We start from the raw sequence: 57,671 nt of genomic DNA, 5'->3' as shown, positions 1-57,671 counted from the left end.
TAAGCCCCTGCCAGAGAAACAGTTGAACGAACTGCGCAAAGAAGTTGGCATGGTGTTCCAGTCCTTCAACCTGTTTCCCCATCTCTCTGTTCTGGAAAACTTGTGTGTTGCGCCAATGATGTTACGCAAACTTGATAAGTTAACAGCGCAGCAGCAGGCAATGTCGTTGCTCGAAAAAGTGGGGCTGGCAGCGAAAGCGCAAGCGATGCCGGGCAATCTCTCTGGTGGACAAAAACAACGTGTGGCCATCAGCCGCGCGCTGGCAATGTCGCCCAGCGTGATGCTTTTTGATGAGCCCACTTCAGCACTGGATCCTGAACTGGTCGGCGAAGTGTTACAGGTGATGAAGATGCTTGCCAGCGAAGGCATGACCATGATGGTCGTGACGCACGAGATGGGATTTGCACGTGAAGTGGCTGATGTTGTCGTGGTGATGGATGGCGGCGGCATCGTGGAAGCCGGTCCGCCTGAACAGATATTTGGCGCACCGCAAAGTGAACGTACCCGTCAATTCCTCAATGCTGTTTTAACACGACAATAGCGTCAGAACTGAGAAACGTTACGTATGAGCATCAACCAGATTTTTGCCCGTCATGCCTGGCTTGAACAAGGCTGGCAACAGGATGTACTGATTTCATGGAACAACGAAGGTTTTATTACAGCAGCAGAACCCAACGCAACGCCATCTGAAAGTATCGAGTCGGTATCCTGGCTGCTACCGGGTATGCCAAACCTTCATTCACACGCCTTCCAGCGTATTTTTTCCGGCATGACGGAATATCGTCAAAACCCGGCAGATAGCTTCTGGAGTTGGCGGAAATTGATGTATGCCTTTGCTCAGCAGATCACACCTGACCAACTCGAAATTATTGCCACACAGCTCTATCAGGAGATGCTGGCGGCAGGATATACCTCAGTGTGTGAATTTCATTATGTACACCACCAGCCCGGAGGGGAACCCTATCAAGACGCGATCGCGATGAGTTCAGCGCTGATACGCGCGGCTCAGCGCACTGGCATAGGCATGACGTTGCTGCCGGTGTTGTATCAGACCAGCGGCTTTGGTGGTCAGCCGCCAGAGGCACATCAGCGCCGTTTCACCCATGAAATGTCATCTTTCCTGGCTTTCTGGGATCAGTTATTCGATTTGTGTCAGGCTTCAAACGTAAAACTCGGGGTGGCACCTCACTCATTACGCGCGATACACCCAGCTGATTTGCAGGCAGTGCTGTCCCACATCTTTACGGCGGATGCCACCGCTCCCGTTCATATTCATGTCGCAGAACAACAGAAAGAAGTTGATGACTGCATAGCCTGGAGCGGAAAGCGCCCTGTGCAATGGTTACTGGATAATTTCGATGTTGATTCTCGTTGGTGCCTGATTCATGCAACACATATGGATGCACAGGAATATCGGGGAGCGGCAGCTACTGGTGCGGTTATTGGTTTATGTCCTACGACAGAAGCGAATCTCGGTGACGGCATTTTTGATTATCGTCAGTGGCAAATGCATGAAGGCAACTGGGGTATTGGCTCGGACAGCCATATTGCCGTGGACGCAGCAGAAGAGCTGCTGCAACTTGAGTATTCACAGCGACTGCTGAATCAGCAGCGTAATATCTGCTGCAGTAACGTGGAACCCGATGTTGCCACCTATCTTTACCGGAAAGCGTTACAAGGAGGAGCACAGGCGTCTGGCAGACTCATCTCAGGCATACAACCGGGTCAATACGCTGATTTTGTCGAGTTGGACGCTAAGCATCCAGCTCTGGCAGGCATGTCGCCAGACTACATACTTGCCGCTCATGTATTTGCCAGCTCACGGCAAACTGCCATCAAGCGAGTGTGGACCACAGGTACGCTGCGCTATCAGGCGATGAGCATGCCAGCGCCATCACATCATGACATCGCAGCAATCCGCCGTCGCGTGCTTACAAGTTACAGAGAGAAATAAAGGTAACAGAGAGAAATAAAGGTAACAGAGACCAAAGATTATATCTTTCATCGTGGAACGGCTCCCCTTTTTATTACGATGCCACATATGGAACAGCCATCCCAGCGCATATCGCGGAACGTTGTAGTGGTCAAGTCATATTGGCCACGGTTTTACAGTAAGAACGGTAGCGGTTCTCTGATTCTTCAGGCGTTAGCCCACCATGTAATGATATGGTCTGACGCTATTGTAGTAGTTCAATATATAACCACTGATTTATTGAAGGGCTCCATCTTTGTCCCGATAACCCTTTGCAGGTACACATTCTGTTTTCAGGCTGCGGAAGAAGCGTCCATTGAACTGTTATCCCAACCGTTTCCTCGCCGACTGACGCTTTGTTTCATCCTGTAACGCCAGAGAAGTTGTTGATATTTCAAGCCCGTATATTGGCTTCCCCGGACGCTATGGAACATTACATCCAGCGGTTGACCCCGACTCTCATAGGTCATGCGCAAAGCACAACTTATCAGTGCCATATCGACATTCTCTGACAGGCTCAAGCGGATAACTCTGCGGGCAAAAAGATCCATGACTACCGCCAGATAGCACCAGTCGTTTCCCGCCCAGATATACGTAATATCTCCGCACCATACCCTGACACTCCCGCCTGAGTTGGCATACCCATACCTCAAGAGTGGAAAAGCCAACCTTCATCGCCTTACTGGCTTCCCGAGATGAATACCCTTTATCAACAATAAGTTGATCACATTTCAGCCTGAACTCGGGGGAAAAAGTACGCTTTGTTTTCTTATTCATTCATGAAGCCACCTGTTTTATGTTGAGGCAAGAATATCACCTCTATTCAGGTGGCCAAATTTACTGTGCCACAACAAAGGTATCCAGTTGAGAAGAAAACGCATCAACAACGAAATCCATATCGTGTTCAGACGTAAAAAATCCAGAGTCAGGATAGCAGACTCTGGATTGTCTCTTACTGGCAGGATCGTTCAAGTGTTCTTAAACGTTCTGCATTACGCAGCAACGCGGTTTTTTATGTTTACAGTCGGCAGATTAAGGCAGGATAGACGGTTGGTCCGCCCCTTCTTTTTCCACTTTCTGAACGATCAGGTGTTCACGTTTCATACCCAGTTTCAGCGCCAGAGCAGAAGAAACATAGATAGAAGAGATCGTACCGATGATCACACCGATAAACATCGTCAGCGAGAAACCATGCAACAAGGCTCCACCGAAGACCATGAGAATCACAATCATCGCCAGCGTGGTGGCTGAGGTGATGATGGTACGGTGCAACGTCTGCGTCAGAGAAATATTGGTAATATCGTAAGGTGTGCCACGACGAACCTTGCGGAAATTCTCACGAATACGGTCAGATACCACGATCTTATCGTTAAGCGAATAACCAATTACCGACATCAGCGACGCAATGATCGTTAGGTCAATCTCAATGGAGAACAGCGACAGCAGCCCCATCGTGATGATCGTATCGTGCGCCAAAGCCAGTACTGCCCCCATCGCCAGACGCCATTCAAAACGAAAACCGATATAAATGAGGATAGCAATCAGTGCAGACAACAGCGCCAATGCGCCCGCCTGTGCCAAATCGCTCCCCACGCTCGGCCCGACAAACTCAATACGTTTCACTGTCGCATGCTGCTGGAAGGTATCGTTCACCACCTTCAGCACCTTGTTACCTAGCGCCTCGTTCTCGCTGCCAGAAACCGGTGGCATACGCACCATCACGTCACGGCTACTACCGAAATTCTGCACCTGCGGCTCTGAAAACCCAGAGGTTTCCAGAGAACTACGCAGCATGTCGAGATCGATCGGTTTCTCAAGGTTAATCTCAATGACCGTACCACCGGTAAAGTCGAGCCCCCAGTTGAAACCGCGCCCCCCCATAATCGCGATAGAAGCGATGATCAGCAGGCTGGAAATGATAAATGCTACTTTATCCCAGCGCATGAAATCATAGACTTTACGCCCATGATTAAGTTGTTCAATGTTGTATTCCTGTTCCTGTGCCACAACGCACTCCTCAGATAGACAGCTTGTTGATGCGTTTACCGCCGTAAAGCAGGTTAACGATGGCACGAGTACCGACGATCGCCGTAAACATTGAGGTCGCAATCCCAATCGCAGTCGTGATAGCAAACCCTTTGATTGAACCGGTACCCACCGCATACAGGATGATGACTTTAATCAACGTCGTGACGTTCGCATCAACAATCGAGCTGAATGCACCTTTGTAGCCCTCATGAATAGCCTGCTGCACAGAGCGACCATTGCTGAGTTCTTCCTTGATACGTTCGTTAATGAGTACGTTAGCATCCACGGCAACCGCCAGCGTAAGCACGATACCTGCGATACCTGGCATGGTCAGCGTTGCCCCAGGCAACAGCGACATCACGCCGACAATCAACACCAGGTTAGCAACCAATGCACTGGTCGCGATAACACCGAATTTCTTATAGAAGAAGACCATAAAGAGGATCGACGCGATCAGGCCCCACAAACAGGCTTCCAGCCCCTGAGTGATGTTTTGCATCCCCAACGTTGGCCCAATGGTACGTTCTTCCACGATCTGGATCGGCGCAATCAGCGCCCCCGCACGCAGCAGCAGAGAAAGCTGGCGCGCTTCGTTCGGGTTATCAATGCCGGTAATACGGAAACTGTTACCCAGTCGCGACTGAATTGTCGCCACGTTGATCACTTCTTCGTGTTTTTCCAGCATCGCACGGCCAGTCGCATCTTTCTTGCCACTGTCTTTGTATTCTACAAACAGCGTTGCCATCAGCTTGCCGATACTGTCTTTGGTGAAGTTGGACATGGTGTTGCCACCCGCGCTGTCCAGAGAAATATTCACCTGAGGCTGGTTGTATTCATCCGTACTTGATGTCGAATCGGTAATATGGTCGCCCGTCAGAATCACGCGTTTGAACAGCACCACTGGTGAGCCGTCACGCATGTTCTTCACTTCAGAGTCGCCCGGCACGCGGCCGTTCGCCGCTGCGGTCGCATCAGCATTACTGTTGACCAGACGGAATTCCAGCGTAGCGGTTGCGCCAAGAATTTCTTTCGCGCGCGCCGTGTCCTGAATACCCGGTAACTCAACGACGATACGGTCTGCGCCCTGACGCTGCACCAATGGTTCGGCAACGCCGAGTTGGTTCACACGGTTACGCAGGATATTGATGTTTTGCTGTACGGCGTATTCACGCGCTTCACGCAGACGTTCGTCAGACATCACCGCACGTAGCAGGTTGTTGCCGCTGCTGCTGAGAACCAGATTGCGATGACGAGACGTCAGATAGTTGATGCCCTCATCGCGCGTTTGCGCATCACGGAAACGAATTTCGACGCCGTAATTATCAATCTTGCGCACAGAGGCATAAGGAATGTTCTTCTCACGCAGATCGCTGCGCAAAGAGTCCATGGTTTGTTCTTGCAGTTTGCCCAGCGCCGTATCCATATCCACTTCCATCAGGAAGTGAACGCCGCCGCGCAGGTCAAGCCCCAATTTCATCGGTTCGGCACCTAACAACCGCAACCAGTTTGGCGTGGCAGGAGCCAGGTTAAGTGCGACGACGAATTTTTCGCCCAGCTCATTTACGAGCGCTTCACGCGCGCGGAGCTGAACATCAGGGTTAGAGAAGCGAGCCAGAATTGCACCATTTTCCAATGCAATCGACTTACTGGTAATGTTTTGTTCTTTTAAGGCATTCTGGACTTGGATCAGCGTCGTTTCGCTGGCGGCGGTTCCCCGCGCGCCAGTAACTTGTACCGCCGGATCCTCACCATATAGGTTAGGAAGTGCGTAGAGCAGGCCGACAAACAATACCACGACCAGCATCAGGTACTTCCACAAAGGATAACGATTTAACACGGCAGTTCCCTTCGGGAAAATCGGAAATTACAGGGCTTTAATCGTGCCCTTCGGCAGCACGGCAGCCACGAAATCACGTTTGATAACCACTTCATTGGTTTCGTTCAACGCAATCGCAATATAGCCAGTTTCGGACACTTTAGTCACGCGACCAACCAGACCACCGGTCGTTAATACTTCATCGCCCTTGCTGATAGAATCCATTAACTTTTTGTGTTCCTTGGCGCGTTTTTGCTGAGGACGCAGGATCATAAAGTAGAAAATCAGACCAAAAACGGCCAGCATAATAACCAGAGAGTACGGGCTTCCCTGAGCCGGAGCGCCGGTTGCAGCTACAGCATCGGAGATGAAAAGACTCATTTAAATATCCTCTTTTTTGTCAAAAGATAAGCTATCAAAAAGATAAATTATCAACCTTACAATCGTAAAAATGCTTCACAGCAAAATGCAATTCATAGCAAACGGGCTTCAGTTGCTTGCGGCAACGTCTTTTTCAGCCAGCGGCGGAATGGGTTTGCCTATCCGTTGGTAAAAATCCACCACAAAGTGCTCTAATTTACCCTCTTCAATGGCCTGACGTAAACCCGCCATTAAACGCTGATAATAACGCAAGTTATGAATGGTATTGAGCCGTGCTCCGAGTATTTCGTTGCAACGGTCAAGATGATGCAAGTAGGCGCGGCTATAATTGCGACACGTGTAGCAATCACAGTGTTCATCCAGCGGACTCACGTCATCTTTATACTTCGCATTGCGGATTTTCACCACGCCATCGGTCACGAAGAGATGTCCGTTACGTGCATTGCGCGTTGGCATCACGCAGTCAAACATATCGACACCGCGGCGTACGCCTTCGACCAGATCTTCCGGCTTGCCAACACCCATCAAATAGCGCGGTTTATCTTCTGGAATCTGCGGACAAACATGTTCCAGAATACGGTGCATGTCTTCTTTCGGTTCGCCCACGGCTAAACCGCCCACAGCGTACCCATCAAAGCCAATGTCTACCAGCCCTTTTACGGATACATCACGTAAATCTTCGTAAACACTTCCCTGAATAATGCCGAACAGCGCGTTTTTATTCTCCAACTCATCAAAACGCTGGCGACTGCGTTTCGCCCAGCGCAGTGACATCTCCATCGAGCGCTTGGCGTAATCCCAGTCGGCAGGATACGGCGTGCATTCATCAAAGATCATCACGATGTCGGAACCCAGATCGTGCTGAATCTCCATTGATTTTTCCGGGCTAAGGAAAATCGAATCCCCGTTGATCGGGTTACGGAAATGCACGCCCTGCTCGGTAATCTTGCGAATATCACCGAGGCTGAACACCTGAAAACCGCCGGAATCCGTCAGAATCGGGCCGTGCCACTGCATGAAGTCATGCAGATCGCCGTGCAGCTTCATGATTTCCTGACCGGGACGCAGCCACAGATGGAACGTATTACCAAGCAGAATCTGCGCGCCGGTCTCTTTCACTTCTTCCGGCGTCATACCTTTCACCGTGCCATAAGTTCCCACGGGCATAAAAGCCGGGGTTTCCACCACGCCACGTTCAAAAATCAATCTGCCACGACGCGCACGGCCGTCCGTTGTTTGTAATTCGTACTTCACTTAACCTCCGGCATCAGAAAAACAGTCTGATGGTAATGATGTATTAATGCCTGACAGAGCGTGGTCTGTGGCATCGCTAGTGTGCAGAAAACCGGGTTTATCCCACGTTTTCCTGTTCGGCCATCGGATTGTGCGTAATAAACATCGCATCACCGTAGCTGAAAAAATGATACTGCTCTGCCACCGCCTGGCGGTAAGCAGACATCGTGTTCTGGTAACCGGCAAAGGCCGACACCAGCATGATTAACGTCGATTCGGGTAAATGGAAATTGGTCACCAACGCATCGATAATGCGGTAGTGATAGCCCGGATAGATAAAAATTTTGGTATCGCCGAAGAACGGAGCGATCGGCGCATTCTGGCTGGCCTGTGCGGCACTTTCCAGCGATCGTACCGAAGTGGTGCCAACGGCGATCACGCGGTTTCCCCGAGCCTTACACGCCAGCACAGCATCAACGACGTCCTGCGGCACTTCGGCATATTCGGCGTGCATGATGTGATCTTCGATCGTATCGACGCGCACAGGCTGGAACGTTCCCGCCCCCACGTGCAGCGTCACGAACGCCATTTCGATGCCCTTCTCGCGTAGCGCAGCCAGCATCGGTTCATCAAAGTGTAAACCTGCCGTCGGCGCGGCTACAGCGCCCGGACGCTGGCTATACACGGTCTGATAAAGCTCGCGGTCGGCGTCTTCATCAGGTCTGTCGATATAAGGCGGCAACGGCATGTGGCCAATATCATTTAGGATCGACAGGACATCGCGGGAATCATCGAAATGAAGCTCAAATAGTGCATCGTGGCGAGCCGCCATCGTGGCTTTGACGCTCTCATCATCGCCCAGTAATAGCGCAGTGCCCGGCTTCGGCGCTTTGGACGCCCGAACGTGCGCCAGCACCCGATGTTCATCCAGCACGCGCTCAATCAACACTTCCAGCTTACCGCCGCTGGCTTTACGGCCGAACAGACGAGCCGGAATCACGCGCGTGTTGTTGAATACCAGCAGATCGCCGGGGTTCAATTTATCCAGCAAATCGGTAAACACGCCGTGCGTCAGATTTCCCGTCGACCCGTCCAGCGATAGCAGACGGCAACCACTGCGTTCCGCTTGTGGATAGTGGGCAATCAATGATTCAGGAAGTTCAAACGAGAAATCGGCAACACGCATGGCAATTCACTTAGCTGTTAATACATTAAAAATGGGCGGCCTAGTCTAGAGCCGCAAGCGAATGGCTGCAAGAAATAAGCACCTGAGTCGCGGAATGCATTATACCCAATAGATTTCGAGATACAGGAAGGCGGCAACGGAGGGAGTCCCCAGGAGCTTACATCAGTAAGTGACTGGGGTGATCGACAAATCAGCCAGAGGCAGATTTGAACACTGCTTGCAGCGGCCCCAACGGGGCGAGGCAAACGTAAGTGTGCCGAGTAGCGCAGCCAACGAGCCTGTAACTCGAAAGATGAAGGGTATATACTACTGCCATGAATTTTCTTGCCCACCTCCATTTGGCCACGCTGGCCAACAGCTCCCTATTAGGTAATCTGATGGCGGACTTCGTGCGCGGCAACCCGCAGGACAGCTACGCAGACGAGATCGTCGCGGGCATTCGCCTGCATCGCCGCGTTGATTCGCTTACCGACAGCCTGCCGGAAGTCAAACAGGCGCGTCAGTATTTCAGCGATGAATTCCGCCGCGTTGCGCCGATTACGCTGGATGTGCTGTGGGATCACTATCTTGCACGGCACTGGCTAGAACTGGTGCCGGATACACCGTTGCAAGCCTTTATCGACGGCGCGCAGTCACAAATCGAACCGCATCTGGCGCAAACTCCCGAACGCTTTCAGAACCTGAATCGCTATCTGTGGCCGGAGCGCTGGATGACGCGTTACGCAGAGCTCCCGTTTATCGCCGATGTGCTGCACAGAATGTCGGTACGTCGCCCGAAACTGGCGGCACTATCCGGTTCTTTTCAGGATATCGAGCAGCACTACCACCAATTTGAAACACTCTTCTGGCAGTTTTATCCACGGATGATGCAATTAGCGAAAGCACAACAGCTGTAAGGAAGATCGCAGCGTTTCCATTTTTCTACGTGATATATTGCCCTTTCTATCAAAAGGGTTAATCTACTCTCTTGAAAGGAAATAGCGATGAGTTCAATAGGCAAAAGCTATCTCATTGATTGGTCTCTTTGCCTGTATTCACTCAGGCAGAATCCCTATACTGATCGCTGTTTTTACATCCTCCATCATTAACCGCTATCTACAGGAGTAATTATGGTCCTGGTAACTCGTCAAGCCCCAGACTTCACCGCAGCTGCCGTTTTAGGTAGTGGCGAAATCGTCGAAAATTTCAACCTGAAGAAACACATCAACGGTAAAGCTGCCGTGATCTTCTTCTGGCCGATGGACTTCACCTTTGTTTGTCCGTCAGAGCTGATTGCTTTCGATCACCGTTATGCCGAGTTTAAGAAACGTGGCGTAGAAGTGGTTGGGGTTTCCTTCGACTCCGAGTTCGTTCATAACGCATGGCGTAAAACCCCTGTGGACAAAGGCGGCATCGGCGAAGTGCAATACGCGATGGTTGCTGACATTAAGCGCGAAATCCAAAAAGCCTACGGCATTGAGCACCCAGAAGCCGGTGTTGCACTGCGTGGCTCTTTTCTGATCGACAAAAACGGCGTGGTTCGCCACCAGGTGGTAAACGATCTGCCGCTGGGTCGTAACATCGACGAAATGCTGCGTACCGTTGACGCCCTGCAATTCCACGAAGAACACGGCGAAGTGTGCCCGGCACAGTGGGAAAAAGGCAAATCCGGTATGGGCGCGTCACCAGACGGTGTAGCGAAATACCTGTCTGAGAACGCAGACAAGCTGTAATCCCTTCATTCTGCCTGTAGGGCACTCGATGACCAAGCCAGTTGCTATGCGACTGGCTTTTTCTTTGCCTGTGATTTTCCCTAATGTTCTTCCCCACGCCGCTCCAGCCTTCCCTACGTGATTCCAGATAGTACAAAAGGTTGACTGGGGACGCTAAATCTTTAGCCTTAACGTCACATCGTGTTAATACACAACAGATTCATTGGAATAAAGGAGAACGCATGCAACAAAATCTCGCTCTGTGGTTGAGAGAAGCAGGAATACAACACGCTAGCATCATTGCATTACTGATTGTTCTTGGGCTGATATTGCTCATTTCTGCCGTCATTCACCTGATTTTGCATCAGGTTGTGTTGAAAAGAATGGTTCTGCGTTCACTTAATAAGCCGGGAAAAACCGAGGGGCACGGGTGGAAACAGGCGTTAACGCAACATAACCTGTTTAACCGGCTGGCCTTTTTGCTACAAGGGGTAATCCTCAATATTCAAGTCTTTGTGTGGCTGCCCTCGCAGAGCGAAACTCGTGAAGCGCTCATCATCTGCTCCCAGGTGTGGATCATGATTTTTGCGCTGCTGTCTCTGTTCTCGCTGCTCGACGTTCTGCTCAACGTTTCCGCCCGGACCAAAATCGCGGCACAGTTGCCACTTCGCGGTATCTTCCAGAGCCTGAAGCTGATTGCCACCATCGTCATCAGTATTATGGTGGTGTCACTGCTCATCGGGAAATCTCCGCTGATTCTGATTAGCGGATTAGGTGCCATGGCCGCCGTGCTGATGTTGGTGTTCAAGGATCCGATTATGGGGTTGGTTGCAGGCATCCAGCTTTCCGCCAACGATATGCTCACGCTGGGAGACTGGCTAGAAATGCCGAAATACGGCGCTGACGGTGCCGTTATCGATATCGGACTGACGACGGTCAAGGTGAAAAACTGGGACAATACTGTTACGACCATCCCCACCTACTCGCTGGTGTCCGATTCCTTCAAAAACTGGCGTTCGATGTCGGAATCAGGGGGGCGGCGCATCAAGCGTAGCATCAACATCGATACCACCAGCGTGCATTTTATGACGGAAGACGAACAGACGCGATTGCTGCGCAGCAAGCTCCTTTCGACTTATATTCAGAATAAGAAGAGCGAACTGGATCAACACAACGCACAGTCCGATTCTGACCTGACATCGCCGTTGAACGGCCGCCGCCTGACCAATTTAGGCACGTTCCGCGCCTACCTTCAGGTCTATCTACGCTCGCATCCGGGTATTCATAAAGGGATGACCCTGATGGTACGGCAGCTTGCGCCAACGTCAGAAGGGGTGCCGCTGGAAATTTATACGTTTACCAACACTACAGCCTGGGTCGATTACGAAAGCATTCAGTCTGACATTTTCGACCATATTTTTGCGATTCTGCCAGAGTTCGATCTGCGCGTTCATCAAACGCCAACTGGTCACGATATGCGGATAATGGCACAGCAAATAACGACGCCAAAAGCGTAATCTCGATTCAAAAAAGGCGCTCAGGTGGCAATAACGCTCACTTAGGCCTAGATTTAGAGGGAAACACGGTAATGAGGTTCCCGCAAGGATGCCTCACACCGTGGTAGCCCGCGGTATCTCGATCCTTAAACGATCGGTATTATTCCAATGGGAGCGCTTCTCTCATAGCCATTGGCACTGTTAATTCTATGCAACCACCGCGTTCTGACGCTTCTTCTTCCAGAAATAGCCCGCTAAAAGCAGCAATATCCAAATGATGCCGACATACAGCGACACACGCGTGTCTGGGAAGTAGCCAATCAGGCCGATGATGAAGAACAGGAAGATAATACCGAACACAGAGGTCGCGATACCACCGCGCAGCGGGAACGCCAGCGCTTTCACTTCATCCGGGCTCAAACGGCGGCGGAACGCAATCTGCGAAAACAGAATCATAATCCACACCCACACCGTCGCAAACGTTGCCAGTGAAGCAATCACCAGGAAAACTTTGCCAGGCATAATGTAGTTCAGGTACACCGCCACCAGCAGCGCCGTCATCATCACGACGACCGTTACCCACGGAATACCACGTTTGGAAATGCGGCTGAACACCTTCGGTGCATGCCCTTGTTCCGCCATCCCGTGCAGCATACGGCCTACGCCGAAGACATCGCTGTTAATTGCCGACAGCGACGCGGTAATCACGACAAAATTCAGGATACCGGCCGCTGCCGTAATCCCCATATGTTGAAACGTCAGCACGAATGGACTGCCGTTGGTGCCGACCTGATTCCACGGGTAAATCGACATAATGACGAACAGCGTGCCGACATAGAACACCAGAATACGCCACGGTACAGAGTTAATCGCACGCGGGATGGATTTATGCGGATCTTTGGCTTCACCGGCGGTAATCCCGATGATCTCCACACCGCCATACGCAAACATTACCAGTTGCAGTGAGAGAATCATCCCCATCACACCGTTACTGAAGAATCCGCCATTGCTCCAGAGATTATGGATGCCCGTCGGTTCGCCACCGTTGCCGATACCCCAGACGATGATGCCGATCCCGGCAACGATCATGATGATAATAGTGGCAACCTTGAAGAAAGAGAGCCAGAACTCCAGTTCACCAAAGGCTTTTACATTCATCAGATTGATGGCGCCAATGATAAGCACCACGCTCAAGACCCACACCCAGTGCGGCACCGCAGGGAACCAGACGCCCATGTAAATGCCAAATGCGGTTACATCGGCAATGGCGACAATCAGCATCTCAAAGCAGTAGGTCCAGCCGGTGATATACCCCGCTAATGGCCCGAGATAATCTTGCGCATAGCGAGAAAATGAACTGGACTGTGGGTTGTGTACCGACATTTCGCCCAAGGCGCGCATGATGATATACGCGACAACCCCGCCGATCAGGTATGCCAGTAACACACTGGGGCCAGCCATTTGGATCGCACTCGCGGAACCATAAAAAAGACCGGTCCCGATCGCTGAACCAAGGGCGATAAAGCGAATATGCCGCGTGCTTAACCCACGCTTGAGCTTGGAAGATGGTTGTTCCATTGATAGCAACCCTGTCTTATAGAAAGAAAAACATTACAAAAAGAAAAACCACAGGCAAATACCTGTGGTGCAGAAACCTAACGTTGGGCCGGGGCAGTAAGATAGCCCCGCCGCTATCAGGCATTAACGATATTATTGATGTACCGTCACTTCCTGACGACCACACAGTCTGTCGTAAATCACTGCTACCAGTAAAACCAGCAGTGACGGTGGCAGCCAGGCCAACCCTTGCTCGCTCAGCGGCAGGTTGAGGCTCCACTCTGGCAACAGCGATTTTAAAGCCGACGATTTTATACTATCAATCATGCCAAATAACAGACTGACTAGCATGACGGGTGCCACAATACGTGAAGCGCTATTCCACCAACGCAGCGTAAAGCTCAGTAAAACCAGAATGATACACGGAGGATAGATCGCCGTCAGTACGGGAATGGAAAGTTGGATCAGATGGCTCAAACCGAGATTAGACACGACCATCGAGAACGTTCCTAGCACAAACACCAGCGTGCGATAAGATAGCGGCAGGTATTGCGCAAAGAATTCAGCACAGGCACAGGTTAGCCCCACCGCCGTTACCAGACAGGCGATAAAAATTAACAGCGCCAGGAAGCTGCTCCCCATGTTACCGAATGTGTGTTGCACATAAGCATGGAGAATTTCAGCGCCGTTCTGCGCCTGCGGCACAAGTTCACCACTGACAGAACCTAGCTGGAATAGGCTCAAATAGACCAGTGTCAGGCCAATACCGGCAATTAACCCAGCCCACACGGTGTAACGCGTCAGCAGAACAGGATTTTCCACCCCACGTGAACGCGCCGCATTGACGATCACGATACCAAAGACCATCGCGCCCAGCGTATCCATCGTCAGATAGCCGTTAACGAAACCATTAGAAAATGGCATATGCTCATACGCTTCTATCGTGGGAATCGGCGCACCCGCAGGCCACAGCACCGCCGCAATGCCCAGAATCGCCAGAGCAATAATCTTCAGCGGTGCCAACACGTGACCAACCGTATCCAGCAGTTTACCCGGATACAGGGAAATCCCGATAACGATAGCAAAATAAATCAGGCTATAAATCAGCAGTGGAGACGCCCCGTTGCCAACCAGAGGAGCCAGACCGACTTCAAACGACACGGTTGCCGTACGCGGCGTCGCGAACAGTGGCCCAACGGCCAGATAGCACACGGTGGCCAGAACCACGCCCGCTTTTTTACCAATTGGCGAGCTGAGCGCATCAACGCCACCGCCAACCCTAGCCAATGCGATCACGGTCAACACGGGTAGGCCAACGGCGGTCAGCAGGAAACCGAGGGCCGCAGTCCAAACGTGCTCTCCTGACTGCAATCCCACCATCGGCGGGAAAATAATATTTCCAGCCCCCACGAATAAAGCAAAGGTCATAAAACCTAATGCCACAATATCTTTGGAAGTTAAACGATGACTCATAGTTATGTCGTGTTGCCTGTATCAAATCGATAAAAAGAAAATTGTGTCGTTTATCGCCGCCGGAAGCCGTTCACAAAGGGTTAGCTAGGAGCATGACGCCAACACTCCCGCGACACGAAAATGGCGGTCATAGAAGTTATTTTTTGAACAGCCATATTGGGTGCCAAGTAAACCGTTTATAGCGCAAAAAGGCAAGCATAGATCAAACAACCAGAGCATTCAGCCAAACCATAACAAAAAATAAGAATATAAATTGGTTTATCATGATTTGCATAACACATGATTTGCGCATTTATCGATATTTAACTGCAATAAAACTGACAAAAACTGGCACAAAATGCATGATCTCTTGCATCATAAAAAAACATATTTCACAAAACGTTGTGGGCAAAGTAAAGGATAATAGTCGTAAAAAAAGGCCGGATCCTATGATCCAGCCTTTGTCTATCCATAATAGGGATGAGGTTACGTTATCGGTGTCGCCACACGCGATTGGCGATATCCACGACAAGCTTCAGCTTATTCCACTGCTGCTCTTCCGTCAGGCTGTTACCCTCTTCCGTTGAAGCAAAACCACACTGTGGGCTCAGGCAAATCTGGCTGAGATCGACATATTTTGCCGCTTCCGCGATACGCGCCTGCACCACCTCGGCATCTTCCAGTTCACCGTTCTTCGTGGTGATCAGTCCCAGAACCACCTGCTGATGACCCGGCTTCACAAAGCGCAGCGGCTCAAATCCCCCCGCTCTCTCAGTATCATATTCCAGGAAGAAGGCATCGACATTCACTTCACCAAACAGAATCTCTGCAACAGGCTCATAGCCGCCTTCAGAAATCCAGGTCGAGCGGAAGTTACCGCGGCAGACGTGTAAACCGATAACCAGATCCGCAGGTTTATCAGCCAGCGCTTTGTTCAGTACATCAGCGTATGTACGCGTCAGCTGTGCCGGGTCTTCACCACGTTCACGGATCTGGCGTTTTTGATCGTCAGAGCACAGATAAGCCCACACGGTGTCATCCAGTTGCAGGAAGCGGCAGCCGGCGTCATAAAATGCGTGAATCGCATCGCGCCAGGTTTGTGCCAGATCGTCGAAATAGTCAGCCAGATCGGGATAAACCGCCGCATCAATCGCTTTACGTCCGCCGCGAAAATGCATCACGCTAGGGCTGGGAATCGTCATTTTAGCGACCGCATCGCCAGAAATGCTGTTCAGGTAGCGGAAGTGATCGAGCATCGGATGCTGAGGGTTGAAACTCACTTTATCCACCACGCGAATCGCATGGGACTTCGTCTGAATACCGTTGAATTGAATACCCTGCTCAGCTTCGTAACGTTCCACGCCATGTAAATCGGTAAAGAAGTCGAAGTGCCACCAGGCACGACGCAGCTCACCATCCGTCACAATCTGCAAGCCTGCTTCACGCTGCTTTTCTACCACCCGCAGAATCTCACGATCTTCAATGTTACGTAGTGCGACATCATCAATCTCGCCCGCCTGATGTTGAAGACGAGCCTGCTTAATTGCAGCCGGACGTAAGAAACTGCCGACGATATCAGCACGGAAAGGGGATAAGGTGTTCGCCATGTGTCACTCCTGACATGTTGCCAGCACCAAGCTTGAGTAAAGAAGCATGCTGACAGATAGTTTCAATATGAAATATTTTCCCAGGTGGATAGTTACATTTAACCTTATTTAGCCATCTGGACGTCCAATCTTAAAACTATCCTGTCACGTGACAAACCGCAGGGCAATAGAAGAATTTTCACGTTACATGAATTTTCTTCATGTAACGTGAAAACATCACAAATTCATGAGGGAAGAGGCATTACTCTGGCAGACCAATCTGCTGACGCGCCTGACGACGCGTTTCTTCCGGTAGCGGTAAATAGCCATCCTGATTCACCAGCGACTGCCCCGTTTCAGACAGCACACGATCTAAAAATGCCGCCGTCAGTGCTTCCAGCGGCTGGCTGGGCGCTTTGTTCACATAGATGTAAAGGTAACGGATGTAGGGATATAAACCGCTGCGGATATTTTCAGTCGAGGGGTAAATGTAGTCGGTTCCTTGTGCGGCTAACGGCAGCATTCTCACGCCACTGGTGCGAAAGCCCACGCTGGCATAGCCGATGGCATCAGTTGAAGCAGCCACCGCCTGTACAACGGATGCCGAGCCAGGCAGCTCATTGACTTGAGGAAGGAAATCGCCACGGCATAGCGCCTTTTGCTTAAAGAACCCATAGGTTCCTGACGCAGAGTTTCGTCCATAGCGCAGTAACGTGCGCTTTTCCCAACGGCCATGCAAGCCGAGATCGCCCCACTGTTTTATCGGCTGGTAGTTACCGCAACGTTGCGTAATCGAAAAGATCGCGTCCAGTTGCGATAAATTCAGCCCAGGCAGCGGGTTATCCTGATTGACCAGTACGGCCAGCGCATCCATCGCGACCGGCACTGCCAGCGGTGGATAGCCATAGTGCTGGACGAACGCGTCAATTTCGCTGGCTTTCATCGCCCTGCTCATCGGCCCAAGCTGCGCCGCACCCGATGCCAGAGACGTCGGTGCAGAGGACGATCCGGCGGCCTGGATCTGTAAATTCACGTTCGGGTAATGCTGGCTGAAATCCGCCGCCCAAAAGGCCATCAGGTTAGCCAACGTATCCGACCCCGCACTGGAGAGGTTTCCCGCCAGCATCTGGCGAGGCTGTGCAACGCAAAATGCGCTGAACAGCAGTAAAAAAGCGCCCGCAATACGAGTGGCGGATGTCATGGGTAGCGTTTTCCGTCAGGCCGAAGGTTTCACCGTATTTTCAGCCAGAGAGGCAGGGACAATCAACCGATTCGGCAACGTAAAGACAAAACGCGAGCCTAGACCATCCTCACTCATGATTTCCAGACGGGAATCATGATGGCTGAGCGCATGCTTCACAATCGCCAGCCCCAGCCCGCTGCCGCCCGTCTGCCGTGAACGCGCCTTATCGACCCGATAAAAACGCTCCGTCAGACGTGGCAAATGCTCGGCCGCAATTCCCGGCCCGTTATCGCTAACCTGAAATTGCGCCCCTTGCGGGATCTTCTGCCAGCAGACTTCGATGCGCGTTCCCGCTGGCGTATGGTTAATCGCGTTATACACCAGATTGGATACCGCGCTGCGCAGCTGTTCTTCATTACCAAACACACAGAGATTTTCGTTCACACGAAAGACGATCTCATGGCGTTCCTGGCTTAGGGTCTGCGCTTCACGCTGTAACACGCGCAGCATCAGTGGAATATCGACTTTTTCATTCAGATCGATCGCCGTCGCCGCCTCAATGCGGGACAAGGTCAGCAACTGTTTGACCAACCCGTCCATACGCCGGGTCTGTTCCTGCATGGTATTCAGCGCTTTTCCTCGCAACGCTGCATCCAGCGTTTCTTCTTGCATCATTTCCAGATAGCCTTGCAACACCGTCAGCGGCGTACGCAGCTCATGGCTCACATTGGCAAAAAAGTTACGTCTGGCACCTTCAAGCTGGTGCATTTGCGTAATATCACGTACGACCATCAGGAGTTGCCCTTCGGAATAGGGCATCACGCGAAATTCAACATGGTGGGAATTATTCAACTGCAATGTGAGAGGGCGGCTAAAGTCTTGCCCTTTCATGTAATTGGTGAATTCGGGATAGCGTAATAAGTTGAGGATATTCTGACCGTTATCTTCCGGCCAGCGGAAATTGAGCAGATGCTGCGCCAGATGATTACACCAGAAAATCGTCCCTTCTTCGGTGGTGATCACCACAGCATCCGGCAAGGATTCCGCCCCGCTGCGAAACCGTTTGATCAGAAGCGCCAGTTCACGACGTCGGCGTCGATTACGCAACTGCATCTGGTAAAGCCCGTAAAACAGCGGTTCCCAGCTCCAACGCCCCGGTGGGGGCGTCATGCTGCGGTCAACCCACAGCCAATAAGAGAGTTTAAGCTGGTTATAAAAGTTCCAGCAGAGTAAGCCTAATACGGCGACCAGCAGAAACCAGGGCAGATAGCCAAAAATCAGCCCCAGCAACAACGCGGGCAAACAAAAAAAAGCCAGCTCCAATGCCAGCCTTTTCCAGGATAAACGTTCTAGCACGTTAATATATCTCCGGTTACGCTTACCTCAATAACGCGTTGAAAAACGGTAGCCCGTTCCCCGAACGGTTTGCACCATTTTGTCATGTCCGCTGGTTTCGAGCGCTTTACGTAGGCGACGAATATGGACGTCGACAGTACGATCCTCAACATATACGTTAGTGCCCCAAACATGGTTCAGCAACTGTTCCCGGCTGTAAACACGTTCAGGATGCGTCATAAAGAAATGCAGCAGCTTGAATTCCGTCGGCCCCATGTCCAATGCGTGCTCTTCGGTCGTCACGCGATGTGAGGAAGGATCGAGGCTCAGGCCGCGCATTTCAATGACTTCTTCCACCGCCATCGGTGAAATACGGCGCATCACGGCTTTGATACGCGCCACTAATTCTTTGGGTGAAAACGGCTTAGTAATGTAATCATCCGCTCCCACTTCAAGCCCGCGCACACGGTCTTCTTCTTCACCGCGTGCGGTCAACATCATCACCGGAATATCACGCGTCAGCGCCTCCCGCTTCATATGCTTGATGAATTGCAGGCCCGAACCTCCTGGCAGCATCCAGTCCAATAACACCAGTTCAGGGAATGGCTCCGACAGTTGCGTTACCGCACTGTCATAATCTTCGGCTTCAACTGGTTGATAACCATTTTGCTCCAGTACAAAGCAGACCATTTCACGAATTGGTGCTTCATCTTCCACGACTAATATGCGTTTTGCCATTGTTAATCCTGTCGTTAATCATCGTCGCTGTTAGCAGGCGAAAGGCATTATGCGTCAGTTTTATGACAGATTTATGAAAAACACCCGGATCTCTCCGCGCGATGTTACAGCGCATACATCCGATTTTCGAGCCGCTTTCCAAACTCCAGATTCCACCGCGACAGCCGTCCTCCCTGCTATATATAATCATGGCATGACGATGACAGAGCACCATGGCGACGGTACATCCTTTCACACAATGAATAATGACAACGCCACGCGGCATGAATATCGAGAGAACACAATGCGCATTATCCACACCGCCGATTGGCATTTAGGGCAATATTTTTATACCAAAAGCCGCGCCGCTGAACATCAGGCTTTTCTGCACTGGCTCATCGCTCAGGTGGAGCACCATCAGGTTGATGCCATTATAGTCGCAGGCGATATTTTTGATAACGGCTCGCCCCCCAGCTATGCGCGGGAAATGTATTATAGCTTCGTGGTAGAACTACAACGCACAGGCTGTCAGCTCGTTATTCTCGGCGGCAACCACGATTCCGTCGCGATGTTAAACGAATCCCGCGATTTGCTGGCCTGCCTGAACACACAGGTGATGGCCTGCGCCAGCGACGATCCGGCCCAGCAAGTGCTCATGCTGAAAAACCGTCAACAGCAACCCGGCGCCCTGCTCTGTGCCATTCCTTTTTTGCGCCCACGCGATGTCCTGGCCAGCAAAGCCGGACAATCCGGTGATGAAAAACAGCTAGCGCTACAGGCAGCGATTACCGCACACTACCAGCAGTGTTACCAACTGGCTTGCCAAATGCGCGACGAACTTGGCCTGCCGCTGCCGATTATTGCAACTGGGCACCTGACGACAATTGGCGCAACCGCCTCGGAATCCGTGCGCGATATCTATATTGGTACGCTCGATGCTTTTCCTGCTCAAGCTTTCCCCCTTGCGGATTATATCGCGCTCGGCCATATTCACCGCCCGCAGCGCGTGATGCAAAGCGAGCACATTCGCTACAGCGGTTCACCTATTCCGCTGAGTTTTGACGAACTCAACAGCGAGAAATCCGTTTGTCTGGTCAGTTTTACACCAGATTTACCAGCACAAATAGACATACTGCCTATTCCTGTCACTCAACCAATGCAATTGATTAAAGGTAGCCTGAGCGATATTGAACGACAGTTGGCCGCGTTTCAGGATTATCAAGGCGATAAACCGGTATGGCTGGATATCGAAATCAACACGCAGGATTATCTCAGCGACATGCAAAAACGAATTCAGACAATGACCGAGAACCTGCCCGTTGAGGTGCTTCTGCTACGCCGCACGCGCGAACAGCGCATGCAGGCTATAACGCAACAGGACAAGGAAACGCTGAACGAGCTCAGCGTACATGACGTTTTTGAACGCCGTCTGGCAACGGAGACAGAGATGGAAGAGGGTCGCCAGCAGCGTGTCCGTACGCTGTTTAATCAGGTTATTGATGAACTGGAAAATAGCGAGACGGCCAAATGAAGATTCTCAGTCTGCGCTTAAAGAACCTCAATGCGCTGAAAGGCGAGTGGAAGATCGACTTCACGCAGGAGCCATTTTCCAGCAGCGGCTTATTTGCCATTACAGGCCCAACCGGCGCGGGCAAAACCACGCTGCTGGATGCCATCTGTCTGGCGTTGTACCACGAAACACCACGGCTTGGCCTGCTTTCCGCCAGCCAGAATGACCTGATGACGCGTAATACCGCAGAGTGCCTTGCCGAGGTAGAATTCGAGGTGAAAGGCGTGGGATACCGCGCCTTCTGGAGCCAGCGTCGGGCAAGAAATGTCCCTGACGGCAATTTGCAGTCTCCCAAGGCCGAACTCGCGCGCATTGAAGACGGCAAAATTCTGTGTGAAAAACTCAATGATAAGAAAGAGATGATCACGCAGCTCACCGGACTGGATTTTGCCCGCTTCACGCGTTCCATGATGTTGTCGCAGGGGCAATTTGCTGCCTTTCTCAATGCGAAAGCAGACGACCGCGCAGAGCTATTGGAAGAACTAACCGGCACGGACATTTACGGCCTGATTTCCGAACGCGTGTATGAAAAGCACAAACAGGCAAACGTAGCATTGAATACGCTACAGGCTCGTGCTTCCGGCATTCAGTTGTTGACGGCTGAACAGCGTCAGCAGGTGGAAGAACAACTTGCCGAGCTGATTCAACAAGAACAACGGGGCAACGCCGAGCGTGAGCAAGCGCTGACTACGCTACGCTGGTTTGAACAACTGACACAGCGGCAAACGCAGCTCAGCCACACACTGGCACAATATTCGGGTGCTGAATCCGCCATTCAGCAGGCTAAGCCGCAGCTCGACAAGTTAGCCAACAGCGAACCCGCTGAAAAACTGAGGCCGTTATATCAGGAACGAGAACGCTATCGGCAAGAGTCTCTTGTGCTCGCCCAGCACATTCAACAACTGACCGAAAAGCAGGCCGCCGAGCAGGTGACATTAACCGCGCTACGCCAGCAGGAAGGCAAAGCAGAGCAGGATGTTAGTGAGCACAAACGGGTACGGCAGCAGCAAGAGCAGATGATCAACGAACAGGTTGTGCCACTTGACCATCGCATTACTACGCTAGTGCAGCAAAAAGCGCAGCAACAGGACGAGCTGGCAAAAACACAGGCTCGCCTGCACGCCGACGAAAGCAAACAAGCCCAGATAGCAGCAGAGCAACAGCAGGCTAAACAACAGCTTGAACAGATTCAGTCTTACCGTCAGCAACACGCACATCATCAGCAATGGGGAGAGCGGTTGCCTCTGTGGCGCACCCAGTTTCGGCAGTTGAGCCAGCTTCAGGGCGAGCAGCAGAAGCTGGAGCAAAAACAGGCACAGCACGCCGAACAGTCGACAGCGCTACAACAAGAGGGCATGGCGCTAGCGGCGCAGCTGCGTGAACAGCAAACGGCAGTAAATGCAGCGCGCCAGCAGTTCACGCAACATGATGAAACGCGGCAACATCAGGACGCGCACCAGTCGTTTTCCACCCTGCACCAGCGATTTAATCAACTGATTGATCAGCGAACGGCATGCCGACAGTTCGCAACCGTCAGCGACCAGTTCCAGCGCCTTCAGGTGCGCAAACAGCAATATCTCGCCAAACAGGTTGAGATACAAGGACATATCGACCAGTCACAAATATTACGGAAACAGCAACAATCCGAGTATGAACAACGCAGCCAGCATCTGGCCGATTTGGAAACGGTGTACTGGCAAGAAGAGCGTATTGTTAGGCTGGAAGCTGAGCGGCAACGGCTACAGGCAGGAGAAGCGTGCCCGCTTTGCGGCTCAACCGAGCATCCGGCAATTGAACGTTATCAGGCGCTGCAACCGTCTGATACCCAACAACGCCTGACGCACCTACAGCAGCAAGTGAACCAGTTAACAACAGCGCTGGCGAATACAACGGCGCTGCTGGTTTCGCAAGAGCAGCAGCGGGAACAACTGCAACAGGACATCGCTCAGTGCGATAGCGAACATCACACCCTGATCCAACAGTGGCAAGATGTCAGTGAGCGCTTACAAGTTAACTACTCGCTGGAACAGCAGGACGACATCGCAGCCTGGCTTACACAGCGTGAAGCCGAAGAACAGGCTATTCGGCAGCAGATTACCCTCCGCGAGCAACTACAAAAACAGTGGCAGGAAAGTAAGGATTTACTGACTGCCGCAGAGGCATGGCAGCGGGAGCTCGACCAGAAAATCGTGCTGAACGCTCAGCAACACACGTCGCTACGCGTTACGCAGGAAGAAACAGCCCAGTCACTGCAAAATGTGCACCAGCAGCTCACTCAACATACTCAGGAAATGATGCAGACGCTGGCAACAGTAGGGCTCCTTCTGCCAGACGCTGACGCACAAGATGACTGGCTGGCTCAGCGCGAGAACGAATGGCAAGTCTGGAAAGCCAAAGAGCTGGAACAATCTCGCTTAATTCCCCTGTTAGCCACGCTGAACAGCGATCTTCAGCATCTGCACCACAGCGTGACAGAGGCGACACAGTTGATCCAAACACAGCAACAGCAGTTGGCACAGCACCTTACGTTGCTCAGCGCGAGCCAACAAGAGCGGCAGAAACTGTTTGGGGACAAGCAAATCGCCGATGTGCGCGAACAGTTACAGCGAACCAGCCAGCAGTATGACGATGCGCTCAGGCTAGCCCTGTCAGCTCGTCAGCAAACCGAAACGACGTTGAGCCGTCTGACAGGTGAGCTGGCTGGCAAACAGCAGCAATATGAACAAAATTCGCGCCAGTATCAGAGTGCGATCGAACGCTTTACTCAGGCATTGCAGCAAAGCACTTTCTGTGATGAAACGGCCTTTCTCCATGCACTGCTTGATGAACAGGAACGCCAGAGGTTGCAGGCATTAAAGGAAACGCTGTATCAGAACTTGCAGCAGGCGGCGGCGCTGCGCCAGCAGGCTGAAGGAGAGTTGCTCGCCCATCAGCAACAGCGGCCAGCATCCCTGACGGAGGGCGTCACGCAGGAAGCAATACAGCAGCAGTTGGCAGCGCTGGATGAAACGCTGAAAACCAATCTGCGGCAACAGGGAGAGTTCCTGCGCCAGTTGGCTGATGATAAACAACAGCGTCAGAGCCAGCAGGATTTACTTAACGAGATCGCCCAAAGCCAGCAAAGAAATGACGACTGGGAGACGCTAAACTCGCTGATCGGTTCAAGTAAAGGGGATAAGTTCCGCAAATTTGCTCAGGGGCTGACTTTGGATCATCTGGTCTATCTCGCTAATCTCCAGCTTGAACGCCTGCACGATCGCTATCAGCTAAAACGTAAGCCCGGTGGCGAACTGGAACTTCTGGTCATGGATACCTGGCAAGCGGATGCCGAGCGTGACACAAAAACACTATCCGGCGGCGAGAGTTTTCTGGTCAGTCTGTCGCTGGCATTAGCGCTGTCCGATCTGGTCAGCCATAAAGCCAGTATCGACTCACTGTTTCTGGATGAAGGCTTCGGAACGCTAGATGCCGAGACGCTGGATATCGCGCTGGACGCGTTGGATAACCTGAACGCCTCGGGTAAAACCATCGGCGTTATTAGCCATGTCGAAGCCATGAAAGAGCGTATTCCGGTACAGATCAAAGTGCAGAAGATTAACGGACTGGGTGTCAGCCGGCTGGCACCGCAGTACGCCGTTTAGCGATTATTCGATCTGCGATTACTCCGTCTTCGACCAAAGCCAGGCGGCTCCGCGTACCCCGCTGGAGTCGCCGTGAATGGCCTGAAGTACGGGAGTTTCGCACTCGCCGCCAAAGATCCACGGTTTAATCTTTTCCGGCACGGTTCGATAAAGGCGAGAAACGTTGCTCATGCCGCCCCCCAGCACCACCACATCTGGGTCGAGCAGATTGATCACATGCGCCAGCGATTTTGCCAGACGATGCTCATAGCGCTGCAACGCCAGCTCGGCGATGGGATCGCCCTGTTCTGCTAAGGCAATAATGGCCTCGCCCTTATGCTTCTGGCCGCTCAGGCGCTGGTAATCCACGGCAAATCCGGTACCAGAGATAAACGTTTCAATACAGCCAGACTTACCGCAGTAGCAGGGAACCGTCTGCCGATAGCGCAGTTCGTCTTCATCCATCCAGGGCAACGGATTATGCCCCCATTCACCCGCAATACCATTGCCGCCGACATGAGCCTGACCGTTCAGCGCAATTCCCGATCCGCAGCCGGTTCCAATGATGACCGCGAAGACAGTTTGCTTCCCTGCCCCTGCGCCATCAACCGCCTCTGAAACCGCGAAACAGTTCGCGTCATTGGCGACCCGAACAGGCCGATTCATTAGCGTGGAGAGATCGCGATCCAGCGCCTGACCGTTGAGCCAGGTGGAGTTAGCGTTTTTTACCTTCCCGGTAAACGGCGACAGCGTACCGGGAATCCCTACGCCGACGCTGCCGCGACAGCCGGTCGCTTTTTCAGCCATCTCTACCAGCGTAGCGATAGTCCGCAGCGTTCCCGGATAGTCATTTCTTGGCGTCGGCATACGCTGCCGAAAACGTTCCTGTCCCTCATCATCCAGCGCGATAGCTTCCGTTTTCGTCCCACCCAGATCGATACCGATTCTCATAATGTTTCCCCACATGTTGTAAACAGGCCCGCGCTCCCAGAGATACTGAGGTTGCCGACAAAGTTGGTCGAGTGGTGGTCGTTCTTGTTACGCAATGTTCGTTCTTGTTTCACAAAAGCCAGTGTGTCACTGGTCTGAAAACTTTCTTAATAGAGATAATCAAAGAAAGCAATCAGTTGCAATCCAAAGCGTGATAGGTATTCCTCTGAATCCCGGTATTTTATTCTACATTGCGGCCTCGAATTCGTTATCATGCGCGCAACATTGCAAACCCGCGTGCAAACCTGCGCGCCCAGTCAGGGATAACACCATGTTGTGGTTTAAAAACTTAATGATTTACCGCCTAAGCCGGGACAGCGCACTGTCCAAAGATAACGTGTTATCTGCGGATGAACTGGAAAAACGGCTCAGCGCTTTCACGTTCACTCCGTGCGGCAGTCAGGATATGATGAAAACGGGCTGGGTATCGCCGATGGGATCGCATAGCGATGCCTTAACGCACGTCGTAAATGGTCAAATCGTTATCTGCGTCCGTAAAGAAGAAAAAATCCTGCCATCTCCGGTCATCAAGCAAACCCTTCAGGCCAAAATTGAGCGACTGGAAGCGGAACAGCACCGTAAGCTGAAAAAAACCGAAAAAGACTCGCTGAAAGACGAAGTGCTGCATAGCCTGCTACCGCGTGCGTTTAGCCGTTTCAGTCAGGTCTGGATGTGGATCGATACGGTTAACGGCCTGATTATGGTCGATGCCGCCAGCGCCAAAAAAGCGGAAGATACGCTGGCGCTGCTGCGCAAAACGCTGGGGTCACTGCCCGTTGTGCCGCTGACGATGGAAAACCCTATTGAGCTGACGCTGACCGAGTGGGTACGCTCTGGTGAGCCAGCCGCTGGTTTCACGTTGCAGGATGAAGCAGAGCTAAAAGCCATTCTGGAAGACGGTGGCGTCATCCGCTGTAAAAAACAGGATTTGGTCTGCGATGAAATCGCTGTGCATATTGAAGCTGGCAAGCTGGTCACCAAGCTGGCGCTGGACTGGCAGGAACGTATTCAACTGATTTTGTCCGAGGACGGTTCGGTAAAACGATTGAAGTTCTCCGATACGCTGCGCGAACAAAACGACGATATCGATCGGGAAGATTTTGCTCAGCGGTTTGATGCCGATTTCATTTTGATGACCAGCGAACTGGCTGCATTGATTGCGAATCTGATTGAAGCGCTGGGCGGTGAAGCCCAACGTTAATGCTGTCGATTGTTAATACAGTCGATCGCTAATACAGTCGTTCGCTAATGCAGTCGGTGATTGCCCGCCGTCGTTCTGGCAGCGGGCAATACATCCTTAGTGACGAATCCGTTAGACCCGGAATGCCCCAACCACGGCATTCAGTTCTTCAGACTGTGATTGCAACGCCCCCGACGCAGCAGCAGACTCCTGCACCAGCGCGGCGTTTTGTTGCACCATCGAATCCAACTGTGCGACTGCTTTGTTGATTTCGTTGATGCCACGCATTTGCTCATCCGCCGCGTGCGTAATTTCAGACATCACAGAGCTCACCGTAGACACGCCGCCGACAATTTCATTCATCGTATCGCTGGCCTGACGAACCTGCACAGAGCCTGACGTCACGCTGGAAACCGTCGATTCGATCAGCTCTTTAATTTCTTTTGCAGCCTGTGCACTGCGCTGTGCCAGACTGCGAACTTCACCAGCAACCACCGCGAAACCACGGCCCTGCTCACCCGCACGCGCCGCTTCTACCGCAGCGTTAAGCGCTAGAATGTTAGTCTGGAATGCAATGCCATCGATCACGCCGATGATATCGCCGATTTTCCCAGACGCGACCACGATCTCTTCCATCGTGACAATCACATCGGAGACCACTTTTCCGCCCGTGCCTGCATCTTTCGACAGCAGCAGTGCCTTAGCGTTAACCTGCTGCGCCGAGCCTGCCGACTGCGTCACTGCTGCGGAGATTTCTTCCAGCGAGGCCGCCGTTTGCTGAATACTTGATGCCGCAGATTCAGTACGCGCAGAAAGATCATTGTTCCCTGCTGAGATTTCATTCGCCGCTACCTGAAGCGAGGCGCTGATATCCCGAATCTGAATCATGACCTGACTGATCTTATCGACAAAAATGTTAAACGAGCGGGCAATTTGCGCGACTTCATCCTGCCCTTCATCCGGCAGGCGCTGCGTCAAATCGTTATTGCCGTTGCTGATGTCATCCATTGCGTCGCGGATTTGCAGCAGGCGCTTGAGCGTTGACGTGATAATAAAGCCAATAATCAACGTCCCCAGCAGCGCGATAGCAACCAGTGTGATGACCGACGTAGACAACAGAGAACGCATGCCCGCCATAGCTTCAGCTTTATCCAGCGCGACCAACATAAACCAGTCCGTACCGGTAATCGGTTTCGCCAGCACCAACTTCGCTGACCCGGAAAAATCCACATCGCGAGCGCTGTTTGCTGAAAGAATGTCGTTCAGGTTAATCGCAGGAGCAATTTCGGTGATGTTTTTCAGCGTCAGTTCTTCATCCGGGTGCGCAATGATCGTGCCGCTGCGGTCAATCAACACACCGAAACTTTCCGGGCTTGGGTTGATAGCTTTGACGTTTTCGATCACACTCTTCATTGTGACGTCGCTACCGACCACACCCCGAACCGTTCCCCCTTCCACGACAGGCGCAACGAAAGAAACCACCAGCGTATTCGTTACCATATCAACATACGGCGCGGTTGCTAACGGCTTACCCTCTTTTAGGGCCTGCTGATACCAGGGTCTGACAGTCGGGTTGTAATCGGCAGGAATACCGCCAGGATCGGCAAATTTGGCGGTGCCATTGGCGTAGCCCATGTACACGTTCAGGAACCCGCCAGATGCCACAATCTGTTTAAACAACGGGATCGGATCTTCATCCATTATCGCGCGGTCATGCAGCGCAGAAATCATCTGCGTTTTAGACGCAACCCAGTCGCTGATAGCGATACTATGGCTAGTCGCTACCGCATCCAGCGTATTCTGGATCGATTCTTTATTAGCGTTATTGGCTATGGTGTAATTAAGAAAGGTATTAATAACAAGCGAAAGTATAACAATGGTCGAACAGGCCGCAAGGATGCGGGAACGCGTTGTTTTCAGCATAAAATACTCTTTGCATAGAATAGTTATACGATCCATAACGGCAAAGAAAAATAAAACTTGAATGCGATCACATTCCAACGCTGCCATTTATCTTAAAACCCGAAAAAACACTTAATATGTTCAACCAAATCATGATGTAAAAAAAATATATAAAATGGCATTAAGACCAACAAAACAATACAAGAATCCAGTAAAAACAAAAACAGAAAAATAAATAACTTATCATTTAACATAAGATAAAACTATCGATGAGCATCGTAACCTATTACACCTTAACAATTACGGGATTACTCCTAATCATCTCATCATTATTTGTACAGGTAATTAATAAAAACCATTAAATAAAATCGTTCATATATGAAAGTAATGCACGCAGTTACAAAAAGAGCGGGAGAGTCTTCGGTAGAGTATTATGCTGAAAATCATTTCACTTAGTTTATTTTTATGCGATGAGATGACTGAACATTTTCAGTATAGACTGAATAATACCAGTGGTATTATAGAACCTATGTTGGCTGGTCAGGGTCAGAGAAGAATGGAACACGCGCATGCTCAATTAATAGAACAGCTTACTCAGCGCTTTGCGGCAGTTGACAATACACCGCTCTACCTGAAATTTGCCGAAACGGTAAAAAACGCCGTGCGCAGTGGCATGCTGGAGCATGGCAATATTTTGCCGGGCGAACGCGACCTGAGTCAGTTGGCTGGTGTATCGCGCATTACCGTGCGTAAAGCCATGCAGACGCTGGAAGAAGAAGGTGTAGTGACCCGCGTGCGCGGCTACGGTACGCAAATCAATAATATATTCGAGTATTCGTTGAAAGAAGCGCGCGGATTTTCACAGCAGGTCGTACTACGAGGTCAAAAACCTAATACGCTGTGGGTGAACAAACAAATTGTAAAAAGCAGTAAGGACGTCGCTGAACAGTTGGCAATTGCGCCAGAAACCCCTGTTTTTCTATTGAAACGTATTCGCTACGTCGATGAGGATGCCGTTTCAATTGAAGAGTCGTATGTCCCTGTTGAGTTGATTGCTGACGCTGAAGATATCGGCGTCTCACTTTATGCCTATTTCCGCAGCCAGAACATCAATCCACAGCGTACACGCAGCCGCGTCAGCGCACGCCTGCCGGATGCCGAGTTCCAGTCCCACATTCAGCTTGATAATACAGTACCGGTTCTGGTCATCAAGCAGGTGGCGCTCGACCAGCAGAACCGGCCCATCGAATACAGCATCAGCTACTGCCGTAGCGATCTATATGTGTTCGTCTGCGAGGAGTAATCGGGCACGAAGCTCAACCTGCGTGGGTGCGCAATCTCCGCCACGGTGACTCACGACATACGCAGCAACCGCATTCCCCAGCGTGACCGCCTCTGCCAGCGGCCAGCCTGCGGCCAACCCCGCTAGCGTTCCTCCCGCGTGGCTGTCTCCCGCGCCGATGGTATCTACCACCGTTGCCGGAAACGGTGGGATAACGCCCTCAGAATCGATATCAAAATACCACGCCCCCGCGTTGTCCTGACGAATAATCACCGGTGCACGGTACGTCTCCCGCCAGGCGCGTCCCAGCGTTTGTACATCAGCCGACACGCCGAGCATTTCCGCTGCTACCTCCGCTTCCTGACGATTAAAGGAAACGACAGGGTGAAGCGCCATAATACGAGCCATCATTTCGGGAGAAATATCGGCGATACGTGGGCCAAAATCGATAAACGGGGTAGCGTCAGGCAAGGTTTCCAGCCAGCTCACCAGACGCTCGCCGCACGGTGCCGCCAGTTGATAGCCGGAAAGATAGACCAAACTCCCCGATGCCACGGATAACGATGCCAGCCAATTATCACTCCACTGGTTCTCAACGCCGCTGAAGGACATAAACGTCCGTTCGCCATCCGGTTCAACCAGCGCCAGACACCAGCCGTTGTCTCCCGAATCAGTTTGTACCACCGTGGTGAGGTTCTGTTTTTCCAGACTGTGACGAATGATATCCGCCCACACGCCCTGCCCGACCGGCAAGGCGTTTTGTGCTTCCACCCCAAGGCGTTTAAGCGCAATGGCAATATTCAAGGCGCAGCCGCCAATATTCACGCTTTGCTGCTTCAGTTCGATATCACATCCGCGATACGGCAATGCGTAAGCATCGGCAATCACGTCGATTACTGCGGCTCCGATGATGGTCAGCGGCTGACGCGTCGTTAGCTCATCCAGTTTTTCGGCAAGTTCGCAGGCCTTCATCCCCCCTCCCGTGCTGAGCGATATTGCAGAAGCAGACTGGCATAGCGACGAAAATCAAGCTGGTTAATGTCATCCAGCTCCTGCTTCAACCCGGCATCAATCGCCGTTACCCCATGTAACGCACCGCATATCGCAGTCGCCATCGCCCCGATCGTATCGGTGTCTCCACCAAGGTTGGCACACAAAATCGCACAGCGGTTTGGATCGGTTTGCGCCAGTTCCACCATCGCGATGGCCGTCGCGACAGATTCAATGGTGCTCGTTCCCGCACCAATCAGTTGATAAAGCTGCTCGCTGGCGCTTTCTGTCCCCTTTGCGCTACGGACAATATTCAGTGCTAATTCCAGACGGGCGGCGAGAGAGGCGCTAAACGTGGTGATACGTTTTTCCTGCGCGTAGCGCGCCACTGACGGCAATGCATCGACGATGGCCTGCCAGTTGGCACCGTCAATCGCACGGGAAATAGCCCAGGCAATCACGACCGCCCCCGCAATCGCCACATCGGATTTATGCGTCGGGCTGGATGCCAGCGCCACCTGATCGATAAATTCATCGAGATGGTGCGCAGGCAACAAGCAACCTAGCGGAGAGGCGCGCATGGCCGCGCCATTCGTGACGCCATTATTTTCCAGTTCACTGACCGGTGTACCCTGACGGATAGCCTTCAACGCAATTTTGGACGTTGGGCCGAGCACATTTTTATTAAACGCATCGAACGATTCCGCCCATTTCAGGATGTGGCGACCAATCGCATCAGCATTAATTTCCCCCTCACATTCAATGATCGCGTCGGCCAGACTCAGCGCCATCGAGGTATCGTCGGTAAACTCGCCGCGGCCAAAGTAACACGCCGCATTGTTTTCCGCTGGGCCGGGTAAAAAGCGATCGATCCAGCCGAAACGTGCCTTCACACGCGTTCGGGGCCACAGTTCCGATGGCATCCCCATCGCATCCCCTAAAGCCTGGCCATATAAGGCACCGAGAATACGTTCCTGTTTCATTTGTTTTCCTCTGTACTGAAAGGCTGATTTGCGCCTTCTACATTAATTGTCGAACCGGTTTTAATCGGAGAACCTGTTTGAATCGGAAGAATAGTTTTGTCCGATTCCCGGAACAGGAAGATAAAGATCAGCGCAATAATCCCGATCATCACCGCCCCAAAAAGCCACATGCCGGTCCAGTTGAAGGTCAGACCGTTCACCGGTTCGCCGTAAGCAAAAAGTTTCTCCATCATCACGCCGCCCAAACGGTATCCCAACAGGCTGCCGAAGCCCTGACAGCACAGCGTAATCAGCCCCTGCGCTGCCGTGCGCATATGCACCGGCGCTTTTTTATCCACGTAGATATAGGCGGTAACATAGTAAAAATCGTAACTCACGCCATGCAGCAGAATGCCGAGGAACAGCAGAGCGTACGTGAAATAGTGGTATGCGTCGCCGTAGACAAAGAAGACATAGCGGATAGCCGCCGTAATCAGCCCCAGCAACAATACCTTTTTAATACCAAAGCGTCTGGTGAAAAACGGGAGCGCCAGCATGAAGAAAATTTCCGAGAACTGACCCAACGTCATCCAGCCTGTCGCATTTTTCATGCCGACTTCAGTGAGGAAGCCTGTGGCAAAAATGTAATAAAACGCCAGCGGCATCGCGAACAAGAAGGAGCAGACAAAAAACACCAGAAAGTTTTTGTCTTTCAGCAATACGATCGCGTCCAGCCCCAGCATGACTTTAACATCCAGCTTGCCGGTGCTTTTCGGTGGCGTATTGGGCAGGAAAAAAGCAAAGAGACCAAGCAACGCAGAGCTGCCAGCGGTAATCAATAATGGAATATTGGTGGGAGAAATATCGCTAAATCCAAGCCATGTCGGCAGAAAACCGCATACGATACCCGAGGCGATCCAACCGATCGTCCCCAATACACGAATGCGCGGGAAATCCCGCTCTACATCGGCAACATGCGAGAAGGCGATGCTGTTAGTCAGGGCGATAGTCGGCATGTAGGTTAACGAATAGGCCAGTAACAGCGGGAAGAAATACATGAATTCCGTTTGCTGCGCCGCCAGGTACATCAGTATCGCTCCGGCAAACATCAGTACGGCCAGCACCTTTTGCGCGGCAAAGAAGCGGTCGGTGAGTGACCCCACCAGAATCGGTGACAAGATAGCGGCAATAGCGGTACAGGCATACGACCAGCCGATTTCGCCCGCCGTGAACCCGCTTTTGCTCAGATACAGCCAGAGTGGAACAAACCAGGCTCCCCAGATAAACCATTCAACGAACATCATGAACGACAGCTTTGCTGTAGTTTTCATATTTACATCCTTCATGACAAAGTCAGGTACACCTTTAAAATACCAGTTAATAATACCTTTTAAATACCTTTGCGTTCATTATTTGAACCACTTAACATTTTTGCAGCATTATTTATTACCATTAAGAAAAGAATGGCAGAAAGGTACACAAGCAGAGCGGGATGAAAAGTGGGAATGACGCAGAATCAGCATAAAAAACGCCGCGTGGTATAGCACACAACGCGGCGATAAGGATATAGACTATAAAAATAAAATAGGTATTACAGGTACTTACACAGATAAGAAGTCGGTTCGACTACCTGCAAATTGAACTCACTTTTTCCCGGAACGAAAAACGTTTCTCCCGGTGTAAAAACCTGCCAATCCGGCGCGCCTGGCAACAGCACTTTCAATGCCCCGGTGATAACCGTCATTTCTTCCGGCTGCCCGGTTCCAAACGTGTATTCACCCGCATCCATGACGCCGACACTCGCGCGGCCAATGCCGTCGCCTTCAAAACCGATTGATTTGACCTTCCCTGCAAAATACTCACTTACATTCAGCATAGCGCGGCACCTATCGTCGAAAAATTCAGAAAATTCATCTTAAAAGGAGAGTCGCGCCACTGTCACGATCTATTCATTGAAAGTTAGTGTTCGGTAACACTGACTGGTGATTATTTTGCCAATGTTCGGCCACCGTCCTACGCGGCCGACAAACGCAGCACCTTCAATATGTTTGTCACAATCGCTTCCGGTGCCTGCGATGCATCAATGACGTGGTGCGCGACACCGCGATACAGCGCCTCGCGAGCAGCCAAAACATCGGCCATCTCTTGCGCGATAGGACGACCAGTCAGCGTGGGCCGCAGGTTATCCTGCGGGTCTTCTTCCAGCCGCTGCGCCAGCAGTTCCGCATCCGCATGAAGATAAACGACGGTGCCTTTATCATGCATAAAGCGTCGGTTAGCTTCCGCAAGCACCATACCGCCGCCCGTCGCGACGATGCAACGGTTAGACGTCACCAGTTGAAGCGCCAGACTTTCACGCTGGCGGAATCCATGCCATCCTTCCTGCGCGATCACATCAGCCACCGTCATATTGGTGGTCTGCTGCATAAACAGGTCGGTGTCGACAAAGTCATATCCCAACGCCTGCGCCAGCTGATACCCAACGGTGCTCTTCCCACAGCCTCTGGCACCAACCATAAAAATGGGGTGTGTCATCTAATGACGTATCCTTCTTCTTTAACTCGCCCACTCCGTCATACTTCAAGCTGCACGCGCGTCGGCTGTCCCGCAACTCGGACTATTTCGGGTATCAAAGATAAATGGGGTGATTACCTGCTTTGTCGTGGGCTGAATCATACCGATAAAATCAACAGAGAGGGAAGTGACTTCTCAGTGGTAACGACAAGTTGCACGGCCAAAAGTAAAAATTCAATGACCAAAAGCAAAAAGCCCCGCGTTTAAAAGCGGGGCAATGACACAAAAAACCGCTCAGGCGATTAATACGTGTGGAAGTAATCCTGAATCACCGCAGGGTTCGTCGTTTTCGTCAGCGCCAGCATCAACAGAATGCGTGATTTAGCCGGGCTCAGAGAATCGGCAACCAGACCAGGCTGGCCGGCATCGGGTGGTACGATACCGCTGCCGGTACGGCTGGATCGTACCACAACAATGCCTTTGCTTTCCGCTTTACGGATACCGGCGTCACTGCGTTTAGATACGCTACCTGCGCCCATACCCGCATACACAATGCCTTTTACGCCGTGTTTGATGGCTGCGTCATACATGTACTCTGGATCGTCCTGATAGCCATAAATAATGTCGACGGCTGGCAGTTTATCTACGTTAGTCACATCAAATACGGAACGCGTGGTATGGATTTTGTCCAGACGAGTCTGGTAGTAAACTTTGTCACCAATCATCACGCCCAGATAACCCTCTTCCGGCGCTTTAAAGGTATCCAGCGTAGAGGCGTTGGTTTTGCTGATGAAACGGGCAGAACCGATACGGTCGTTCAGCACCACCATCACCCCACGACCACGGGAGTTTTTATCCGCTGCGACTTTTACCGCACCGTACAGGTTCATTGGGCCGTCGGCGCTGATTGCCGTTGCCGGACGCATCGCAGCGGCAAAGACGACTGGTTTGTCACTCTTCACCGTCAGGTTCAGGAAGTAAGGCGATTCGTCGAGCGTATCCGTACCGTGCGTAATCACTACGCCATCAACATCGCTGCGTGCCAGCAGCTCGTTGACGCGCTTGCTCAACTTCAGCAGAACATCGCTGGTCATATTTTCACTACCGATGCTGGCAATCTGCTCACCAGAGATATTGGCAAGTGTTTTCAGCTCGGGCACCGCTTGAATCAGCGTCTCTACGCCCAGCGCCCCCGCTTTGTACCCTGTGGTTTGCGTGTTGGCCGCGGCGGAACCCGCAATCGTACCGCCCGTTGCCAGAATAACAATGTTAGGTAGATTTTCTGCCGCATTTGCCAGAGACGAAAAACAAACAAAAACAACAACGAATAATGCGTTAAACATCCGTTTCATAACATATACCAACTTATTGAGTTAAGTGGCAGACCAGATACGTCAGGCACCTGATCTGTAAGTAAAAAACCTCAACTCTGTTGGCAATCTGCCAACATTGGCGCTTATAATGCCCCAGAATTCAACGAATTAATATATGCCTGTAAAACTTCATGTTAACCGTGTGTTATAACTCACAGCAAGGCGTTCAGGCACGCTGATTTGCACTACCGGCTAATCTGTGCCACCGCATCCTGCGAGGCCTGTTCACGCGCTTCGCCCGTCAGTTCAAACAGCATTCCCTGATGCATTTCAAGCAGGCGATTGGCATGTTAGGAGAAAGCCACGCCACAGGATGACGGCGCATTATCAAAAGACTTGGCGTTATTCATTACCCGCAACGTCCCCCCTTTATCGATTAGTAAGATGATGCCAGAAGGCAGAGAAAGCGGGCCGCGGAGAAAGACGGAAGTGCTCCCTGCACTCAATCTACTGCTTTCCTTGCCCAACGTTATTCAGGGCTTTCTGAATGCTGCTGGTTGCCGTAATGCTGCCCGCTCTAACACCGTACAGGTGGCGGGAACTTTCGGCTCATTTACCCTATCGGGAATCAGAAGCCCATGCCGATGCGCTGAACAGGCCGATAAGCCCTAGTGATAATGATAAAATTCGTTTTCCTTATTGGTATTCCATATCAAACCTTTCCTTATGGATATCTGCAATTTTGTTGTTACCTAAAAATAAATTTCATTTTCTTTTTATTAATAAGAAAAATAAAACCCTTTATAGAAACTAAAAATTGTCGTACATGAATATGTAGAATAATAAAAGTCCATTCACATAAAAAATTTCAATGCTCATTCAGAGAAGCATTCAATTTCATTGAGTGGTTAAAACATAACCAGAAAAGTAAATGAAACATCAACGAAGCGTAGGAACAAACCGAATCCAGTCCTGCCTGGCCGTTAGCAGATGATAAGATTTTTATCTCTTCAGAACACTCATTTTTCTTATTTTTAATAAGAATTTTCAGAAAATTAATTCATGGCAAATAATTAAATTAAATATAATAAAAAAAACACACGTTAAATATAAAATAATCACAAGGCAAACTAAACAACCCAATCAATCTAAATATTTTTTCTAATCATTATTAATTTCACATTCCTTGTTATATAATCCTCCCGATGCGCAAGGACTCCCTCTTTATTCAGAATAAATAAAGAGAAAAAATATCCGTTTAATTTACAAGGAAAAACACATGTTTAAGTATATAACACCGATATTTTTATGTACTGCTGCTTTTTCTTTTCAGGCGCAAGCTGCTGACCCCATGCTGATGCTGCTGAAAGAAGATAATGCCACCTATTTAAGCTGGTCTACCGATGCAGGCAACGTTGTTCGCCAGGACGTGTATCGCAACACCAGTAACAATCAGGCGGGCAGCGAAAAAATTGCAGAGCTCAATTCTACCGACAGAACTTTTACCGATTTAACCGCCAATCCAAAATCGGATTATTGGTATTGGGTAGATACCGTTAGCGGCAATAATAGTGTACTGAAGTCTAACGCAGCACCGACCAACCCAAGCCTTGAGCCAGCACCACTGCGTGCAGCTTCACTGAAGGCAGCCAGTTCAGAATGTAAAGAGAAAGCGGTAATTAAAAATAAAACCGTCGACTGCGGCGGTATTACTCTGGGCCTGAGCTGTAGCGGCGACAGTGATAAACAGCCCCCTGTTATCACTCTGGAAAATGCCACCATTAAGAACCTGCGCATCTCCAAAACAGGCGGTTCTGACGGTATCCACTGTAAATCAGGTAACTGCCGTATCGAAAACGTGATCTGGGAAGACATTTGTGAAGATGCGGCCACCAACAACGGTAAAACCATGACCATCGTCGGCGGTGTCGCACATAACACCACCAATGGCGCCGGCGGCAAACCGGACAAAGTGCTGCAACAGAATGCCAAAAACAGCCACACTATCGTACAGGGCAACTTCACCCTAACCGGTCAACACGGCAAACTATGGCGTTCCTGCGGTAACTGCACCAATAACGGTGGCCCGCGTAACCTCACCATCATCAGCGCCACTGTTAACGGCACCATCGACAGCATCGCTGGCGTAAACCGTAACTTTGGCGATGTCGCTGAAATCCGCGATCTGCGTATTAAAAACTACAAAGAAGGTAAACCGCCTGTCTGTGAAGAGTTTACCGGCGTGGAAAAAGGCAAGGGTGAATCCCCTAAACACGGTGAGAAATGGGATACCAAGAACTGCAAAGTCAGCCGTTCAAACGTTAAAGCTCTGTAATTCTGCCAGCAGAATTCACACCTAAATTAGTACCTCCTATGGGGTTCTGACGCATCAACCTTCAACAGACCGTGCTTATTGAAGCATGGTCTGTTTCATTTCATTACCCTTGCTGCAATTCGGTAAACAGCGTGCGCTTCAGCGCCAGTTCAGCACCACGCAGTTCCGCCAGCACATTGAGCAATCCACGCGAAATGATTTCGGATATAGTGTTGTCGAGCACCGCATCCCACTCGCAATCAGGTTGATGTTGCCAGCAGGCAAGGAGCATAAATGACAATAGACGTATTCCGGCTCGTTTCGTGGACAGTCTGGAAACGGGTAATGACGGGTTTATTCGCCGTCAGCGGCGTGCTTTTCATGGTGGGATGCGGTAGCACCCCACGCGACATCGCACCGTTAGGGCAAACATCATTTGAACGTTATCAGCAAGACACGGCGAGTTGGGTCGCACAGCATCGCGCCTTCCAGACCACAGACAAACAGTTGGAACTGCGCTGGAATACGCCCAGTGAAGCTGGCCCCGTCGGCCAGCCACATAAGGCCATCTTGCTGGTGCACGGGCTAGGCGACTCACCCGGTTCATTCACTGACATTACGCCGCAGTTGGTCAAACAAGGTTTTCTGGTCAGAACCGTGTTGTTACCGGGGCATGGCACCCGGCCGTCAGATCTGTTGCACGTCACCGTCGATGACTGGCGCAGAGTGATCGCCGAGCAGGCCGCCATCCTCAGCAAAGAGGTCGATGAGGTTTATCTGGGCGGCTTCTCCACTGGCGGTAATCTGGTGCTGGAGTACGCGTTACAACACCCGGAAATCAAAGGGCTGGTGTTATTCTCCCCCGCGATTAAATCCAACGAAAAATATGACTTTATGACGCCGATGCTGTCCGTCTTTACCGACTGGCTCATGCCGCCGCGCCCCGGTTACCCTCAGCAGTTGGCAACCCGCTATATGCGCGTGCCGACCAACGGTTTCGCCCAATATTATTATTCCAGCCGCGGTGTGCGTTCACAACTCGCGAAAAAGTCTTATGACAAGCCGGTGTTAATCGTGCTGGCAGAACATGATTCCGTCGTTGATACGACTTATATTGTCAATGCGTTCGATAAGCAGTTTACCAATCCATCCAGCCGTCTGATCTGGTATGGCGATCGCCCTGCTGGCATACATTCCTCGCGCGTGTTGGTGCGAACAGGCTCGCTGCCTGAGTGGCGCATCAGCCAGTTCTCGCACATGTCGCTCCTGTTTTCCCCGGAGAATAAGGAATACGGTAAAACCGGTGCGATCGTCATTTGCGCCAACGGTCAGCCCCAGAGCGACCTCAAGACCTGCCAGGATCGCAGCACACTGTGGTATTCCGACTGGGGATACGTGGAAAACGGAAAAAACCATGTGCGCCTGACCTTTAATCCCTATTTTGACTGGCAAAACCAGATCATGGCCAACGTCCTGCATACGCAATAGCACGGGATCCCCCTAAATAATTCAAGTAGCAGGACAAAACGTTATCGTTTTGAACACCACAAAGTGTTGCCCCTTTAGGCTGAGGCCCACGACGGGCCGAGTATTGAAGGGAAGCCAACGCATCTGTGGCTTGAAGTATGACGGGGGCTGTCATCATTTAGTCATCAAGGGCAGGTATTTTGACTTAAAGACAAATCCGCCCCAAAGATTAACCATGATCGCCATGCCCGTTACTTGCGCCCGACCGCTCCTCCGGGGTACACCGGTGGCGCGAGATCTTTGCGTTCCCTTGCCGGACGTTTCTCCTGACACCGATAACGCCACCGTATTGCAGTTATTCAGTAAAAATAAAGAGTGGGTCAGCCTTCCTGTCGTTGAGGATGGGCGCCCTTTCGGCTTAATCAACCGCCACATTTTTCTCTCACAGATGTCGCGGCCTTTTTATCGCGAACTGTACGATAAAAAGAGCTGCATCGCATTTATGGATAAAAACCCGCTGATTGTTGATGAGCAGGCGTCGTTAAACGACGTGGCCAATCAAACGGTGATCACCGGTGATAAATCGCTGACGGATGGCTTTATGATCACCGAGAACGGACGTTATATCGGTATCGGGCTGGGCATCGATCTGATTAAAGCCGTCTCCGATATGCACCTGCGCCAGCATCAGCAGATTATGCAGAGCATCGAATATGCCAGTGTGATTCAGGCCGCGATGTTGACGACGTCAACGCAGGCGATGTCCCGCACGCTTGCAGACTGGTGTTTGGCCTGGGAACCGCGAGACTGTGTCGGCGGTGACTGCTATGCCTTTAAAACCTATCAGAACGGCTGGCTTGCCGCCGTCGCAGACTGTACCGGACACGGCGTACCCGGCGCATTTATGACGCTGATTTTCTCTTCCGCACTGGAACAGGCGCTGACACTGCACGGTCCGATGCTGCCTGCGCAGCTATTACAAACGATCAACCGCCATATTAAAGATACGCTGGGGCAGCGTGACGAAACGCGCCAGCTTTCTGCCTCTAACGACGGCTGCGATGCCATGCTGATGTTTTGCGACATGACGCGCAACACGCTGACGTTTGCCGGTGCGAGGATGCCGGCTTTCATGCTGCAACGCCATACTGGGCAACTGACGCCACTCCGGTGCGATCGTATGGGGATCGGTTATACCGAAACGCCTTATGACTACCAGTGGTCGAGCTACGAATTGCCGCTTCATGATAACGATATGTTTTTTACCACCACGGACGGATTGACGGATCAAATTGGCGGAGAACGCAGGATTATGTTTGGAAAACGCCGGCTACAGGAGCATCTCCAGCACTATCAACACCAGCCGATGCGTGACCTGGCTAACCAGCTCCTGTCGGCACACAAGATCTACCAGGGCGATCAGACCCGACGAGACGATTTAACATTTTGGGGCTTCCGACATTGTTCGACTTTTGTTTAATCAGGCAGGCAGAATGATGCCAAACATCAAATACACTGAATTTTTCTCTCCCTCGCACCAGCATGACATCACGCTGTATTACGTAGGCTATTTTTCACAAAACATCATCAGTTCACTGGCTGAAACTATGCGGCTACAACTGGAGAAAAAGCAGCTTCCTTCCGGTATCCGTCGCAGACTGTTCTCTACCTTCGTCGAGATGGTGCAGAACATTACTCGCTATTCCGCCGCCCCACTAACGGCGCTCGATCAGCCCGTCGAGGTCCGTCATGGTTCCGTCTGTCTGGGTTACGAAAATGGGAAATACTTCCTGCTGTGCGCTAACCCGGTACACCCCGACGATGTCGAGATACTGCGGGGACGTCTTGAACCGCTGCGCGGTATGACACTTGATGAAATCCGCCTCGCCTATAAAGCCTCTCTGCGCGATGAAACCCCGTCATCAAGCAAAGGGGCGGATATGGGGCTGTTGACCGTCGCGCGTGATGCCAGTGAGCCACTCCAGTTTACGTTTCGGGCCGACGCATCAACGGGGCTATCTACGTTTTATCTGAAGGCAATCATTTGACATGAAAAATATAACGACCCTAAGCAACCTCCATATTTCGGGGACATCCTGTACCCCAACCGTTGATTTTCACTTTGACACACACCGTCTTTATCTTTCCGGCGAGTCTTATCCTGAGAATGCCGCGGCATTTTACCGCCCGCTGCTTACGGAGATTCAGGCGTATCTGCACACGCTGACGACCTACGCGGAAACGATGCCGCCGGATGAGGCGCTGCCGAACATCGAAATTCACGTCTCCCTGATTTATTTCAACAGCTCCAGCACTAAGATGCTGTTCAGTTTATTCAACCTGCTTAACCAGGCTGCTGAACAGTCGCTATCGATTGCACTATATTGGTATTACGACAAAGACGACGACATTACGGAAGAATTTGGTGAAGAACTGCACATTGACTTCCCTGCCCTGACCTTTCACAGCACGATTTTGAGTGATAACCATGAGCACAATTGAATTGTTTACACCGGAATACGACATTCTGCTCGCCGCGCGCAACATCGCTAACCAGCAGGAGAGGCCAGCTGAAGTCTATCGCGACACGCTGCTGGCGTTAACCGACCATTACCAGCGGCTGGTACGAGAATCGCACCGCCTGATTTCACGCAGCGATCGGGCGGAGAAGGAGCTGAACCGTTTGAACACCCAGCTCAATCAACTGGCGGTCGAACTGGAGTACAAGGCCAGCCACGATCCGCTAACCAGCGTGTATAACCGTGGCGCGATCATTGAACGCATCAACCAGGCGCTGGAACGCAATCAGGCGGCGCTCATCGTGCTGGATATCGATCACTTCAAGCAGGTGAATGATACCTACGGTCACCCTACTGGCGATGCCGTGATCTGCGATCTGGTATCACGCGTGCAACACGTGCTGAATACCACAAGCAGCATTGGCCGCGTCGGCGGTGAAGAGTTCACTATCCTGCTGGAAGGGCATACGCTCATGCAAGCCGTCTCCCTCGCCAGCCGTCTTCATCAGGACCTCAACAGAATGCCGCTCAGCGTGCTGCCGCAACAGCGCGTTACCGCCAGCTTTGGCGTCAGTTGGGCACCGCAGAAAACCCGTTTCGATGCGCTCTATGGCGCAGCGGATGCCGCGCTCTATCAGGCCAAGGAAAAGGGAAGAAATAGAGTGGAATTTCAGTAAGCCGCGAGCCGGGCGATTGCCGTCACCCTGACTCACGATCATAATAGTGGGTATCGGCTCCTCCGAGACAGATTCCCGCTATGCGATTCGATTTAACCGATCTCCGGCTGTTTCTCAATATTCAGAAAGCAGGCAGCATTACCGGCGGCGCAGCGGCGTCTAGCCTGACCGTGCAGGCCGCCAGCGAACGCATACGCGGTATGGAAGACGAACTTGGCGTGCCACTGCTACTACGGTCAAAGGCAGGCGTATCGCTCACCGACGCGGGGTTTTCGCTCGCGCACCACGCTCACATCATCCTGCGTCAGTTCGATCATATGCGCAGCGAATTACACCAATACGGCAAAGGGCTGCGCGGCCATATTCCGCTACTGTGCAACTCTGCGGCGCTGAATGAATATTTACCCGCCCTGCTGGGTCGCTATCTGGTGGTCTGCCCACAGATATCCGTATCGGTGAATGAAAAACTCAGCCGCGATATCGTCGATGCGATTCGCAATAAAACCGCCGATCTCGGCATTGTGGCTGACGCCGTACCGCTGGACGGGCTGGAAATCCGCCCGTTCCGTCAGGACGAACTGGTGGTGGTGGTGCCGCAAAACAGCACATGGGACGGAGAACAACGGCTCAGCCTGGCTGACATCGCCGATGCCGACTTTATCGGGCTTAGCGAAGGAGCGGCTTTACAGGAACACATTGATGAACATGCCAGAAGACTGGGGAAACGTCTGAATTACCGCGTACGCCTTACCAGCTTTGATGCCGTTACGCAGGTGATTCATAGTGGTATCGGCATTGGCATTCTTCCACGCCATGCGGCACAGCGCATGATGGAGCGACTGGCTATCCGCACAGTCCCACTGTCAGACAACTGGGCGACACGTAATCTGGTTGTCTGCGCCCGCCAGTTTTCCGCACTGCCCGGCTATGTTCAGGAGTTCGTCACATTTATTACGACAGAGAACACGGCTTAAACCAGCCCGCGCACGGCCATATATCCGCCTAGCGCTATCAACCCGAGGAAGAAGCAGCGACGGAAAACCTGCTCGCTAATCGCATGACGCAGGCGTTGCCCCATCATCATGCCCAGTAGCGCGGGAATCAGCGCTAACATCGACTGCCAGAGATCGATGCCCTGTAACCCTAGCCCCTGCATAAGCTGTAGCGCCAGCCCCAACGTGGAAACGGTAAACGCCAGCCCCAACGCCTGTACCAGATCGTTTTTATTGAGCCGCAGGCATTGCAGGTAGGGCACGGCCGGAATCACGAAAACGCCCGTTGCTGCTGTAATAGCGCCGGTGATGTAACCCACCAGCGGGGATAGCCAGATTTCATGACGACCGGGCTGCGGCAAGGTGGTCGCCAGAATCCCCCACAGGCCATAAACCACCAAAATGCCGCCAAGCGCCGCGCTCGTCCATGATGATGACGAGGTTAAGGTCGGCAAGCTATTCCAGAACGTCCCAATAATGATCCCGACAAACAGCGTCCAAAACCGCGTAATCAGGCTGAGAAAGGCGGGGCCGCAGACGAGTTGCCAAACGTTAGTCACCAGCGAAGGAATTATCAGTAACCCCGCCGCACTGGCCGCAGGCATCACCAGCGTTAATAGCCCCATCGCGATTGTCGGTAACCCCAGGCCAATCACGCCTTTCACCATCCCTGCCAGCAGGAATACCATCATCATCGTCGTCATTCATCGCCTCGGTTTGCAACGTCATAGGAAACCCCCGATGCATGAATAGTCCAATGAGACGGCTGTTGGTGTCGATGCGGATTGTATTGAGGCTGATTCAGGGAAAACTGGAGGTAAAGGTAGGATTGGGAAGTGGAAATTCTCGGAGTCGCATCTTTATGCAAGCACGGAGATAGTTTCGTGCGCCACAATATCGCTATTCTCATGCTACCTCGTAGCACGCGCCCGACGCAGGGCGCTCAGTCGCCGCCGCCCTGCGAACCCTGGCTTCCGGCTAAATTATGTCGCTGCGCGATACCTTCGTCGGTATCAGGCTTAACGGACCGCTTGCGACACGTTTACTCGCCCCATGAACGGGGCTCGCCCTTCGGGCCAGCACAAGTGCTGTTCAAAAACGTCTTTGACGTTTTTGTCCGACGTGGCGCAAGCTTGAGCCGCGTCCATGCGGCTCATCCTAAGGCCTGCTATCTCCTCAGCATAATTTCTTACGCCGGATAACAATCAATCTCACAGCACCTACATTGTGTAGAAAGAAACCGTCGTATGGAGCAGCATCAAACGTTATCGGCGAGCCACATAAATTAATAGCTCTGGCCTTGGCGCGCGCGGCCTACGGCTTCTCCTAGCTGCCACACGGCCATCGCATAGTGCGTGCTGTGGTTGTAGCGCGTGATGGTGTAGAAGTTCGGCAAGCCATACCAGTATTGGTAGCCGGTACCGATATCCAGCCGCAGCAGGCTGGCTTCACTATACCCGGCCAGTGAATGCTGTGGCGTTAATCCCGCCGCCTGTAGTTCAGTGAGCGAGTAACGGGTATTAAAACCGTTCGCCAGCAGCGGAGCCTGACCGTTTGCCTGCACCGCCACAGGGGCACCCGTTACCCAACCGTGCGCTTTGAAATAGTTAGCCACGCTGCCAATCGCATCCACCGGATCCCACAGGTTGGTGTGACTGTTGCCGTCAAAATCCACCGCGTAGTTCTTGAAGGAAGAAGGCATAAACTGCCCATAGCCCATTGCCCCCGCGTAAGAGCCGCGCAGGCTGAGCGGATCGTTGCCTTCTTTACGCGCCATCAGCAGGAAGGTTTCCAACTCGCCCGCAAAGTAATCGGCACGTCGCGGGTAATCAAACGCCAGCGTTGCCAGAGCATCGATGACGCGCGTTTTCCCCATGACCCTGCCCCAGCGGGTTTCAACGCCAATAATGCCGACGATGATCTCAGGGGGAACGCCGTAAATGTTTTGAGCACGCTGTAACGCATCCTGATATTGATTCCAGAACGCCACGCCGTTCTGCACGTTGTCTGGCGTAATAAACTTATTGCGGTAACGGTTCCAGGCACCATTCGGCCCTGCAGGCGGACGCGACGTTGGGGCTTGTTTATCCATCAGCCGAATCACCCAATCCAGACTTTTCGCCTGTACCAGCACATCATGCAGTTGCTGGCGATTAAAGCCGTGCTCCAGCACCATTTTATCGACAAACCGCGCGGTAGCCGGGTTGGTCGCAAAATCACCGCCCAACGGATGGACATTGTGTGCAGGTTCAAGCAGGAAGCCGCCTTTAAAAGGATTGCCTGAAGGCGCTTCTGCGGGAGGAGCAGCAGGCTGGCTGCTACAGGCCGAGAGCAAAACAAGCAGAGGGAGAAAACGAGCCAGATGACGCATCAGATATCCGTATAGCAGGTAAGAAATCAATATCGGCTATGGTAAAGGATTGTCTGGTGTGAAAAAACCAGCCAGAGGTGAAAAAGTGCAGCGCGCCGACCAGATGGCAGACCGACGCACACACCATCACATCCGAATCAGTTTTTCTTCACAAACTCGGATTTCAGTTTCATCGGGCCGAAACCATCGATTTTGCAATCAATATTGTGATCGCCTTCCACCAGACGAATGCCCTTCACACGGGTTCCGATTTTCAGCGGAGTCGAGCTGCCTTTTACTTTCAGGTCTTTAATGACCGTGACCGTATCACCGTCCGCCAGCAGGTTGCCGTTAGCATCTCTGACCACCAAGCCCTCATCCTGCACCGCCGCATCGTCTACCGCGGACCACTCATTGCCGCATTCAGGGCAGTTGTACATGTCGCCCTCTTGCCAGGTATATTCGGAACTGCATTTGGGACAATGAGGTAACTGTTGCATGATAAACTCCTGAAAAATTCACGATAAAAAAGTAATAAATATCATTAGGTAACTACCATAGTTTCGCCATTTTACCCTTTTATACATATTTTTGATAGTGAAGCTGCGTTTATAGTGACTTTACCCCCCCCACTGATACCGTTTTGCCTCTTGCCGCCAGAAACGCAATCAATGCCTCTTGCGTTAGCGCTTTGGAATACAGCCAGCCCTGCGCATAAACGACGCCAAGACTTTTCAGATAGGCTTCCTGAATCGGGGTTTCAATTCCCTCGGCAACAATATGTAGGTTAAGGCAATGTGCCATGCTGACAATATGGGACAGCACGATATCGGTGGGTGAATGGCTATTAATGTTTCCGACAAAGGACTTATCGATTTTAAGCTTATTGGCTTTTACCCGCTCAAGATACGACAGCCCGGAATACCCGGTACCAAAATCATCAATAGCGACATCAATACCTTTTTGTTGATACAGCTCTACCATCGGTGCCGCTTTCTGTGGTTCGATCATAGATGATTCAGTTAATTCGACATTAATATTGGCACCATCGAGATCGTGTACCGCAATCTGTTCCACGAGATAATTGAAAACGGACATATCCTCAAACTCTGCCGCCTCAAGGTTGATAGAGACAAACATTTCAGGGTAACGTTTCTTTAATACGCTGGCCGTTTGTAGCGCCTCATTAATGACGAAGAAAGTAAACTCTTTCATTAACCCAACCTGACGAATCATAGGAATAAAAGAATCCGGCGTGATCAGGCGACCGTCCGAATGACGCCAGCGAATCAACGCTTCACATCCCACAATTTGCGTGGTATCCAGTTTAATAATCGGCTGATAGTGCAATTCAAACTCTTTTTGTCTCAACGCATTATTTAATAGATGGTAAGGATTTTGAATTGCCTGCGCTGTTCTGGAGATAAGAACCGCAAGAAGTAGAGAAAGTCCCATAAGAATGGGAATGAAATAGAGGAACAACATAAAAGCGAAACGATAAGATTTAGGTTCGTCAGCATTAACCACTAATACAATGTTGCCATCTGGCATCGGTTTCAAAAGAAAATACTTATTGTCACTGTAAAATCGACCTGTGGCGGGAGAGCGACCAGAAAGAATTAAAGCGATGTTAGAGGTGTGTATATTCGATATAATTACCATACCATTGTCTTTTTCAACAAAGGCATATCTTATATTGTAGCTATAAGAGGGAACATTCATAAAAGAATTTGGATTGAGAACAATCAAATAATTTGACAATCCGACATAAATCATCTGGCGATATCTGTTAAGTGTATTATCGGCGTTATACCAGACCCGATACTTATTCTTATAGATAAGATCGGGCGAAAGAAGTGGAGAACGATTTATATGACTTAACATCAAAGAACAACGGGGGCGATTGTCCTCAATATAAATCACATCCTTTACATAATCATTAGAATAAGAGGCACGTCTGAGTTGCTCCATATGTTCATTTGAACACGAACTAAGCGTTTTTTGATCAAACACATCCAGCACTCTGGTGGCTTGCGCCATTATTTCTTCAGCATGCCCGACAGCGACATCAGAAAAACTCTCCACATCATGCTCAAACTGTTTTAACGTCACTGCCGCATATACCAGAAGAACCAGCGCACAGATGGCGGAAAAAAGACAAAAAAAAGCAGAAAAAATCAGGAAAAAACCGCGCTTAAAATAGAGCGTTTGCAAATAGGCTATCAGGCTTTTTCTCATAGGAAGGCGACGCATTGTCATCACGGGACACCCAACATAGCACACAACCCTTCCCGACAATGTAGCAATATCCTAAATAATTCTTATTATAAGACATCGATAACTGTCGGGCTCTACGTCTCCACACAGGCAAAAGCGAGGTCGTTATTTTATTTAAAAAACAGACGGTTGTTTTCTATTATTGTTTTCTTGACGATATCACCTTGTGATTTAATTGTAATGAGAACCATTATCATATTAACATAGCGCCTTATTATTGATCGTCGATACGCTTTGCTATTCCTGACCATGATGTCTGACCATACCACCACCTCTGCTGAACTGACGCTAGAATCGCTCTATGGTTCGCATCACGGCTGGCTGAAGCGCTGGCTGGCGTGCAAGCTCCACTCTTCTTTTGATGCCGATGATATTACTCAGGACACCTTCCTCCGCGTGATGAACGGCGAGTCGCTGAGCACCATCCGCGATCCCAAATCTTTTCTGTGCACGGTTGCCAAGCGCGTAATGGTCGATCTCTTTCGCCGCAATGCGCTGGAGAAAGCCTATCTGGAGAGGCTAGAGCAGTTGCCGGAAGCGCTTGCCCCCTCACCGGAGATTCAGCAACAACAGCTTGAGACGCTCCAGCAGGTGGATCTCATGCTCGATGGCCTGAGCCACAAAGCACGACAGGCATTTTTGCTTTCCCAACTTGACGGCATGGCCTACGGTGAGATCGCCACGCAACTAAATGTCTCCGTCAGTTCAGTTAAAAAATACGTGGCCAAAGCCACGGAACATTGCCTGTTGTTCCGTCTGGAGCATGGGCTATGAGCCTCCCGCTAACTGACTCACAGCGTCAGGCTCTGCGCTCCGCCTCGCATTGGTATGCGGTACTGAGCGACGAACGTGCGAGCCCTCGGCAAACCGAGAAATGGCAGCGGTGGTATGAGCAAAACCGGGATCACCAGTGGGCCTGGTCGCAGGTAGAAAACCTGCGCAATCAGATGAACGTCGTGCCCAGCAACATCGCCCACCGTGCGCTTCAGGATACCCAGCTTACCCGTCGCAGAGTGATGAAGGGACTGCTTCTGCTGTTAGGCGTGGGCGGCGGCTGGCAACTTTGGCGTTCCGACACCGGAACGGGCCTTAGAGCCGATTACACCACGGCGAAAGGCGCGATCCGCCAGCAGCGTCTGGAAGACGGAACGCTGCTTTCGCTTAACACCGACAGCGCCGTCGACGTTCGCTTTGATCCACAGCAGCGGCGCATTCACCTCTGGTACGGCGAAATCGCGATTACCACTGGACAGGATGCCAGCAATCGTCCTTTCTACGTGCAAACGCGACACGGGCAGTTGACCGCACTCGGCACTGAATTCACGGTACGTCAGGAAGCAGGAAGCACGCTACTGAGCGTGCAGCAACATGCGGTGAAAGTCGTACTGGCGGAGGATCCTACCCAAGAGCGCATCGTGCGTCAGGGTGAAAGCCTGCGATTCAGCGCGCGGGAACTGGGTGAAATCCAATCCGCAGATGAGGAGGATAGCCGTTGGACGCAAGGCATCCTCAGTTTCAGCAATAAACCGCTCAGCGAGGTGATGGCGACCCTCTCGCGCTACCGTCACGGCGTGCTGCGCTGTAGCCCGGAAGTCGCAACATTGCGCTTAAGCGGCACTTTCCCGCTGAAAAATACCGATACCGTACTACAGGTCATCGAAAAAACACTTCCGGTTAAAATTCAGTATATTACGCGTTATTGGGTCAATATCCTTCCTGCAAACTAAACGATAACGAAAAAAATTATCATTCTTGATTGTCCTTTTTCTCCCTCTCGTTCGACTTAGGTATGAATACAACAAAAATGATGATGGAGACGTTATGACGCTCTTACGTGCCTTTCGTAAAGCAACCCCTTTAGCCATGGCGATACAGCTCAGCCTGCTGCCGACAGTCAGTATCACGACAGGGATGGCCTACGCCGCGACGGTGCCTGCCACCGCACGCTACGATATTGCTGCTGGCGATTTAGACAAAGCACTCAACCACTATGCCACCCGCAGTGGAATTACGCTGTCGGTCGATGCCAGACTGACGCAGGGGAAACGCAGCAACGGCCTGCACGGCGACTACACCGTTGATAGCGGCCTGAAAGCCTTGCTGGCAGGTAGCGGTCTGCAACTGAAATCGCTGGGCGATAACGCCTGGACGCTCGAACCGATCCCGGCGGCAGCGGAAGAAACCCTGACGGTGGTCGGTGACTGGTTGGGTGAAGCGCGTGAAAATGACGTCTTTGAACACGCTGGCGCGCGCGATGTGATCCGCCGTGAGGACTTTGCCAAGACCGGTGCCACCACCATGCGCGATGTCTTAAACCGTATGCCGGGCGTGTATGCGCCGGAAAATAACGGGACGGGTAGCCACGATCTGGCCATGAACTTTGGGATTCGTGGCCTCAGCCCACGTCTTGCCAGCCGTTCCACCGTGCTGATGGACGGCATTCCGGTGCCGTTTGCGCCCTACGGCCAGCCGCAACTTTCCCTCGCCCCTATTTCGCTTGGCAATATGGATGCCGTCGATGTTGTGCGCGGCGGCGGTGCCGTGCGCTATGGGCCGCAAAGCGTCGGCGGCGTCGTAAACTTTGTCACCCGGGCGATCCCAAAAGAGTTCGGCATTAACGCGGGCATAGAAGGCCAATACAGCCCGACCTCTTCACAGCACAATCCCAAAGAAACCCATAACCTGCTGGTAGGCGGTACGTCGGATAACGGTTTTGGTTCAGCACTGCTCTATTCCGGCACGCGTGGCAGCGACTGGCGTGAACACAGCGCGACTCGCATTGATGACGTTATGCTGAAAAGCCGCTATGCGCCAAATGACGTACACACCTTTACCAGCCTGCTGCAATATTACGATGGCAGCGCCGATATGCCGGGTGGCCTGTCTCGTGCCGATTACAACGCTGACCGCTGGCAGTCAACGCGCCCATACGATCGCTTCTGGGGGCGTCGTCAGCTTGCCAGTTTGGGCTATCAATATCAGCCGGATCAGCAGCATAAGTTCAATATTCAGGGCTTCTATACGCGCACGCTGCGCAGCGGCTATCTGGAGCAGAATTCAATCATCACCCTGTCGCCACGCGAATATTGGGTACGCGGCATCGAACCCCGCTACAGCCAAAGCTTTACCCTCGGCTCCTCCGCGCATGAAGTAGGCGTCGGCTACCGCTATGTCAGTGAATCCACTCATGAGGTGCGTTACTTCACCAGCACCGCCAGCAAGACGCTGCCAAGCGCCAACAGCCCTATCGATCGCGAAACCCGCGCAGGTACAGAGGCGCACGCCTGGTACATCGACGACCGCGTTGATATCGGCAACTGGACGATTACACCGGGAATGCGTTTCGAGCACATCAAATCTCACCAGGATAATACGCTGAAAGGCACGGGCGAAGCAGTCAGCTATAACGCACCATTGCCAGCCCTGAATGTGCTCTACCACGTTAACGACAGCTGGAATCTTTATGCAAATACCGAAGGATCATTTGGCACCGTACAGTACAGCCGAATTGGCAAAGCGGCTAAAAGCGGCAACGTGGAGCCAGAAAAAGCGCGTACCTGGGAAGCCGGAACCCGTTACGACGATGGGGCGTTAACGGCAGAAATGGGCGTTTTTCTGGTTAACTTCAATAACCAGTATGACTCTAACCAGACCAACGATACCGTCACCACCCGTGGAAAAACCCGTCATTCCGGGCTGGAAACGCAGGCACGCTACCACCTCACCGAGCTGTCACCTCGTCTGGAAGACGTGTCGGTTTATGCGCGCTATGCCTACGTGAACGCAAAAATTCGCGAAGCGGGCGACACCTACGGTAATCAGGTACCTTTCTCGTCAAAACATCGGGGCGGATTCGGCGTTGATTATCAACCGGGTAACTGGACGTTCAACCTGAACAGTGAGTTTCAGTCCAGCCAGTTTGCCAATAACGCTAACACCGTTGCCGAAAGCGCCGATGGCAGCGCCGGACGTATCCCCGGTTTTATGCTGTGGGGCGCTCGTGCGGCTTACGACTTTGGACCGCAGTTCTCTGACCTCAATCTGGCTTTTGGTGTGAAAAACCTGTTCGACCACGACTACTACACGCGCTCGAACAGCGATGACAACAACAAAGGAATTTATGCCGGCCAACCTCGCACCTTCTATATGCAGGGTTCGCTGAAATTCTGATTGTTACGTTATCACTCGCCGGGCGAATGCCCGGCCTGACTAACGATCATGACTTATTCGATCACAATAATCGTGGAGTTACGCTATGTTTGATCTCATTCGCGTTGCACTGATTGCAACACTTTGTCTGTTCGGACTGGGTCGCGCCAATGCAGCCACGGTGCAGGATGAACAGGGTTCCTTTACGCTCGACACGCCACCTCAGCGCATTGTGGTACTGGAACTCTCTTTTGCTGACGCGCTGGCTGCCATAGACGTCAGCCCGGTTGGCATCGCCGATGACAACGATCCAGACCGGATCCTGGCTGAAGTACGTGAGCATCTCAAACCCTGGCACTCTGTCGGCACGCGTGCGCAGCCGAGTCTGGAAGCCATCAGCGCGCTGAAACCTGATTTGATCATCGCCGACAGCAGTCGCCATAGCGGTATTTACCCGGCGCTGAAGGCTATTGCCCCGGTACTGCTGCTGAAATCACGCAACGAAACCTACGCAGAAAACCTGCACTCTGCGGAAATCATCGGCAAGGTGCTGGGGAAAGACAGCGCGATGCAGGTTCGTCTCACTCAGCACCGCAAAATCATGAAAGGCTATGCCGACCAGCTTCCCAAAGGCACAAGTGTCGCTTTCGGTACCTCGCGCGAACAGCAGTTTAACCTGTACTCCAGCGATGCCTATACCGGCAGCGTGCTGGCCACACTCGGCCTGAGTGTGCCTAAACCGATTAACAACGCCCCTATGGCCTCCATCAATCTGGAACAGTTGTTGGCTATTAATCCACAGTGGCTAATTGTGACGCATTACCGCGAAGAAAGTATTGTGAAACGCTGGCAGCAGGATGCACTCTGGAACATGCTGGAAGCACAGCAAAAACAGCAGATTGCCGCCGTAGACAGCAATGCCTGGGCGCGGATGCGCGGTATTTTTGCCGCAGAACGCATCGGCAGCGATACCGTGAAAATTTTTAAGCATCAGCCTGTTAGCATCAGCCGCAAGCAATGAAGCACGGTTTTCATCCGCTTTGGCGTTGGGGATTACCGGTAACAGCACTGTTAGGCGTGTTTTGGCTCAGCCTGTTTTGCTATTCCGCGATCCCCATTCCCGCATTGAGCGCCGTCAAAGCGCTGATAACAGGATCGCCCTCTTCGCTACCGGAGGCGCTGGTGCTCAACCTGCGCCTGCCTCGCAGTCTGGTAGCCGTATTGATCGGTGCCAGCCTGGCGCTATCCGGCGCCCTGCTTCAAACCTTGACCCATAACCCACTGGCTTCTCCTTCTCTGCTCGGCATCAACAGCGGCGCCGCGCTGGCAATGGCCTTGACCAGTGCATTCAGCGCGTCGCTCTCCGGTTACCCTATCGCTTTTGTTGCCGCTATTGGCGGAGGAACCTGCTGGCTGGTGGTCATGGCGGCTGGCGGCGGCTGGCGACAAACGCTTGACCGCAATCGACTGATTCTGGCAGGCGTCGCGCTTTCAGCCCTGTGCATGGCGTTAACCCGCATCACGTTGCTGCTGGCGGAAGATCACGCCTATGGCATTTTTTACTGGCTGGCAGGTGGCGTATCGCACGCACGCTGGGTGGAATTCTGGCAGCTCTTCCCGTTTGTCATCATCGTCACCCCCGTAGTTCTGCTGCTGGCGAACCAGCTTAACCTGCTGAATATCGGCGATGTCAGCGCCCATACGCTGGGCGTCAACTTAGGTCGTCTGCGCCTCATCCTCAATGTGGCGGCGCTGATTCTGGTCGGTGCCTGCGTGAGCGTCGCTGGTCCGGTCGCGTTTATCGGCCTGTTAATACCGCATCTGGCGCGTTTTTGGATCGGTTACGACCAAAGAAAAGTGCTCCCCATGAGCATGCTGATGGGTGCGGCGTTGATGTTACTGGCCGATCTGCTTGCCCGCGCGCTCGCCTGGCCGGGCGAACTGCCTGCCGGCGCAGTGCTGGCCCTGATCGGCGCGCCCTGTTTCGTGTGGCTGGCAAGGAGGCGAGGATAATGCGCCCCGTTATTGTGTTTATCTCGATTACGCTGTTGTTACTCGCCACCAGCATTCTGTCGCTGCGCATGGGCGCGATTCCGCAGCCGTGGTCGGCGTTGATGAGCGGCTGGCACCGCACCAGCGAGCATCATTATGTCCTGACGCAGTATCGCCTGCCCCGCGTGCTGCTAGCGCTGTTCGTCGGCGCAGCGCTGGCGATTTCCGGCGTGCTGGTGCAGGGAATTGTGCGTAACCCGCTAGCCTCGCCCGATATTCTCGGCGTGAACCACGCGGCGAGTCTGGCAACCGTCAGCGCACTGATGTTGGTGCCTGCGCTACCCGTGATTTGGCTACCACTTCTCGCGTTCATCGGCGGCATTGCCGGGCTGCTACTGCTGAGACTTATCGCAGGCGTGCCATCCCCAATGCGGCTGGCGCTCATCGGCATCGCGCTGGCCGCCACCTGGGCAAGCGTCACCGACTACCTAATTCTCTCCCGTCCGCAGGATATCAACAACGCACTGCTGTGGTTGACGGGAAGCCTATGGGGACGCGACTGGTCATTCATCATGGTCGCACTGCCCGTCCTCAGTGTGCTCATTCCGCTCAGCCTGCGCTTTTGCCGCGATCTGGATTTGTTAGCACTGGGCGACGACCGCGCCAGCACGCTGGGCGTTAATATCGGGCACGTTCAGTTCTGGGGATTGGCACTCGCCGTGGCACTCGCCGCGACCAGCGTGGCTATCTGTGGCCCTATCGGCTTTATCAGCCTCGTGGTGCCACATCTGATCCGCTATCTGGTGGGAGGACGGCACCGCTGGCTCCTTCCTGCTTCTGCCGTTGCTGGTGCGCTGGTACTGCTGCTTGCCGATCTGCTGGCACGCACACTGAACCCGCCGATGGAATTACCCGCTGGGGTGCTCACCGCGATTATCGGTGCGCCCTGGTTTTTTTGGCTTCTTGTGAGAATGCGCTAAATGGAACTGACAACACAAAACCTGACGGCGGGATATGGCGACAAGCGTATTCTTGATGGCTTGTCACTTTCACTGCCTGCGGGGAAAATTACTGCCCTACTCGGCCCCAACGGCTGCGGTAAATCAACGTTACTGAAGTGTTTCGCCAAACTCCTTATGCCGGAATCGGGGGCTATTCGGCTCAACGACAAGCCGCTCTCTACGTTCTCGGTTCGCCAGCTCTCGCGCCATCTGGCGCTGTTACCACAGCATCACCTCACGCCAGAGGGGATCACCGTACGTGACATGGTGGCCTACGGACGCAACCCCTGGCTATCGATGTGGGGACGCTTATCACAGGACGATCGCCAGCGCGTGCAGCTCGCGATGGAGAAAACGCACATCGTCGACCTCGCCGACAAACGGTTAACCGATTTGTCCGGTGGACAGCGCCAGCGGGCGTTTCTGGCGATGCTGATCGCGCAGGATACTCCTATTGTACTGCTCGACGAACCGACGACTTACCTCGATATCAATCATCAAGTTGAACTGATGAAACTGCTGCGCGAACTGAATCAGGCGGGCAAAACGGTGGTGACCGTTCTGCACGATCTGAATCAGGCCAGCCGCTACTGCGATCATCTGGTGATGCTGGCCGGTGGACGCGTGATAGCACAGGGGTCGCCACGCGAGGTCATGAAACCGGACTTACTACAACAGGTATTCAGCATCGATGCGGAGATCCACCCCGAGCCGATATCAGGCCAGCCAATGTGTGTGGTGCGGTGAGCGCAAGCAGAAAATAGGATACTGCGGCCTGAACGCCTCTTCAGCAAAAGAGAGCCAATTGGGTCATAGATCCTATGAATATTAATAATATAAAAGCGTAATCGATAATCATCATAGAGATACGCATTCGTCATCCTGTTGAAAGACATAAATAAACTTATTGATAAAAGAGGATAAATCTTGGCATGCAGAGATAAAAAGAACTAAATATCAATACATCGGCTAATTATACATTTTTAAACTTTATTAAAACTTATGTATTGCCTTGAGCAAGGTGCGTGCTTTAAATTTAATCACCTTGAGAAAAGGAGTAATCAAGATGTTATCAAAAAATACTTATTTTAGATGCAAATGTAAAGAAATAGACAGTGCAGAAACGCTTATTCAGTTGAAAAAAACCATCTTACACATTATAAAACCATATGGATTTAATTATTACTCCCTCTACAAAGAAAGCCCTTACCCCTTAACAAAAAGAAAATTTACCTTACTAAGCTGCTTTGACGATAATTTTACCATTGATAGAGAAACTCATAACTCAGTTCTAACTATACTTAGCAATGCGACTTTACTTTACCCACCTTCAATTTTTTCCTGGCAAACACACATAAAAAAACAGCATCCTAAAACCTTAAGTTATTTTAATAAAAAAAATATTAAGGATGGGTGTTCAACAATATATAAAACCCCCAAAGATGAGAATGTATTATGCTCATTTTTTAGAGGAGAAAACCTTACAAAACAGGATGAGCATAATGTAGATGACCTAAGCTTACTCGTTATATCGGCATCAATGGCCTGTAAATATTCGTCCCTAACAGAGAGCAACAACGATTCTCCTCCGCTGACAATACGTGAAGTCGAGATCATGCGCTGGGCCTCCGAAGGAAAAACATCCTCAGATATCGCCAACATCTTGCATTTATCAACTAGTACCATAAATTTTCATATGCAAAATATCCTTGAGAAGCTGGCGGTGCCGAACAAGGTCGCCGCCATTGCTAAAGCGATATGTTACAATCTGATTTAAATGTAGTGAATATAGTCTTTAATTATCGACTGCCACGATTTATTTATCAGACTCATTAGTTCAGCATGATTAATTTTTTCTTTATCTATATAAACACAGACATACCCACAAAAATCATTGTTCGTTTTTGGAATTTTATAAACTGGGGAATTTCCTTTAACATTTACCTTAATGTCAATAATCTCATACTGATATTCATT

49 protein-coding genes and 2 pseudogenes (2 of these 51 cut by a window edge) are annotated in these 57,671 nt (G+C 51.7%); 24 read left to right on the top strand and 27 right to left on the bottom strand.

Annotated features, from left to right (window positions below; genetic code table 11):
* Positions 1-541 carry the 3' portion of an amino acid ABC transporter ATP-binding protein gene (locus ACKQAD_RS04700; RefSeq protein ID WP_409159083.1) on the top strand. 236 nt of this gene lie to the left of the window's left edge, so the window shows 541 of its 777 coding nt (coding positions 237-777); the start codon falls outside the window, past its left edge; the stop codon is at positions 539-541.
* A gap of 24 nt (positions 542-565) precedes the next feature.
* A complete protein-coding gene (locus tag ACKQAD_RS04695) occupies positions 566-1,954 on the top strand; it encodes a formimidoylglutamate deiminase (RefSeq protein ID WP_409159082.1) in 1,389 nt (462 codons plus the stop codon).
* Positions 1,955-2,084: 130 nt separating this feature from the next.
* Here ACKQAD_RS04695 and ACKQAD_RS04690 read toward each other — a convergent pair.
* The 6 genes and pseudogenes from ACKQAD_RS04690 to queA form a co-directional block, all read right to left on the bottom strand.
* Positions 2,085-2,789, bottom strand: a pseudogene (locus tag ACKQAD_RS04690) (transposase).
* Positions 2,790-3,004: 215 nt separating this feature from the next.
* A complete protein-coding gene (gene secF / locus ACKQAD_RS04685) occupies positions 3,005-3,916 on the bottom strand; it encodes a protein translocase subunit SecF (RefSeq protein WP_409159153.1) in 912 nt (303 codons plus the stop codon).
* 73 nt (positions 3,917-3,989) lie between these two features.
* The gene (gene secD, locus ACKQAD_RS04680; RefSeq protein ID WP_409159081.1) at positions 3,990-5,837 is read right to left on the bottom strand and encodes a protein translocase subunit SecD; all 1,848 of its coding nucleotides are present in this window, start codon (positions 5,835-5,837) and stop codon (positions 3,990-3,992) included.
* Between the two features lie 27 nt (positions 5,838-5,864).
* A complete protein-coding gene (gene yajC, locus ACKQAD_RS04675) occupies positions 5,865-6,197 on the bottom strand; it encodes a preprotein translocase subunit YajC (RefSeq protein ID WP_012773703.1) in 333 nt (110 codons plus the stop codon).
* Between the two features lie 108 nt (positions 6,198-6,305).
* The gene (tgt, locus tag ACKQAD_RS04670) at positions 6,306-7,451 is read right to left on the bottom strand and encodes a tRNA guanosine(34) transglycosylase Tgt (RefSeq protein ID WP_181830010.1); all 1,146 of its coding nucleotides are present in this window, start codon (positions 7,449-7,451) and stop codon (positions 6,306-6,308) included.
* A gap of 97 nt (positions 7,452-7,548) precedes the next feature.
* On the bottom strand, positions 7,549-8,616 hold the full coding sequence (gene queA / locus ACKQAD_RS04665) for a tRNA preQ1(34) S-adenosylmethionine ribosyltransferase-isomerase QueA (protein ID WP_409159080.1): 1,068 nt from the start codon (positions 8,614-8,616) through the stop codon (positions 7,549-7,551).
* 314 nt (positions 8,617-8,930) lie between these two features.
* Here queA and ACKQAD_RS04660 point away from each other — a divergent pair, with 314 nt between their 5' ends.
* The 3 genes from ACKQAD_RS04660 to ACKQAD_RS04650 all read left to right on the top strand — a co-directional run bounded on the left by ACKQAD_RS04660 (position 8,931) and on the right by ACKQAD_RS04650 (position 11,824).
* Positions 8,931-9,512, top strand: coding sequence for an acyl carrier protein phosphodiesterase (locus tag ACKQAD_RS04660; RefSeq protein WP_409159079.1), 582 nt, complete (start codon positions 8,931-8,933; stop codon positions 9,510-9,512).
* Positions 9,513-9,725: 213 nt separating this feature from the next.
* Positions 9,726-10,328, top strand: coding sequence for a peroxiredoxin C (locus ACKQAD_RS04655; RefSeq protein WP_010299049.1), 603 nt, complete (start codon positions 9,726-9,728; stop codon positions 10,326-10,328).
* Positions 10,329-10,549: 221 nt separating this feature from the next.
* A complete protein-coding gene (locus ACKQAD_RS04650; RefSeq protein ID WP_409159078.1) occupies positions 10,550-11,824 on the top strand; it encodes a mechanosensitive ion channel family protein in 1,275 nt (424 codons plus the stop codon).
* Positions 11,825-12,010: 186 nt separating this feature from the next.
* On the opposite strand, the gene proY is transcribed toward ACKQAD_RS04650, so the two are convergent.
* The 6 genes from proY to phoB all read right to left on the bottom strand — a co-directional run bounded on the left by proY (position 12,011) and on the right by phoB (position 19,654).
* Positions 12,011-13,381, bottom strand: coding sequence for a proline-specific permease ProY (gene proY, locus ACKQAD_RS04645; RefSeq protein ID WP_409159077.1), 1,371 nt, complete (start codon positions 13,379-13,381; stop codon positions 12,011-12,013).
* Between the two features lie 132 nt (positions 13,382-13,513).
* The gene (gene brnQ / locus ACKQAD_RS04640; RefSeq protein ID WP_409159076.1) at positions 13,514-14,833 is read right to left on the bottom strand and encodes a branched-chain amino acid transport system II carrier protein; all 1,320 of its coding nucleotides are present in this window, start codon (positions 14,831-14,833) and stop codon (positions 13,514-13,516) included.
* Positions 14,834-15,303: 470 nt separating this feature from the next.
* Positions 15,304-16,419 carry a cobalamin-independent methionine synthase II family protein gene (locus tag ACKQAD_RS04635; RefSeq protein ID WP_409159075.1) on the bottom strand — a complete coding sequence of 372 codons (1,116 nt, stop codon included), beginning with the start codon at positions 16,417-16,419 and terminating at the stop codon, positions 15,304-15,306.
* A gap of 241 nt (positions 16,420-16,660) precedes the next feature.
* Positions 16,661-17,599 carry a PstS family phosphate ABC transporter substrate-binding protein gene (locus ACKQAD_RS04630; protein WP_409159074.1) on the bottom strand — a complete coding sequence of 313 codons (939 nt, stop codon included), beginning with the start codon at positions 17,597-17,599 and terminating at the stop codon, positions 16,661-16,663.
* 15 nt (positions 17,600-17,614) lie between these two features.
* Positions 17,615-18,937, bottom strand: coding sequence for a phosphate regulon sensor histidine kinase PhoR (gene phoR, locus ACKQAD_RS04625; protein WP_409159072.1), 1,323 nt, complete (start codon positions 18,935-18,937; stop codon positions 17,615-17,617).
* Between the two features lie 27 nt (positions 18,938-18,964).
* A complete protein-coding gene (gene phoB / locus ACKQAD_RS04620) occupies positions 18,965-19,654 on the bottom strand; it encodes a phosphate response regulator transcription factor PhoB (RefSeq protein WP_005975981.1) in 690 nt (229 codons plus the stop codon).
* A 283-nt stretch (positions 19,655-19,937) separates the two neighbouring features.
* On the opposite strand from phoB, the gene sbcD reads away from it, so the two are divergent.
* Together sbcD and ACKQAD_RS04610 are read left to right on the top strand one after the other, a co-directional pair.
* Complete coding sequence (gene sbcD / locus ACKQAD_RS04615; RefSeq protein ID WP_409159152.1) at positions 19,938-21,164, top strand: exonuclease subunit SbcD; 1,227 nt, start codon at positions 19,938-19,940, stop codon at positions 21,162-21,164.
* Positions 21,161-24,844: an AAA family ATPase gene (locus ACKQAD_RS04610; protein WP_409159071.1), complete on the top strand. Its 3,684-nt coding sequence runs from the start codon at positions 21,161-21,163 to the stop codon at positions 24,842-24,844. The genes sbcD and ACKQAD_RS04610 overlap by 4 nt, the downstream gene beginning before the upstream one ends.
* An 18-nt stretch (positions 24,845-24,862) precedes the next feature.
* On the opposite strand, the gene mak is transcribed toward ACKQAD_RS04610, so the two are convergent.
* The gene (gene mak, locus ACKQAD_RS04605) at positions 24,863-25,774 is read right to left on the bottom strand and encodes a fructokinase (protein ID WP_409159070.1); all 912 of its coding nucleotides are present in this window, start codon (positions 25,772-25,774) and stop codon (positions 24,863-24,865) included.
* Positions 25,775-26,084: 310 nt separating this feature from the next.
* On the opposite strand from mak, the gene rdgC reads away from it, so the two are divergent.
* Positions 26,085-27,014, top strand: coding sequence for a recombination-associated protein RdgC (gene rdgC, locus ACKQAD_RS04600; protein ID WP_409159069.1), 930 nt, complete (start codon positions 26,085-26,087; stop codon positions 27,012-27,014).
* A 111-nt stretch (positions 27,015-27,125) separates the two neighbouring features.
* On the opposite strand, the gene ACKQAD_RS04595 is transcribed toward rdgC, so the two are convergent.
* Positions 27,126-28,916, bottom strand: a complete 1,791-nt coding sequence (locus ACKQAD_RS04595; protein WP_409159068.1) for a methyl-accepting chemotaxis protein — start codon at positions 28,914-28,916, stop codon at positions 27,126-27,128.
* Positions 28,917-29,451: 535 nt separating this feature from the next.
* Here ACKQAD_RS04595 and ACKQAD_RS04590 point away from each other — a divergent pair.
* Positions 29,452-30,198: a GntR family transcriptional regulator gene (locus ACKQAD_RS04590; RefSeq protein ID WP_409159067.1), complete on the top strand. Its 747-nt coding sequence runs from the start codon at positions 29,452-29,454 to the stop codon at positions 30,196-30,198.
* On the opposite strand, the gene ACKQAD_RS04585 is transcribed toward ACKQAD_RS04590, so the two are convergent.
* The 7 genes and pseudogenes from ACKQAD_RS04585 to ACKQAD_RS04555 form a co-directional block, all read right to left on the bottom strand.
* On the bottom strand, positions 30,172-31,149 hold the full coding sequence (locus tag ACKQAD_RS04585) for a PfkB family carbohydrate kinase (RefSeq protein ID WP_409159066.1): 978 nt from the start codon (positions 31,147-31,149) through the stop codon (positions 30,172-30,174). The two genes, ACKQAD_RS04590 and ACKQAD_RS04585, sit on opposite strands and share 27 nt — an antisense overlap.
* Positions 31,146-32,150, bottom strand: coding sequence for an ADP-ribosylglycohydrolase family protein (locus ACKQAD_RS04580; protein ID WP_409159065.1), 1,005 nt, complete (start codon positions 32,148-32,150; stop codon positions 31,146-31,148). The genes ACKQAD_RS04585 and ACKQAD_RS04580 overlap by 4 nt, the downstream gene beginning before the upstream one ends.
* Complete coding sequence (locus ACKQAD_RS04575; protein ID WP_409159064.1) at positions 32,147-33,460, bottom strand: nucleoside permease; 1,314 nt, start codon at positions 33,458-33,460, stop codon at positions 32,147-32,149. The genes ACKQAD_RS04580 and ACKQAD_RS04575 overlap by 4 nt, the downstream gene beginning before the upstream one ends.
* 260 nt (positions 33,461-33,720) lie before the next feature.
* Complete coding sequence (ppnP, locus tag ACKQAD_RS04570) at positions 33,721-34,005, bottom strand: pyrimidine/purine nucleoside phosphorylase (RefSeq protein ID WP_409159063.1); 285 nt, start codon at positions 34,003-34,005, stop codon at positions 33,721-33,723.
* Between the two features lie 137 nt (positions 34,006-34,142).
* Positions 34,143-34,664: a shikimate kinase AroL gene (gene aroL / locus ACKQAD_RS04565; protein WP_409159062.1), complete on the bottom strand. Its 522-nt coding sequence runs from the start codon at positions 34,662-34,664 to the stop codon at positions 34,143-34,145.
* Positions 34,665-34,945: 281 nt separating this feature from the next.
* A complete protein-coding gene (locus ACKQAD_RS04560) occupies positions 34,946-35,995 on the bottom strand; it encodes a type II asparaginase (protein ID WP_409159061.1) in 1,050 nt (349 codons plus the stop codon).
* A gap of 323 nt (positions 35,996-36,318) precedes the next feature.
* Positions 36,319-36,643 (bottom strand): annotated as a pseudogene (locus ACKQAD_RS04555) (glycoside hydrolase family 28 protein); the annotation flags it as partial.
* 592 nt (positions 36,644-37,235) lie between these two features.
* Between ACKQAD_RS04555 and pelI the strand changes: the two are divergent.
* A complete protein-coding gene (pelI, locus tag ACKQAD_RS04550) occupies positions 37,236-38,291 on the top strand; it encodes a pectate lyase PelI (protein WP_409159060.1) in 1,056 nt (351 codons plus the stop codon).
* Positions 38,292-38,394: 103 nt separating this feature from the next.
* Here pelI and ACKQAD_RS04545 read toward each other — a convergent pair whose 3' ends face one another.
* Positions 38,395-38,571, bottom strand: a complete 177-nt coding sequence (locus ACKQAD_RS04545) for a hypothetical protein (RefSeq protein ID WP_409159157.1) — start codon at positions 38,569-38,571, stop codon at positions 38,395-38,397.
* Between ACKQAD_RS04545 and ACKQAD_RS04540 the strand changes: the two genes are divergently transcribed.
* The 6 genes from ACKQAD_RS04540 (at position 38,565) to ACKQAD_RS04515 (ending at position 43,907) form a co-directional block, all read left to right on the top strand.
* Complete coding sequence (locus ACKQAD_RS04540) at positions 38,565-39,758, top strand: alpha/beta hydrolase (RefSeq protein WP_409159059.1); 1,194 nt, start codon at positions 38,565-38,567, stop codon at positions 39,756-39,758. The two genes, ACKQAD_RS04545 and ACKQAD_RS04540, sit on opposite strands and share 7 nt — an antisense overlap.
* Before the next feature lie 214 nt (positions 39,759-39,972).
* Complete coding sequence (locus ACKQAD_RS04535; protein WP_409159058.1) at positions 39,973-41,217, top strand: SpoIIE family protein phosphatase; 1,245 nt, start codon at positions 39,973-39,975, stop codon at positions 41,215-41,217.
* Between the two features lie 13 nt (positions 41,218-41,230).
* Positions 41,231-41,785: a SiaB family protein kinase gene (locus ACKQAD_RS04530; protein ID WP_409159057.1), complete on the top strand. Its 555-nt coding sequence runs from the start codon at positions 41,231-41,233 to the stop codon at positions 41,783-41,785.
* A gap of 1 nt (position 41,786) precedes the next feature.
* Positions 41,787-42,239, top strand: a complete 453-nt coding sequence (locus ACKQAD_RS04525; RefSeq protein WP_409159056.1) for a DUF1987 domain-containing protein — start codon at positions 41,787-41,789, stop codon at positions 42,237-42,239.
* On the top strand, positions 42,226-42,933 hold the full coding sequence (locus tag ACKQAD_RS04520) for a GGDEF domain-containing protein (protein WP_409159055.1): 708 nt from the start codon (positions 42,226-42,228) through the stop codon (positions 42,931-42,933). The genes ACKQAD_RS04525 and ACKQAD_RS04520 overlap by 14 nt, the downstream gene beginning before the upstream one ends.
* Positions 42,934-43,013: 80 nt before the next feature.
* Positions 43,014-43,907, top strand: coding sequence for a LysR family transcriptional regulator (locus tag ACKQAD_RS04515; protein ID WP_409159054.1), 894 nt, complete (start codon positions 43,014-43,016; stop codon positions 43,905-43,907).
* Here ACKQAD_RS04515 and ACKQAD_RS04510 read toward each other — a convergent pair.
* The 4 genes from ACKQAD_RS04510 to ACKQAD_RS04495 form a co-directional block, all read right to left on the bottom strand.
* On the bottom strand, positions 43,904-44,629 hold the full coding sequence (locus ACKQAD_RS04510) for a sulfite exporter TauE/SafE family protein (protein WP_409159053.1): 726 nt from the start codon (positions 44,627-44,629) through the stop codon (positions 43,904-43,906). The genes ACKQAD_RS04515 and ACKQAD_RS04510 overlap by 4 nt on opposite strands.
* Before the next feature lie 581 nt (positions 44,630-45,210).
* Entirely contained in the window at positions 45,211-46,296 is a 1,086-nt protein-coding gene (gene mltB, locus ACKQAD_RS04505; RefSeq protein WP_409159052.1) for a lytic murein transglycosylase B, read from the bottom strand.
* 137 nt (positions 46,297-46,433) lie between these two features.
* Entirely contained in the window at positions 46,434-46,775 is a 342-nt protein-coding gene (locus ACKQAD_RS04500) for a zinc ribbon domain-containing protein YjdM (protein ID WP_409159051.1), read from the bottom strand.
* Positions 46,776-46,884: 109 nt separating this feature from the next.
* Positions 46,885-48,534 carry an EAL domain-containing protein gene (locus ACKQAD_RS04495; protein WP_409159050.1) on the bottom strand — a complete coding sequence of 550 codons (1,650 nt, stop codon included), beginning with the start codon at positions 48,532-48,534 and terminating at the stop codon, positions 46,885-46,887.
* 270 nt (positions 48,535-48,804) lie between these two features.
* Between ACKQAD_RS04495 and fecI the strand changes: the two genes are divergently transcribed.
* From fecI to ACKQAD_RS04455, 8 genes are all read left to right on the top strand, one after another.
* Complete coding sequence (fecI, locus tag ACKQAD_RS04490; RefSeq protein WP_409159151.1) at positions 48,805-49,326, top strand: ferric citrate uptake sigma factor FecI; 522 nt, start codon at positions 48,805-48,807, stop codon at positions 49,324-49,326.
* A complete protein-coding gene (gene fecR, locus ACKQAD_RS04485) occupies positions 49,323-50,279 on the top strand; it encodes a ferric citrate uptake sigma factor regulator FecR (protein ID WP_409159049.1) in 957 nt (318 codons plus the stop codon). Before fecI ends, fecR begins: the two co-directional genes overlap by 4 nt.
* A 94-nt stretch (positions 50,280-50,373) precedes the next feature.
* Complete coding sequence (gene fecA, locus ACKQAD_RS04480) at positions 50,374-52,722, top strand: TonB-dependent Fe(3+) dicitrate receptor FecA (protein ID WP_409159048.1); 2,349 nt, start codon at positions 50,374-50,376, stop codon at positions 52,720-52,722.
* 85 nt (positions 52,723-52,807) lie between these two features.
* Positions 52,808-53,722, top strand: coding sequence for a Fe(3+) dicitrate ABC transporter substrate-binding protein FecB (locus tag ACKQAD_RS04475; RefSeq protein WP_409159047.1), 915 nt, complete (start codon positions 52,808-52,810; stop codon positions 53,720-53,722).
* A complete protein-coding gene (gene fecC / locus ACKQAD_RS04470; RefSeq protein ID WP_409159046.1) occupies positions 53,719-54,714 on the top strand; it encodes an iron-dicitrate ABC transporter permease FecC in 996 nt (331 codons plus the stop codon). Before ACKQAD_RS04475 ends, fecC begins: the two co-directional genes overlap by 4 nt.
* Positions 54,714-55,673 carry a Fe(3+) dicitrate ABC transporter permease subunit FecD gene (gene fecD / locus ACKQAD_RS04465; protein ID WP_409159045.1) on the top strand — a complete coding sequence of 320 codons (960 nt, stop codon included), beginning with the start codon at positions 54,714-54,716 and terminating at the stop codon, positions 55,671-55,673. The genes fecC and fecD overlap by 1 nt, the downstream gene beginning before the upstream one ends.
* Entirely contained in the window at positions 55,674-56,441 is a 768-nt protein-coding gene (gene fecE / locus ACKQAD_RS04460; protein WP_409159044.1) for a Fe(3+) dicitrate ABC transporter ATP-binding protein FecE, read from the top strand.
* A gap of 319 nt (positions 56,442-56,760) precedes the next feature.
* Positions 56,761-57,471 carry a helix-turn-helix domain-containing protein gene (locus tag ACKQAD_RS04455; RefSeq protein WP_409159043.1) on the top strand — a complete coding sequence of 237 codons (711 nt, stop codon included), beginning with the start codon at positions 56,761-56,763 and terminating at the stop codon, positions 57,469-57,471.
* On the opposite strand, the gene ACKQAD_RS04450 is transcribed toward ACKQAD_RS04455, so the two are convergent.
* Positions 57,468-57,671 carry the 3' portion of an ATP-grasp domain-containing protein gene (locus tag ACKQAD_RS04450; protein WP_409159042.1) on the bottom strand. It continues 1,098 nt past the right edge of the window, so 204 of the gene's 1,302 nt are visible here — the last part of the coding sequence; the start codon falls outside the window, past its right edge; its stop codon occupies positions 57,468-57,470. The two genes, ACKQAD_RS04455 and ACKQAD_RS04450, sit on opposite strands and share 4 nt — an antisense overlap.

Source organism: Pectobacterium artocarpous (assembly GCF_046159765.1).
Lineage (GTDB): Bacteria > Pseudomonadota > Gammaproteobacteria > Enterobacterales > Enterobacteriaceae > Pectobacterium.
Note: the sequence above shows the minus strand (reverse complement) of the source record. Positions and strands in the feature narration are given on the sequence as shown.

Bases quoted from the DNA above. Each gene is read 5' to 3' on its own strand.
- ACKQAD_RS04655 (WP_010299049.1), top strand. From the start codon at position 9,726: ATGGTCCTGGTAACTCGTCAAGCCCCAGACTTCACCGCAGCTGCCGTT.
- ACKQAD_RS04595 (WP_409159068.1), bottom strand. From the start codon at position 28,916: ATGCTGAAAACAACGCGTTCCCGCATCCTTGCGGCCTGTTCGACCATT.
- ACKQAD_RS04610 (WP_409159071.1), top strand. From the start codon at position 21,161: ATGAAGATTCTCAGTCTGCGCTTAAAGAACCTCAATGCGCTGAAAGGC.
- fecI (WP_409159151.1), top strand. From the start codon at position 48,805: ATGTCTGACCATACCACCACCTCTGCTGAACTGACGCTAGAATCGCTC.
- ACKQAD_RS04580 (WP_409159065.1), bottom strand. From the start codon at position 32,150: ATGAAACAGGAACGTATTCTCGGTGCCTTATATGGCCAGGCTTTAGGG.
- ACKQAD_RS04525 (WP_409159056.1), top strand. From the start codon at position 41,787: ATGAAAAATATAACGACCCTAAGCAACCTCCATATTTCGGGGACATCC.
- sbcD (WP_409159152.1), top strand. From the start codon at position 19,938: ATGCGCATTATCCACACCGCCGATTGGCATTTAGGGCAATATTTTTAT.
- fecA (WP_409159048.1), top strand. From the start codon at position 50,374: ATGACGCTCTTACGTGCCTTTCGTAAAGCAACCCCTTTAGCCATGGCG.
- ACKQAD_RS04475 (WP_409159047.1), top strand. From the start codon at position 52,808: ATGTTTGATCTCATTCGCGTTGCACTGATTGCAACACTTTGTCTGTTC.
- mltB (WP_409159052.1), bottom strand. From the start codon at position 46,296: ATGCGTCATCTGGCTCGTTTTCTCCCTCTGCTTGTTTTGCTCTCGGCC.
- fecD (WP_409159045.1), top strand. From the start codon at position 54,714: ATGCGCCCCGTTATTGTGTTTATCTCGATTACGCTGTTGTTACTCGCC.
- pelI (WP_409159060.1), top strand. From the start codon at position 37,236: ATGTTTAAGTATATAACACCGATATTTTTATGTACTGCTGCTTTTTCT.
- mak (WP_409159070.1), bottom strand. From the start codon at position 25,774: ATGAGAATCGGTATCGATCTGGGTGGGACGAAAACGGAAGCTATCGCG.
- ACKQAD_RS04515 (WP_409159054.1), top strand. From the start codon at position 43,014: ATGCGATTCGATTTAACCGATCTCCGGCTGTTTCTCAATATTCAGAAA.
- secF (WP_409159153.1), bottom strand. From the start codon at position 3,916: ATGCGCTGGGATAAAGTAGCATTTATCATTTCCAGCCTGCTGATCATC.
- brnQ (WP_409159076.1), bottom strand. From the start codon at position 14,833: ATGAGTCATCGTTTAACTTCCAAAGATATTGTGGCATTAGGTTTTATG.
- ACKQAD_RS04650 (WP_409159078.1), top strand. From the start codon at position 10,550: ATGCAACAAAATCTCGCTCTGTGGTTGAGAGAAGCAGGAATACAACAC.
- ACKQAD_RS04635 (WP_409159075.1), bottom strand. From the start codon at position 16,419: ATGGCGAACACCTTATCCCCTTTCCGTGCTGATATCGTCGGCAGTTTC.
- ACKQAD_RS04455 (WP_409159043.1), top strand. From the start codon at position 56,761: ATGTTATCAAAAAATACTTATTTTAGATGCAAATGTAAAGAAATAGAC.
- ACKQAD_RS04540 (WP_409159059.1), top strand. From the start codon at position 38,565: ATGACAATAGACGTATTCCGGCTCGTTTCGTGGACAGTCTGGAAACGG.
- fecC (WP_409159046.1), top strand. From the start codon at position 53,719: ATGAAGCACGGTTTTCATCCGCTTTGGCGTTGGGGATTACCGGTAACA.
- ACKQAD_RS04695 (WP_409159082.1), top strand. From the start codon at position 566: ATGAGCATCAACCAGATTTTTGCCCGTCATGCCTGGCTTGAACAAGGC.
- proY (WP_409159077.1), bottom strand. From the start codon at position 13,381: ATGGAACAACCATCTTCCAAGCTCAAGCGTGGGTTAAGCACGCGGCAT.
- ACKQAD_RS04495 (WP_409159050.1), bottom strand. From the start codon at position 48,534: ATGACAATGCGTCGCCTTCCTATGAGAAAAAGCCTGATAGCCTATTTG.
- ACKQAD_RS04630 (WP_409159074.1), bottom strand. From the start codon at position 17,599: ATGACATCCGCCACTCGTATTGCGGGCGCTTTTTTACTGCTGTTCAGC.
- ACKQAD_RS04660 (WP_409159079.1), top strand. From the start codon at position 8,931: ATGAATTTTCTTGCCCACCTCCATTTGGCCACGCTGGCCAACAGCTCC.
- phoB (WP_005975981.1), bottom strand. From the start codon at position 19,654: ATGGCAAAACGCATATTAGTCGTGGAAGATGAAGCACCAATTCGTGAA.
- ppnP (WP_409159063.1), bottom strand. From the start codon at position 34,005: ATGCTGAATGTAAGTGAGTATTTTGCAGGGAAGGTCAAATCAATCGGT.
- ACKQAD_RS04585 (WP_409159066.1), bottom strand. From the start codon at position 31,149: ATGAAGGCCTGCGAACTTGCCGAAAAACTGGATGAGCTAACGACGCGT.
- ACKQAD_RS04510 (WP_409159053.1), bottom strand. From the start codon at position 44,629: ATGACGACGATGATGATGGTATTCCTGCTGGCAGGGATGGTGAAAGGC.
- ACKQAD_RS04530 (WP_409159057.1), top strand. From the start codon at position 41,231: ATGATGCCAAACATCAAATACACTGAATTTTTCTCTCCCTCGCACCAG.
- ACKQAD_RS04500 (WP_409159051.1), bottom strand. From the start codon at position 46,775: ATGCAACAGTTACCTCATTGTCCCAAATGCAGTTCCGAATATACCTGG.
- fecE (WP_409159044.1), top strand. From the start codon at position 55,674: ATGGAACTGACAACACAAAACCTGACGGCGGGATATGGCGACAAGCGT.
- ACKQAD_RS04590 (WP_409159067.1), top strand. From the start codon at position 29,452: ATGGAACACGCGCATGCTCAATTAATAGAACAGCTTACTCAGCGCTTT.
- aroL (WP_409159062.1), bottom strand. From the start codon at position 34,664: ATGACACACCCCATTTTTATGGTTGGTGCCAGAGGCTGTGGGAAGAGC.
- ACKQAD_RS04560 (WP_409159061.1), bottom strand. From the start codon at position 35,995: ATGAAACGGATGTTTAACGCATTATTCGTTGTTGTTTTTGTTTGTTTT.
- rdgC (WP_409159069.1), top strand. From the start codon at position 26,085: ATGTTGTGGTTTAAAAACTTAATGATTTACCGCCTAAGCCGGGACAGC.
- queA (WP_409159080.1), bottom strand. From the start codon at position 8,616: ATGCGTGTTGCCGATTTCTCGTTTGAACTTCCTGAATCATTGATTGCC.
- ACKQAD_RS04535 (WP_409159058.1), top strand. From the start codon at position 39,973: ATGATCGCCATGCCCGTTACTTGCGCCCGACCGCTCCTCCGGGGTACA.
- ACKQAD_RS04575 (WP_409159064.1), bottom strand. From the start codon at position 33,460: ATGAAAACTACAGCAAAGCTGTCGTTCATGATGTTCGTTGAATGGTTT.
- yajC (WP_012773703.1), bottom strand. From the start codon at position 6,197: ATGAGTCTTTTCATCTCCGATGCTGTAGCTGCAACCGGCGCTCCGGCT.
- ACKQAD_RS04520 (WP_409159055.1), top strand. From the start codon at position 42,226: ATGAGCACAATTGAATTGTTTACACCGGAATACGACATTCTGCTCGCC.
- fecR (WP_409159049.1), top strand. From the start codon at position 49,323: ATGAGCCTCCCGCTAACTGACTCACAGCGTCAGGCTCTGCGCTCCGCC.